Source organism: Parvibaculum sp., assembly GCF_039680535.1.
Lineage (GTDB): Bacteria > Pseudomonadota > Alphaproteobacteria > Parvibaculales > Parvibaculaceae > Parvibaculum.
On sequence record NZ_JBDKSS010000009.1, the window covers coordinates 1 to 50,548 of the forward strand.

The 50,548-nt window shown below is 62.9% G+C and carries 41 protein-coding genes and 1 tRNA gene; 22 read left to right on the forward strand and 20 right to left on the reverse strand.

Translation table 11 applies throughout. The annotated features are described in order from the left end of the window. Positions 1–207 precede the first annotated feature (207 nt). Both ABFC66_RS05285 and purU read left to right on the forward strand, forming a co-directional pair. Positions 208–1,719: an NAD(P)/FAD-dependent oxidoreductase gene (locus tag ABFC66_RS05285; RefSeq protein ID WP_346739928.1), complete on the forward strand. Its 1,512-nt coding sequence runs from the start codon at positions 208–210 to the stop codon at positions 1,717–1,719. A gap of 194 nt (positions 1,720–1,913) precedes the next feature. Continuing rightward, positions 1,914–2,783 (forward strand): formyltetrahydrofolate deformylase, encoded by an 870-nt coding sequence (purU, locus tag ABFC66_RS05290; RefSeq protein ID WP_346739929.1) that lies wholly within the window; start codon positions 1,914–1,916, stop codon positions 2,781–2,783. Between the two features lie 7 nt (positions 2,784–2,790). Here the strand turns inward: purU and ABFC66_RS05295 are convergent, their stop codons facing one another. Both ABFC66_RS05295 and ABFC66_RS05300 read right to left on the reverse strand, forming a co-directional pair. Further along, complete coding sequence (locus ABFC66_RS05295) at positions 2,791–3,156, reverse strand: hypothetical protein (protein WP_346739930.1); 366 nt, start codon at positions 3,154–3,156, stop codon at positions 2,791–2,793. Positions 3,157–3,258: 102 nt separating this feature from the next. Next, positions 3,259–3,510 carry a DUF6460 domain-containing protein gene (locus ABFC66_RS05300; RefSeq protein ID WP_346739931.1) on the reverse strand — a complete coding sequence of 84 codons (252 nt, stop codon included), beginning with the start codon at positions 3,508–3,510 and terminating at the stop codon, positions 3,259–3,261. Between the two features lie 82 nt (positions 3,511–3,592). Between ABFC66_RS05300 and ABFC66_RS05305 the strand changes: the two genes are divergently transcribed. Continuing rightward, on the forward strand, positions 3,593–4,099 hold the full coding sequence (locus ABFC66_RS05305) for a cupin domain-containing protein (RefSeq protein ID WP_346739932.1): 507 nt from the start codon (positions 3,593–3,595) through the stop codon (positions 4,097–4,099). Here ABFC66_RS05305 and ABFC66_RS05310 read toward each other — a convergent pair. The 3 genes from ABFC66_RS05310 to ABFC66_RS05320 all read right to left on the reverse strand — a co-directional run bounded on the left by ABFC66_RS05310 (position 4,096) and on the right by ABFC66_RS05320 (position 7,939). Beyond that, positions 4,096–6,192, reverse strand: coding sequence for an AsmA family protein (locus tag ABFC66_RS05310; RefSeq protein WP_346739933.1), 2,097 nt, complete (start codon positions 6,190–6,192; stop codon positions 4,096–4,098). The two genes, ABFC66_RS05305 and ABFC66_RS05310, sit on opposite strands and share 4 nt — an antisense overlap. A 299-nt stretch (positions 6,193–6,491) precedes the next feature. Next, on the reverse strand, positions 6,492–7,436 hold the full coding sequence (locus tag ABFC66_RS05315; RefSeq protein WP_346739934.1) for an alpha/beta fold hydrolase: 945 nt from the start codon (positions 7,434–7,436) through the stop codon (positions 6,492–6,494). Positions 7,437–7,513: 77 nt separating this feature from the next. Further along, positions 7,514–7,939, reverse strand: coding sequence for a hypothetical protein (locus ABFC66_RS05320; RefSeq protein ID WP_346739935.1), 426 nt, complete (start codon positions 7,937–7,939; stop codon positions 7,514–7,516). A gap of 155 nt (positions 7,940–8,094) precedes the next feature. Here ABFC66_RS05320 and ABFC66_RS05325 point away from each other — a divergent pair, with 155 nt between their 5' ends. The 5 genes from ABFC66_RS05325 (at position 8,095) to ABFC66_RS05345 (ending at position 12,265) form a co-directional block, all read left to right on the forward strand. Further along, positions 8,095–8,559: a MarR family winged helix-turn-helix transcriptional regulator gene (locus ABFC66_RS05325; protein WP_346739936.1), complete on the forward strand. Its 465-nt coding sequence runs from the start codon at positions 8,095–8,097 to the stop codon at positions 8,557–8,559. A 121-nt stretch (positions 8,560–8,680) separates the two neighbouring features. After that, positions 8,681–8,757 (forward strand) — tRNA-His (locus ABFC66_RS05330). Positions 8,758–8,879: 122 nt separating this feature from the next. Then, the gene (locus tag ABFC66_RS05335; protein WP_346739937.1) at positions 8,880–9,545 is read left to right on the forward strand and encodes a glutathione S-transferase family protein; all 666 of its coding nucleotides are present in this window, start codon (positions 8,880–8,882) and stop codon (positions 9,543–9,545) included. A 135-nt stretch (positions 9,546–9,680) separates the two neighbouring features. Further along, positions 9,681–11,426: a class I adenylate-forming enzyme family protein gene (locus tag ABFC66_RS05340; protein WP_346739938.1), complete on the forward strand. Its 1,746-nt coding sequence runs from the start codon at positions 9,681–9,683 to the stop codon at positions 11,424–11,426. A gap of 68 nt (positions 11,427–11,494) precedes the next feature. Then, positions 11,495–12,265 (forward strand): SDR family oxidoreductase, encoded by a 771-nt coding sequence (locus tag ABFC66_RS05345; RefSeq protein ID WP_346739939.1) that lies wholly within the window; start codon positions 11,495–11,497, stop codon positions 12,263–12,265. 69 nt (positions 12,266–12,334) lie between these two features. Here the strand turns inward: ABFC66_RS05345 and ABFC66_RS05350 are convergent, their stop codons facing one another. The 3 genes from ABFC66_RS05350 to ABFC66_RS05360 form a co-directional block, all read right to left on the reverse strand. Continuing rightward, positions 12,335–15,034: a glycosyltransferase gene (locus ABFC66_RS05350; protein WP_346739940.1), complete on the reverse strand. Its 2,700-nt coding sequence runs from the start codon at positions 15,032–15,034 to the stop codon at positions 12,335–12,337. Between the two features lie 286 nt (positions 15,035–15,320). Next, positions 15,321–17,063 (reverse strand): amidohydrolase family protein, encoded by a 1,743-nt coding sequence (locus tag ABFC66_RS05355; protein WP_346739941.1) that lies wholly within the window; start codon positions 17,061–17,063, stop codon positions 15,321–15,323. A gap of 86 nt (positions 17,064–17,149) precedes the next feature. Further along, positions 17,150–17,938, reverse strand: a complete 789-nt coding sequence (locus tag ABFC66_RS05360; RefSeq protein WP_346739942.1) for an enoyl-CoA hydratase — start codon at positions 17,936–17,938, stop codon at positions 17,150–17,152. Positions 17,939–18,156: 218 nt separating this feature from the next. On the opposite strand from ABFC66_RS05360, the gene ABFC66_RS05365 reads away from it, so the two are divergent. Beyond that, the gene (locus ABFC66_RS05365) at positions 18,157–19,983 is read left to right on the forward strand and encodes a potassium transporter Kup (RefSeq protein ID WP_346739967.1); all 1,827 of its coding nucleotides are present in this window, start codon (positions 18,157–18,159) and stop codon (positions 19,981–19,983) included. A gap of 10 nt (positions 19,984–19,993) precedes the next feature. Here the strand turns inward: ABFC66_RS05365 and ABFC66_RS05370 are convergent, their stop codons facing one another. After that, positions 19,994–21,454 (reverse strand): AMP-binding protein, encoded by a 1,461-nt coding sequence (locus ABFC66_RS05370; protein WP_346739943.1) that lies wholly within the window; start codon positions 21,452–21,454, stop codon positions 19,994–19,996. A gap of 93 nt (positions 21,455–21,547) precedes the next feature. Beyond that, on the reverse strand, positions 21,548–22,600 hold the full coding sequence (locus ABFC66_RS05375) for a lipid A deacylase LpxR family protein (protein ID WP_346739944.1): 1,053 nt from the start codon (positions 22,598–22,600) through the stop codon (positions 21,548–21,550). A 161-nt stretch (positions 22,601–22,761) separates the two neighbouring features. On the opposite strand from ABFC66_RS05375, the gene ABFC66_RS05380 reads away from it, so the two are divergent. Together ABFC66_RS05380 and ABFC66_RS05385 are read left to right on the forward strand one after the other, a co-directional pair. Then, entirely contained in the window at positions 22,762–24,342 is a 1,581-nt protein-coding gene (locus ABFC66_RS05380; protein WP_346739945.1) for an AMP-binding protein, read from the forward strand. A gap of 92 nt (positions 24,343–24,434) precedes the next feature. Continuing rightward, positions 24,435–25,622, forward strand: a complete 1,188-nt coding sequence (locus ABFC66_RS05385) for a multidrug effflux MFS transporter (RefSeq protein WP_346739946.1) — start codon at positions 24,435–24,437, stop codon at positions 25,620–25,622. On the opposite strand, the gene ABFC66_RS05390 is transcribed toward ABFC66_RS05385, so the two are convergent. After that, on the reverse strand, positions 25,623–26,822 hold the full coding sequence (locus ABFC66_RS05390; protein ID WP_346739947.1) for an acyl-CoA dehydrogenase family protein: 1,200 nt from the start codon (positions 26,820–26,822) through the stop codon (positions 25,623–25,625). 142 nt (positions 26,823–26,964) lie between these two features. On the opposite strand from ABFC66_RS05390, the gene ABFC66_RS05395 reads away from it, so the two are divergent. Beyond that, positions 26,965–27,372 carry an MAPEG family protein gene (locus ABFC66_RS05395; protein WP_346739948.1) on the forward strand — a complete coding sequence of 136 codons (408 nt, stop codon included), beginning with the start codon at positions 26,965–26,967 and terminating at the stop codon, positions 27,370–27,372. A gap of 79 nt (positions 27,373–27,451) precedes the next feature. Here ABFC66_RS05395 and ABFC66_RS05400 read toward each other — a convergent pair whose 3' ends face one another. Together ABFC66_RS05400 and ABFC66_RS05405 are read right to left on the reverse strand one after the other, a co-directional pair. After that, the gene (locus tag ABFC66_RS05400; protein WP_346739949.1) at positions 27,452–28,228 is read right to left on the reverse strand and encodes an alpha/beta hydrolase; all 777 of its coding nucleotides are present in this window, start codon (positions 28,226–28,228) and stop codon (positions 27,452–27,454) included. Continuing rightward, entirely contained in the window at positions 28,228–29,496 is a 1,269-nt protein-coding gene (locus ABFC66_RS05405) for an LLM class flavin-dependent oxidoreductase (protein WP_346739950.1), read from the reverse strand. Before ABFC66_RS05405 ends, ABFC66_RS05400 begins: the two co-directional genes overlap by 1 nt. 305 nt (positions 29,497–29,801) lie before the next feature. Between ABFC66_RS05405 and ABFC66_RS05410 the strand changes: the two genes are divergently transcribed. Further along, a complete protein-coding gene (locus ABFC66_RS05410; protein WP_346739951.1) occupies positions 29,802–30,533 on the forward strand; it encodes an NYN domain-containing protein in 732 nt (243 codons plus the stop codon). On the opposite strand, the gene ABFC66_RS05415 is transcribed toward ABFC66_RS05410, so the two are convergent. Next, positions 30,530–31,648: a pentapeptide repeat-containing protein gene (locus ABFC66_RS05415; protein ID WP_346739952.1), complete on the reverse strand. Its 1,119-nt coding sequence runs from the start codon at positions 31,646–31,648 to the stop codon at positions 30,530–30,532. The two genes, ABFC66_RS05410 and ABFC66_RS05415, sit on opposite strands and share 4 nt — an antisense overlap. Before the next feature lie 211 nt (positions 31,649–31,859). Here ABFC66_RS05415 and ABFC66_RS05420 point away from each other — a divergent pair, with 211 nt between their 5' ends. After that, the gene (locus tag ABFC66_RS05420) at positions 31,860–33,596 is read left to right on the forward strand and encodes an amidohydrolase family protein (RefSeq protein WP_346739953.1); all 1,737 of its coding nucleotides are present in this window, start codon (positions 31,860–31,862) and stop codon (positions 33,594–33,596) included. Here the strand turns inward: ABFC66_RS05420 and ABFC66_RS05425 are convergent, their stop codons facing one another. Then, positions 33,597–34,469, reverse strand: coding sequence for an alpha/beta hydrolase (locus tag ABFC66_RS05425; RefSeq protein WP_346739954.1), 873 nt, complete (start codon positions 34,467–34,469; stop codon positions 33,597–33,599). Between the two features lie 68 nt (positions 34,470–34,537). On the opposite strand from ABFC66_RS05425, the gene ABFC66_RS05430 reads away from it, so the two are divergent. From ABFC66_RS05430 to speE, 5 genes are all read left to right on the forward strand, one after another. Next, complete coding sequence (locus ABFC66_RS05430; RefSeq protein WP_346739955.1) at positions 34,538–35,551, forward strand: glutathione S-transferase N-terminal domain-containing protein; 1,014 nt, start codon at positions 34,538–34,540, stop codon at positions 35,549–35,551. Positions 35,552–35,661: 110 nt separating this feature from the next. Beyond that, entirely contained in the window at positions 35,662–36,150 is a 489-nt protein-coding gene (locus ABFC66_RS05435; RefSeq protein ID WP_346739956.1) for a hypothetical protein, read from the forward strand. Positions 36,151–36,296: 146 nt separating this feature from the next. Continuing rightward, a complete protein-coding gene (locus ABFC66_RS05440; RefSeq protein WP_346739957.1) occupies positions 36,297–37,232 on the forward strand; it encodes a nitronate monooxygenase in 936 nt (311 codons plus the stop codon). 593 nt (positions 37,233–37,825) lie between these two features. Then, a complete protein-coding gene (gene speD / locus ABFC66_RS05445) occupies positions 37,826–38,317 on the forward strand; it encodes an adenosylmethionine decarboxylase (RefSeq protein ID WP_346739958.1) in 492 nt (163 codons plus the stop codon). Beyond that, a complete protein-coding gene (gene speE / locus ABFC66_RS05450; RefSeq protein ID WP_346739959.1) occupies positions 38,317–39,201 on the forward strand; it encodes a polyamine aminopropyltransferase in 885 nt (294 codons plus the stop codon). Before speD ends, speE begins: the two co-directional genes overlap by 1 nt. 24 nt (positions 39,202–39,225) lie before the next feature. Here speE and rraA read toward each other — a convergent pair whose 3' ends face one another. The 3 genes from rraA to aceB all read right to left on the reverse strand — a co-directional run bounded on the left by rraA (position 39,226) and on the right by aceB (position 43,405). After that, the gene (rraA, locus tag ABFC66_RS05455) at positions 39,226–39,705 is read right to left on the reverse strand and encodes a ribonuclease E activity regulator RraA (RefSeq protein WP_346739960.1); all 480 of its coding nucleotides are present in this window, start codon (positions 39,703–39,705) and stop codon (positions 39,226–39,228) included. A 736-nt stretch (positions 39,706–40,441) separates the two neighbouring features. Beyond that, complete coding sequence (gene aceA / locus ABFC66_RS05460; protein ID WP_346739961.1) at positions 40,442–41,734, reverse strand: isocitrate lyase; 1,293 nt, start codon at positions 41,732–41,734, stop codon at positions 40,442–40,444. A 51-nt stretch (positions 41,735–41,785) separates the two neighbouring features. Then, a complete protein-coding gene (gene aceB / locus ABFC66_RS05465; RefSeq protein ID WP_346739962.1) occupies positions 41,786–43,405 on the reverse strand; it encodes a malate synthase A in 1,620 nt (539 codons plus the stop codon). Positions 43,406–43,609: 204 nt separating this feature from the next. On the opposite strand from aceB, the gene ABFC66_RS05470 reads away from it, so the two are divergent. Both ABFC66_RS05470 and ABFC66_RS05475 read left to right on the forward strand, forming a co-directional pair. Beyond that, positions 43,610–45,055, forward strand: a complete 1,446-nt coding sequence (locus ABFC66_RS05470; protein WP_346739963.1) for a short-chain fatty acyl-CoA regulator family protein — start codon at positions 43,610–43,612, stop codon at positions 45,053–45,055. Next, the gene (locus ABFC66_RS05475; protein ID WP_346739964.1) at positions 45,048–45,722 is read left to right on the forward strand and encodes a TonB family protein; all 675 of its coding nucleotides are present in this window, start codon (positions 45,048–45,050) and stop codon (positions 45,720–45,722) included. Before ABFC66_RS05470 ends, ABFC66_RS05475 begins: the two co-directional genes overlap by 8 nt. On the opposite strand, the gene ABFC66_RS05480 is transcribed toward ABFC66_RS05475, so the two are convergent. Further along, positions 45,719–46,816 (reverse strand): glycosyltransferase family 8 protein, encoded by a 1,098-nt coding sequence (locus ABFC66_RS05480; RefSeq protein WP_346739965.1) that lies wholly within the window; start codon positions 46,814–46,816, stop codon positions 45,719–45,721. The two genes, ABFC66_RS05475 and ABFC66_RS05480, sit on opposite strands and share 4 nt — an antisense overlap. 74 nt (positions 46,817–46,890) lie before the next feature. Then, entirely contained in the window at positions 46,891–48,414 is a 1,524-nt protein-coding gene (locus ABFC66_RS05485; RefSeq protein ID WP_346739966.1) for a histidine kinase dimerization/phospho-acceptor domain-containing protein, read from the reverse strand. A 495-nt stretch (positions 48,415–48,909) separates the two neighbouring features. Between ABFC66_RS05485 and hisS the strand changes: the two genes are divergently transcribed. Beyond that, on the forward strand, positions 48,910–50,433 hold the full coding sequence (gene hisS / locus ABFC66_RS05490) for a histidine--tRNA ligase (RefSeq protein WP_346739968.1): 1,524 nt from the start codon (positions 48,910–48,912) through the stop codon (positions 50,431–50,433). Positions 50,434–50,548 lie beyond the last annotated feature (115 nt).

Consider the following 50,548-nt stretch of genomic DNA (forward strand, 5'->3'; position numbering starts at 1 on the left):
CGCCGCCACCGTGTGAACGGGCGGGCATATCCCCGGGCGCGCGGCGACCTTGGCGTCGGCCCCCCCTGCGTCAATTTTGACATGCTATCTTTTCAGATAGAGATTGACCTTCGGTCCGCGGCTCCCAAAACTCAATAGCCATAAGGCCGGAAGGGCCAAGACCCCGGCCGCAACAGGCCGCGAACCAGAAAAGAAAGAATGCAGTCAATGACAGGGACAGAAACTCTCACGAAGCCCGCCCCCCAGACCGCCGGGGGCAAGGTCGAACATTTCGATACTTTGATCGTCGGCGCAGGCATTTCCGGCGTCGGTGCCGCCTATCACCTCCAGGAGCAGTGCCCCGGGACGAGCTTTGTCGTGCTTGAGACGCTCGAAAGCTTCGGCGGCACGTGGCTCATGCACAAATATCCGGGCATCCGCTCGGATAGCGACCTCTTCACCTTCGGCTATCGCTTCAAGCCCTGGACGGGGGCTCCGATCGCCTCAGCGCAGGAAATCCTGACTTATATGGGCGAGGTGATCGACGAGAACGATCTCGCCCGCCACATCCGCTACAAGCACAAGATTTCCTCGGCCCGCTGGTCCTCCAAGGACAATCTCTGGACCATCGAGGCGACGCGCACCGATACCGGCGAAGTCTTCCACTTCACGGCGAATTTCCTCTGGATGTGCCAGGGCTACTACCGGCACTCCGAAGGCTATACGCCGGAATGGCCGGGAATGGACAAGTTCAAGGGCAAGATCATCCATCCCCAGACCTGGCCCGAGGATCTGGACTACAAGGGCAAGAATGTCATCGTCATCGGCTCCGGCGCGACGGCAGCGACGCTCGTGCCGGCCATCGCGGGCGAAACCAAGCATGTCACGCTGCTGCAGCGTTCGCCGACCTACTTCATCCCCGGCCGCAACGAAAACGAGCTTACCGAGCAGCTGCGCGCGCTGAAGATCGACGAGGCGTGGATTCACGAGATTACCCGCCGCAAGGTTCTCGCCGATCAGGCCGAGTTCACGCGCCGCTCCTTCGAGGAGCCGGATGTCGTCAAGCAGGAACTGCTTGCCGGTGTTGCGATGTTCCTTCCGCAGGAAGTCGTGGACGAGCATTTCACGCCGAAATATCGCCCTTGGCGCCAGCGCATTGCCTTCGTGCCCGATGGCGACATCTTCCAGGCCGCAGCCGCCGGCCAGGCGTCGGTCGTCACCGATGAGATCGAGACCTTCACGGAAAAGGGCATTCTGCTCAAGTCCGGCAAGGAGCTTGAGGCCGACATCATCATCACGGCCACCGGTTTCAATCTCAGCGTGCTCGGCGACATCAAGTTCGAGCTGGACGGCAAGCCGCTCAACTTCGCCGATACCGTGACCTATCGCGGCATGATGTTCACCGGCATTCCGAACATGGTCTGGGTCTTCGGCTATTTCCGGGCGAGCTGGACGCTGCGCGTCGATCTGCTCGGCGATTTCGTCTGCCGCCTTCTCAACCACATGAAGGAGAAGGGCGCGAAGCGCGTCACCGTGAAGCTGCGTCCCGAAGACAAGGACATGAAGCTCATGCCCTGGATCGATCCGGAGAACTTCAATCCGGGCTATCTGATGCGCGGCATGCATCTCCTCCCCAAGCGCGGCGACAAGCCCGAGTGGCAGCACACGCAGGACTACTGGGTCGAGAAGGAAGAGCTTCCGGAGATCAATCTCGACGCCGCTGAGTTCGTCTACGAATAAGAGGGGTGGTCTTGCGTCAGGGTGTCCGGCTCAGCCGGCCCCTTGACGCAGGGCTCCCTTGGGTTCCGACTGTCATTTGAAGACTGCGCCGCGGTGAAAGCCGCGGCGCTTTTTTTGTCCTATTGGGTTGCCCGGTGTATGAAGTCACCCGCATGGGGCCTGGGGCCCCGCGAAAGTGAATACAAGGCGAACACATGCCCGGCGACGAGAACCAGTACATCCTGACCATTTCCTGCCCCGACGCGGTGGGCATTGTTGCGGCGGTCGCGGGTCTGCTCGCGGCGGAAAATCTCTTCATCACGGAGTCGTCCCACTTCGGCGACCCGGACACGAAGCGCTTTTTCATGCGCACGGCCTTTCACCCCGTCGAGACGGGTGCATTCGGGCAGGCGCGTTTTGCCGAGCAGTTCGGTCCCGTGGCGGAACGCTTCGGCATGGAATGGCGCCTGCATCATGTCGGCGTGCGGCCGTCGTTTCTGCTGATGGTCTCCAAGGCCGATCACTGCCTCAACGATCTTCTCTATCGCTATCGGACGGATGCGCTGCCCATCCACATTCCGGCGATCATCTCGAACCATCTCGATCTGGCACCGCTCGCGCAGCAGCATCGCATTCCCTTCTTCCACATTCCCGTGACCAAGGCGACCAAGCCCGATGCCGAGCGCCGCATGCTGGAACTGGTGGAAGAGACGAAAGCCGAGTTCGTGGTGCTCGCGCGATACATGCAGGTTCTTTCCGATGAGACGTGCCGCGCGCTCGCGGGCCGCGCCGTCAACATCCATCATTCCTTCCTGCCAAGCTTCAAGGGCGCGAAGCCCTATCACCAGGCACATGAGCGCGGCGTGAAGCTCATCGGCGCCACGGCGCATTTCGTGACCAGCGATCTCGACGAAGGTCCGATCATCGAGCAGCGCGTCGAGCGCGTGAGCCACACGACAAGTGTCGAGCAGATGATCGCGGCGGGCCGCGACGTGGAGGCGTTGGTTCTGGCGCGTGCGGTTGCGGCGCTTGCGGGACGGCGCGTCTTCCTCAATGGCAAGCGTACGGTGGTCTTCGCAGACTGATCCGGCGTCAGAAGCCCTTGCCCTTGTTCACCGACCATTTGACGCTGCCATCGCCGCCTGTGAACTCGCCTGAACTTCCGGCGACGGGCGGTTCTGTGATCGGGTCGGTGCAGCTTTCCTTGGCGGCCTTCGGCATCTTGGTACAGATGCTCTTGCCCTTCACGCGCCACCATCCCTTGGCCTGTTTGCCATCAGGCGTGCGAACGATGATGTGCTTGCGGTTGGGGTAGTAGATTCTGGTGGTGCCGGCGGGGCCTGTGAGTTCGACCGTATTGCCCACGAGCCCTGAGCCCACATCGGCCTGCGCCGCCGTGGGCACGAGGAGCAGTGCGGCCGCGAGCGCGGCAAGGCAAGTCGGGGAAGTGGTCGGCATCGGCGCGTCCGTTGATTCTGCTGCGGCAATCTAGCCCGCGCAGCGGAACATGACGAGCCTTCAGCGCCTGCCTGTTGCCCTGCGTTCCTTAAATCGCCGAAACTATTTGCCGATGCTTGGCGGCTTCAGCAGGAAGAGCACGATCCAGATCGGGATGACGACAAGCGCCCCGAGAATGAAATGCGGCAGCGCCCAGTCGAAGCCTTCCCTGAGCATCGCAATGATATGCTCCGGCGTGAAGCCGACATCGGCAAGGACCTGATTGGCGCTGATGTCGAACTCATTCAGGACGGCTCCGATCAGAACCGCCACGAGGATGAACTTTATGAGCGTCGACAAGGCGTTGTAGATCATGCTGTGTCGCCCCGATCGGCGAATCTCCATTTGGGACAGTTTAGACCGGTGCGGGCGCGGAACAAGCCTGGGGAGGGGTTTTATGGCCAAGGACCAGGGCGAGAAGGGGGACGAAGGCGCCCTTGAAGCGCATTTCTGGAGCGCGGAGCGCATCGCGGCATTGCCCGAGCGGCCGCATGTGCATCAGTTCAATGCCAACGCCGTCCGCCACACCCGCTCGCTGGGCGATCTTGCGGGACTTACCGAGATGGGGCTGCACCTCGTCCGGGTGGAGCCGGGGCGTGACTCCACCGAACATCACTTCCACGGGCAGGACGAGGAGTTTCTCTTTGTCTTGTCGGGCCGCGGCGAGGCGACGATCGGCGAAACGACCGTCACGGTGGGGCCGGGCGATTTCCTCGGCTTTCCCAAGGGATCGCCCGCCCATTCCATGCATGTACCCGCTGAGGCGGAGGAGCCCCTCGTCTATCTGATGGGCGGGACGCGCCCGCCCATCGACGTCTGCACCTATCCGCGAGCCGGTCTGCGGATGTATCGGATCGACGGCGCGAAGGAATATGTCTCCCTCTCCGATCTGAGGAAGGTCTAGCCGCCGAAGAGCTTCTTCAGCTGGTCGGCAGGTTTGGGCTGCTCCTGGGTGGGGCTGCCAGTACCGGTCGGACCGGTGCCGGTAGTATCCGTGCCGGTCGCTCCCGTTCCCGTCGTTGTGCCCGTTGTGCCGGTCGTGCCTGTGCCGCTGGGCGTTTCGGTCTTCGCGCCGCCGCCCAGGAGGCCCTTCAGCATTTCCTTGCCGCCGCCACCCTTGAGATTCTTTATCTGGTCGATGGTGGCATTGGGGTTCTTGAGCATGGCTTCGAGATCAGGCCGGAACTTCGGCGCGGACCAGGGGCCCTCGATGATGAGGGGGATTTCGAGGCCCTTTGCATCCGCCGAGCCGCCCTGGCCCTCCAGAGTCGCCGCGAGCTTCGGGTTGATGTGATAGCTGAGAGAGCGATTGGGTAGATCGGCGGTGCCGTTGCCGCTGAGGCGTACGAGCGGGCTCAGCATCTTCAGGTCGTTATTCGTCAGGATGCCCTTGTCGATGGTGAATGTGCCGCCGAGTTCGGAGAAGTCAGTGTCCTGCGAGCCGCCGCTGTTCCAGCCGGTCAAGGCGCCCTGACCGACATTGCGGATGAGCTGGGCTACATTCACGCCCTTGATCGCGCCGTTGGTGAACTTGACCTCGCCCTTGCCGCCGAGATTGCCGACCATCTGGCGCTGGCTCTGGCCGACGGTCTGGACCGCGAAGTTCAAGGCCGTCTTGCCATCGAGCCGCTTGAAGTCCGCCGCATCGGTCAGAAGCGGCGCAGCGGAAACGCCCGCGATCGAGAAGGACGCGGCTGCCTGCGGCACACGCTGCGAACCGTCGAGCGTCAGCTTGCCGCTGCCTGCGCCCTCGTAGAGCGCGAGCTTGGTCAGATCGACATTCATCACGCCATTGTTGAGCCGCAGCGCCAACGCGCTTTCGCCGATCTTGATCTGCTTGATGAGAAGTTCATGCGTGCTGAAGGTGAAGTCGGCATCCGCCGCGCGCAGACCCGACAGGTCGATCGGATCGTTGCTCCAGCCGGCATCGCCGCCGCCATTCCCGCCGCCGCCGGATGCTGCGCCGTCGGACGCGAGATAGGTGTTGGCGTCGATCCGGTCGACGGCGAGCCTTCCCTTGACGAAGGGCCGCTTGCCGCTTGCATTGACCGCGAGCGAGCCGGTGGCATTCATGCCGTCGAAGCCGATCTTCGCATCGCTGAAGTTGTAGATACCGTCGCCGCCCGAAGCCTTGCCCTCGATGGAGAGCGGCCCGAAGCCGTTGCCTGCGGGGAGCGCGTTACCGAGCCATGCGGCGAGGTTGCGAACGGAGGCCACGTCGAGCGTCACATTGCCCGCGAACTTCAGCCCTTCGAAGGGACGGATTGCGCCGTTGAAGGTCGAGTTGATCTTCGACGATTTGAGCGCAAGCTCCACCGGCGTTTCGCCGCCCTCGGTCAATGCGCGCGGGCGGTTCGCCTTGAGCTTGAGCGAGAGCGCTTCGTTATTCCAGACGAGGGAGCCATTGGCAGTGAAGGGGTCGTCGAGGCTCGGCAGGGCGAGATCGAGATTCACTTTTTCAAAGGCGAGCGAGGCCCCCGTCTTCTGGTTGCGATAGGTGGCGGTACCGTTCTCGATCGAGACGTCACCGAGGCTCAGCTGGCGCAGAGCAGGCGCGCCGGTGCCCTGTGGGGCGGTCGTCGGCGTGGTCCGGGCGGGCGTCGAGCCTGCACTCGCGAATTGCCAGTTCGGTGTGCCGTCCGCCTTCACCTCGAGATGGATCACGGGATCGACGAGCGCGAAGCTGTCGATCTGCACATCGCCCTTGAAGAGCGGAATGACCTTGAGAGCCGCGCGCATTTCGCGCATCGACGCCATGTCGCGGTCCTTGGCCCATGGCGCGTTCGAGATGCTGACATTCTCGACCTTCACCGCGAGACGGGGAAAGAAGGAGAAACCGACATTGCCGCCGATGGAGAGATCCCGGCCGGTCTGTGCCTTCACCAGCGACACGATGCGCTGCTTGTAGACATCGGCGGGAACCAGCATCGGCACCGCCACGATGACGGCAGCGAGCAGCACTACGATCCCGACGATGATGGCGATTAGGCGCGACATGACTTCCTCCCCGTCATTGGCTCTGATTCGTTTTCGATTATGGGGCCGCCCGCGGGCAGAAATGTGACCGCAGGCGGCAGGTCCGCCGTCTGGAGCCGCGAAAATTGGTGGATAAGTCACGCATATGGATTGCGGCTGTCGAAGGATTCGGCCTTTCGGAGGCGACGACGCTGCCTCTCGTCCGGCTCGGGCGGCTTGGCGGCGGTGTGCGCCAGATGGAACTTGCGGCTGCGCCGGGCATTGAAGGGCCGGCGCCGGTGACGCAACTCGAACGTCCCGGTTCTCCTGACGGCGCAGTCCTAGGAGGCGGCCTCTTCGGCAAGAAGAGTTTGCCCACGCAGACCGGCGTGAGGTACCGGGCGTCCCTCGATCCAGGCGCGGATCATCGCGTTTACGGCCTCCGGCGCTTCCTGCTGAACCCAGTGTGAAACCTGCGGCAGGTAGCGGATCGTGAAATCCTTCACGAGCTTTTCCGTGCCATAGGTCAGCTCCCTGCCCAAGGCGGCATCTTCCTCGCCCCAGATCATCAGGGTCGGCGTTTCGAGCTGCGGCGGGTTGGTGAGCGCGTCCGTGCCGCTCCGGTTGCGGAAGGCGGCGCGATAGTAATTGATCATCGCCGTCATCGCGCCGGGGATGAGCGCCGTCTTGCGATACTGCTCGAGAACGCTGTCGGGGAAGCGGCTCTTGTCCACAGCCATGCCGCGAAACGCCTGCGCCACAGCCTCGGCGCGGTTTGCGGTGAAGACCTTTTCCGGCAGCCATGGCAGCTGGAAGAAAAAGACGTACCAGGAGCGTTTGATCTGCGCCCAGGTCTTCAGGCCCTTCATGAAGAGGGCGGGGTGGGGCAGGTTCATGACGATGAAGCGTTCGAGCGGACGCGCACCCGAGAGGGCGAAGGCCCAGCCGATGGCACCGCCCCAGTCATGAGCTATGAGCGTCGTGGGGCCGGTAATTCCGCGCGCGCGGGCTGCATCGATCAGCGCCGCGACATCCGCCGTCAAGTGCTCCATGCGATATGCGTCGACGCCCCTGGGGCGTGTCGTGTTGCCATATCCGCGCAGATTGGGCGCCCAGGCGGTGTAGCCGAGTTCCGCAAGAAGCGGCAGCTGGTGACGCCAGGAAAACTTGTTTTCCGGGAAGCCGTGGAGGAACAGGGCAAGTTTCTGGCCGTTGCCGCATGTGTCGACCTCGAAGGCGAGACCATTCGCCTCGATGAAGGCGGTTTCGATCGGATAGGTGGCCATGTTCTCTCCCGGCATTCACGTCGTTGATTCCGGGCTCACTATACGCGATTTGAGGAAACACCAATCGCAACACAGCCTCAGAAATGACGATAGACGATCAGTGTAAAGAGGCTCATGCCGATCACCTGCGCGAGCATGGCGATGCCGATGATGGGGTGGACCCATTCCTGCCCGTAGAAATAGAGGGGCATGGCGATGGTCATGCCGACGATGCCGAAGGTCGTGATGGCGAGGTGCCAGATGGCCAGCCTGCTTTCGCTCATGGCGGGCACGGCGCGATAGGTCAGCGCGAAGAGCATCGTGGATGCCCAGCCAAGCAGATTGATGTGAGCATGGGCGGGCCTCAGCGTGAAATCATCGGCCACACCCATATAAATGCCCATTCCCATGCCGATCAGGGCATAAAGAACCGCAAAGCGCACGAAGGCGCGAGCGATGGAAATGCGGCGCGTGGCCGTCCGGGGCAGGAAGGTCTCCGAATAGTCCATGGTGGCAGTCGTCATGTCCGTTCTCCTTGTTCGGCCGGCCGGGGCGCAAGCCGTCATCCGCAGACCCAGAGGGTCCGCGTCGTTTCGTGCTTGTCCCGCGCCATTTCGGGCGGTATGGTCAGAATGACTGTCTAAATAGGCAGACAAACTGTCTATGTCAAGGGTATGTGATGAACAAAGTAGACGTGCCGGTTCGCAGGCTCACCTTCGGCACCCTCTTTCGGGAGCCATACTCCCATTATCTCGGCTGGCTCTATGCGAGGCTCCAGGAGCGCGGCTTTCCCGACATCCGCGTTGCACATAGCGCCGTTGTGCGCACGATCGACGCGGAGCGGGGCTCGCGCGTCACCACGCTGGCGGAGCGGGCCGGCATGACGAAGCAGAGCATGGCCTATCTGGTCGATTCCCTCGTCGAACTGGACTATCTCGAAATCGTGTCCGATCCCGAGGACAAGCGGGCCAAGCTCGCGCGGCTCACCCGGCGGGGGCGCAAATTGATGGCGACCGCCGGAACCTTGGGCGCGGAATATGAAGGCCTGCTCGCGGAGCGCATCGGGGAAGATGAAATGGCCGAATTGCGCCACTTGCTCACCCGCGTCGTCGAGGCGTTGCCAGGCTGGACGCCGGGCGAGTGATCTGAGGTCGAGCGCCACCAGGAACTTCAAACCCAAGGCTTGCCTTCGCAATCCTGCCGAATTAAGTTCCCGGCCACTGCGGGAGGGGTCGTCGAGGCGGCCCCATGCTCCCGCCGCCGGTGCAGGCGTAGCTCAGCTGGTTAGAGCGCTAGATTGTGGATCTAGAGGTCCCCCGTTCGATCCGGGGCGCCTGTACCATTTCCCCTCACATCGTCTTCGGTCCCGTTCGGCGCAGCCATGGCTTGCCGGGCTCATTGCGGCTTGCGCCGGCAAGCCGCGCACATCAGGATCGCGCGACAAGAAACCGTAAGGAGGAAAAAATGGGGTTGATCGTTTATGGCGCGCCGCTGTCGCCTTTCGTGCGCAAGGTGCGGGTTGTGCTCTCTGAAAAGGGGCTCGACTACAAGCTCGATCCGGTGACGCCTTTTCCCGCGCCGGACTGGTTCGTCGAGATTTCGCCGCTCGGCCGCATTCCGGTGCTCCGCGATGAGGATGTAGGCCCTGACGCAACGCTGCCTGACAGTTCGGTCATCTGCGCCTATCTTGAGCGCAAGAAGCCCGAGCCGGCTCTCTTTCCGAAGGACAACTACGCTTACGGGCGCGCGCTCTGGTTCGAGGAATATGCGGATTCCGAACTCGCCGCGAATATCGGTATGGGTGTCTTCCGTCCCGTCGTACTGGCGAAGTTGATGGGCCAGCCTTCCGATCGCGCGGCCGCCGAAAAGACCATTGCCGACAAACTACCCAAATATTTCAGCTATCTCGACAAGGAGATCGGCGCGAAGGAGTTTCTGGTCGGCGGCGCATTCTCGATTGCCGATATTTCGGTGGCGACGCATTTCGTCAACTTCGCCCATGCCGGCTACACGCCGGATGAGAAAAGGTGGCCCAATCTCGCGCGTTTCCTGAAGGCGATTCACGCGCGGCCGAGCTTCGCGGCCTGCATCGCCGAAGAAAGCGCCTTTGTCGCAAAGCTCGGACTTTGAGGCAATTCGACCGGGACGCGGTGGGACCAGCTTCCGCCGCGCCCCGCTATCTCTTTCCTTCAAAATCCGTTTCAAACCGGCTATTGGAATACCCAAGCGACACACCAAAATCACAAGCGCATTGGGAGGTTTACGATGGCCGACAAGCCTTGGCCCGCCATGAGCATTGCGGACGCGAATCGTCTGCTCACCGCTCCGGGCACGCCCTTCGAGATGGAAACCGTGACGATTCGCGGGATTCCGACACGGGTCTACAAGAACACGCCGCCGCATCTCCGTTTCATTTTCGAGGCTGGCCGAGCCTATGGCGCTCGCGACTTCATCGTCTATGAGGGTGAGCGCCTCTCCTTCGAGAACCATTATCGTGCGGCCACCGCCTTCGCCCGCGTGCTCGCGAACAAATATGGCGTGAAGAAGGGCGACCGCGTGACCATCGCGATGCGCAACTTCCCCGAATGGTCGATCTCCTTCTGGGCCATCGCGGCGCTGGGCGCCATCGTCGTTCCGGTCAATGCCTGGGGCACGGGCCCCGAGCTTGAATATTGCATCGCCGATTCCGGCTCGAAGGTCGTCGTTCTCGATCATGAGCGCGTCGACCGCCTGCGCCCGCATTTCAGGAATCTCGCGCTTGATGGCGTCGTCGCCGTGCGCACGCCGAAGGACGAACTCGGCATTGCCGAGGCGTTCGAGGATCTCGTTGGCAAGCCGTCAGACTATGCGAACCTTTCGGCCGATCCGCTGCCCGATCCCGGCATTGTGCCTGAAGATGATGCGACGATCTTCTATACGTCCGGCACGACGGGTAAGCCCAAGGGCGCGCTCGGCACCCAGCGCAACATCATGACGAACCTCGTCAGCATGGCCTATGCGCCCGCGCGCGCCTGTCTGCGCCGCGGCGAGATTCCGCAGCCGCCGGATCCGAACGGACCGCAGCGTTCCATGCTGCTGTCCGTGCCGCTCTTCCACGCCACGGGCTGCCACTCGATCCTGGTGCCCATGTATGCAGGCGGCGGCAAGCTCGTCATCATGCACAAGTGGCAGCCGGAACGGGCGCTGGAACTCATCGAGCAGGAAAAGCTCCAATCCTTCGGCGGCGTGCCCGCGATGGTGTGGCAGGTGCTCGAAAGCCCGGACTTCTACAAGTACGACACGTCGAGCGTCGAATCGATCGGCTATGGCGGGGCGCCCTCCGCTCCCGATCTCGTCGAGCGCATTCGCAAGCAGTTTCCGAAGGTCCAGCCAGGCAATGGCTACGGCCTCACCGAAACCTCTTCGGTCACGACCCAGAACACCGCCGAGGACTATGTGAACCGGCCTGAAAGCGCCGGCCCTGCGGTTCCTGTCGTCGATCTCAAGGTCGTCGACGAGAACGGCAAGGAGGTGCCTGCCGGCATGATCGGCGAGCTCTGGATCAAGGGGCCGAACGTCGTGAAGGGTTACTGGAACAAGCCCGAAGCGACGGCGGATTCCTTCACCGATGGCTGGCTCCATTCGGGCGATCTCGTTCGCATCGATGAGGAAGGCTTCGTCTTCATTCTCGACCGCGCCAAGGACATGCTCATTCGCGGCGGCGAAAACATCTATTGCGTCGAGGTGGAGGGCGCTCTCTACGCCCATCCCGCCGTGATGGATGCCGCCGTGGTCGGCATTCCGCACAAGGTGCTGGGCGAGGAAGTTGGCGCCATCGTGCAGGTTGCGCCCGGCAAGAGCGTCACCGAGGAAGAGCTCAAGGCCCATGTCGGCAAGTTGCTCGCCGCGTTCAAGGTGCCGATCCGCATCGAGATCCGTCATGAGCCGCTGCCGCGCAACGCCAACGGCAAGATCCTCAAGACGGAACTGCGCGAGGACATGAAGAAGTATATCGGCCAGGGCGCGGCCTGACGATCAGGGCCCGCGCGCCTTTCGGGGAAGGCGCGCGGGTTTTCGAAAATAAAAACAGGGAGGAATAAATGGAAATCTCGCTGAAGGGCCGCGTCGCCCTCGTCACTGGCGGTTCGCGCGGCATTGGCCGCGCCATCGCACTCGCACTCGCGGAAGCGGGCGCCGACATTGCGCTCAACTATCGCCGCGACGAAGAAGCGGCCGCTGAAACGGTTGCCGCAATTCAGAAACTTGGCTGCAAGGCGAAAGCCTATTCCGCCTCGGTCGAGAATTTCGAGGAAGACCAGAAGATGGTCGCCGATGTTCTGAAGGATTTCGGTTCCATCGGCATCCTCGTCAACAATGCGGGCATCGCCTCGCGTGGTCAGGCGGTCGTCGATACCGATCCGCTGGAACTGGAGCGCGTGTTGCGCGTCCACGCCATGGCGCCGCATTTCATGTCGAAGCTCGTCATCCCGCATATGCGCAAGGAGAAGCGCGGCGACATCATCATCATCTCGTCGGTGGCGACGCTGCATCACGCAGCGAATGGCGGGCCCTACAACATGGGCAAGGCGGCGGGAGAAGCGCTGGCGCTGACGCTGGCGAAAGAAGAACGCAAATACGGCATCCGCACCAACATCGTCGCGCCGGGCCTGACCGACACCGACATGGGCAGCCGCCTCGCCGCTGCCCGCGCCGGCAAGAAGGGCATGGATATTCACGAACTCGACGCGACCATGCCCTTCGGGCATGTCTGCTCGCCGGAGGAAGTCGCGGCGGCGGTCGTCTATTTCGTGTCGGACGCCAACCCTTACGCCAACGGACAGAAGCTCAACATCGACGGCGGTGGGAACTGACGCCCGGCAGGAATGCCAAATAAAAAAGGCCGGCATTTCTGCCGGCCTTTTTCTTTGTTTCCGTGCCGCTTATTCGGCGGGCGACAGGGCCGCGCCGGTGGGTTCGTTCTTCGAGCGCTTGAAGATCGCGGGCAGGACGTTGATGAACGAGAGCAGCACCGCCGCCGCATAGGGGACCGACTGCACAAGCAGCACGCAGATCCACAGGCGCGACAGGCTGTCTGAGAAGTCCTGATTGAAGAAGAAGGCGATGGTGAGGCCCCAGAGGAGTGTCAGCATCACGGCTTCTTCGCGGACCTGAATGATGGCTGCCGCGAGCGGCGGCTTGTCCTCGCATTTCGGCGTACGGAAGAAGGGCTTGCCTGAAGTCACCATGCCATTGAGCATGGCCTTCGCCACCGTATGCGTCAGGCCGAGAGCCGCGACGCCCGCGCCGAGGCTTTCGATGAAGGTGCAATCCTTCACGCGCACGGCATAGAGCCAGAGCGAGCGCACGAATTTGAAGATGAAGCTGCCAATGGTCGGGATGAGGAATGCCGCCACGGGAAGCTGCACCATCTTCGGGGCGTAGAGCGCGAAGAGCGAGAGGCCGATGCTGGTCATGGTGAAGAGCAGCGCGAGCCCATCCGCGAACCAGGGGAGCCAGCCTGCGAGGAAGTAATAGCGCTGGGCGGGCGTGAGGCCCCCCTTGCGCGACCAGGGCGCGAGCGCGTCCCAGTGGTGCTTCACGATCTGCACTGCGCCATAGGCCCAGCGGAACCGCTGGCCGATATAGCCGGCAAGCGTGTCCGGCGTCAGACCCTTGCCGAAGGAGTGGTTGATATAGACGCTGTCATAGCCCGCCCGGTAGAGCTTCATGCCGAGTTCTGCATCCTCGCAGATGCACCACTCGGCCCAGGCGCCGACCTTCTGGAGCGCGGATTTGCGCACGAGCGTCATGGTGCCGTGCTGGATGACGGCGTTGAAGTAATTGCGCTGGACCATGCCGATATGGAAGAAGCCGGCATATTCCCAGTTGCACATGTTCTTGAACACGCTCTCATGGCCGTCGCGATAATCCTGCGGCGACTGCACGAAGCCCACATCCTGCTTCTCGAAATAGGGGACCATGGTGCGGAGCCAGTCGGGCGAGACCTGATAGTCGCTGTCGATCACGGCGACGATGTCGGCGTCTTCCGCCGTCATCTTGAGGCCGAAATTCAGCGCGCCCGCCTTGAAGCCCGGCCAGTTTTCCAGATGGAAGAAGCGGAAGCGCGGCCCGAGTTGTGCGCAGTAGTCGCGCACCGGCTGCCACACTTCGGGATCGACGGTGTTGTTGTCGAGGATCAGCACTTCGAAGTTCGGATAGTCGAGCTTCGAAAGCGCCGTTAGCGTGTCGCGCACCATCTCCGGCGGTTCATTGTGGATAGGCACATGGATCGACACCTTGTTCGTCGGATAGGCGTGGGTGTGATCGAAGGGGGCGAAATGGCGTTCGCCATGCCGCGTCCAGATCACCTCGACGAACTCGATCGCTTCCGCGAGGAGAACGATGAGCAGCAATCCCTGGGCGAGGAAGAGGAAGCCCCAGATGATCGTGTCGACCGAGGTGAGATAGAGACCCGTCACGGACAGGCCCGCCCAGGCGAGAGCCGAGGCCGCCACCTGCGTCATGATCGTGAAGATGATGATGCCCGCCGTCTGCACGTTCCTCCGGCGCAGCATGAACATGACCGCCATCACGAAGGCCAGGCCCGCCGCGAGCGAGGCCCAGAGCCGCCATTGCGGCGCTTCGATGATGCCGCCGGCCATGGGGAATTTCGGCTGGCGTTCGGCATTGTAGATGCCCCAATAGCTGCCCGCCGCGCCTTCTTCGGCCGCTTTCCATGGCTGGTCGAAGGCTTCCATCACATAATATGTGAGGTCGGCTTCCCTGGCGCGGTTCAGGAACTCGCGCATGAAGGTCGCCTGATTGACGAGAGACGGCACGGCCTCGCTCGAAAGCTCGGCTTCCGAAATGCCGGGATAGGCCTTGCGCGGAATGATCTTGCCGCGGCTCGGCCAGCCGACTTCCGTGATGACGATGGGCTTGTCGGGATAGGCCTTGTGCAACTCGTCGAGACGGTCGAACACAGCATCGACGGCCTGATCGACGGGAATGCCTTCCCAGTAGGGGAGGATCTGCACGCCGATATAATCGACCGCTTTCACCAGTTCGGGATATTTGATCCAGATATGCGTCGGCTCGGCGGTCGAGATCGGCTTCCAGACTTTCGTCTTCACATAGCGGATCTTGTCGATGAGCTCGCTGACGGGGAGATCGTTGCGCAGCAGCGCTTCGTTGCCGACCAGTACGCGCACGACGTTGCGCTTCGGCGCGACGGCGATGAGGTTCGCGACTTCCTCGTCATTGCGCTTCGGGTCGGTTCCGATCCATGCGCCGACCGCCACGGAGAGCCCGTGCTTGGCGGCGAGGTCGGGAATGTTCTCCTGCCCGCGGATGACGCTGTAGGTACGGATCGCCTGCACAGTGCCTGAGAGGAGCGTCAGGTCGCTGTCGATCTGTTCCTGGGTGGGGTGGATGTTCTTGGTCGGGTCCTGGCCCAGCTGATAGGGGCTGTAGGAGAAGCCGACGATTTCGCCGGTCCAGGCCTCGGCCTCGTGCGGCTGGTTGAAGGCCGCCCATATCGCGAGGTTGGCGGCGATGACCACGGGAAGAACGAAGACGAAGAAGGCCGCGACGCGAGCGAGCGAATTCCTGCTCGAGGGACGGGGGGCGGGGTTGTCCATTTAAGGTCCCGTAAAAAGAGCCGTCTGGGGGATGATCGCTAAATTGTCCGGCGCGCCGACGGCCCAGCTCCGTCAGCCTCGTCCGGGGTATTGCCTGCAGCGCGAATACGCATACCGCATTTCAGGGTTTTGCCGAGAGTAGAATTAACGATGGCGCGATGAACTGGCGATGAACGCAGGACGGAAGGGAGATGCTCCCGATCCCGCGTTCTCACCGCTTCGGCGTGTTTCGCCATTTCGCCCATGCTCCGACCCCTTCAGGCCAGGCCGCCCGGCTTGCCGGGGGTCACTCGGCGGCGGGAACCCGCGCTGCCGCCGGACGCGCCTGCGCGCCGCGCACCAGGCGCCCCTTCAGAGCGCCTGTCGGCTGGCCGTTCCGGAAGGCGACCGTGCCCGAGACGATGCTGGCCGTATAGCCGTCCGCATGCTGGATCAGCCGCTTTCCGCCCGCCGGCAGGTCGTTGACGATATGGGGCGAATAGAGCTTGAGCCTGTCGAAATCGATCACATTCACGTCGGCCTTCATGCCCGGCGCCAGAATGCCGCGGTCCTTCAGGCCCACAAGCTCGGCATTGCGGCCCGTGAGGCCATGGACGATCCATTCGAGCGGAAGCTTGCGGCCCCGCGAGCGGTCGCGGCCCCAATGGGTCAGCAGCGTCGACGGGAAGCTCGCGTCGCAGATGATGCCGCAATGCGCGCCGCCATCCGACAGGCCGAAAGCCGTGTTCGGGTGGGTGAGCATGGTTTCGACGTCCGAGAGGCTGCCGCTGTAATAGTTCATCAGCGGGAAATAGATGAGCGCCTTGCCGCCCTGTTCCAGCATGAGGTCGAGGACGATCTCGCGCGGGTTCTTGCCCGAGCGTTCGGCGCGCGCCTTCACGCTTTCCTCAGGCGCCGGTTCGTAGTTCGGCACTTCGCCCAGCGCGAACATCTTGTGATAGGCGGTGCAGATCATCTCGATGATCTCGCCCGCCGGATATTCCGGCTCCTCGGCCAGCAGTTTCGCGCGGAACTCGGGATCGTTGAGCGCCTTCACCTGCGTTTCGAGTGGCGCGCCCCAGATCTGGCGGAAGGTCTGGTGCATCACAAAGGGATTGAGCGAGGCGGTGAGGCCGAGCAGGAGGCCCGTGGCGCGCGGCGGCACCTGACCCCTGATCGTAAGGCCCGCCTCATTGGCGGCGGCGATATTGTCCAGCACGCGCTTCCAGACGGTTGGCCAGCGGTCGTCCTGTTCGATGGTGATCGACATGGGGCGGCCGGAAATCTCGACCATGCCACGCAGCATGGCGAATTCGGCGTCCGTGTCCTTGAAGTCGGCGATGAGCTGGAGGACGCCTTTGCCCGCCTTGCCCATGGCCCGCGCGATGCCGTGCAGTTCTTCGGCTTCGGCCTTCAGCGTCGGCGTCGAGGCGCCGTGCTTGTCGCGATGCTTCAGCGTGCGCGACGTCGAGAAGCCGAGCGCGCCCGCGTCGAGCGCTTCCACGACGAGCCGCGCCATCTCTTCCGTCTCTTCCGCCGTTGCCGGCTCCAGCGCCGGGGCACGGTCGCCCATGACATAGGCGCGCACCGCTGCATGGGGCACCTGAAGCCCCACATCGAGCGCGAGAGGCGAAGCCTCCACCGCATTCATGTATTCGGGGAAGCTCTCCCAGTTCCACTTGATGCCTTCGGCAAGGGCGGTGCCGGGAATGTCCTCGACGCCTTCCATGAGGCCGAGGAGCCATTCGCGCTGTTCAGGCTTGCAGGGCGCAAAGCCTACGCCGCAATTGCCGAGAACGGCGGTGGTGACGCCGTGAAAGGTGGAGGGCTGGAGATAGGGGTCCCAGGTGACCTGCCCATCGTAATGCGTATGCACGTCGATGAAACCGGGGGTGACGATCTGGCCGCGCGCGTCGATCTCTTCGCGGCCCTGTCCTTCGACCTTGCCGACCGCGACGATGGTCTGGCCGTCGATGGCGATATCGGCTTCGAAGGGCTTTCCTCCGGTGCCGTCGAAAACGGTGCCTCCCCGGATCACGAGATCATGCATGGCTTCCTCCCAAATGCTCTTTAATAGGCTTTGGAAGGGAGCTTAGCGGATTTCGCGGGGCCGGGGAGACATCCCGGCTCAGGAGTTTAATTTTTTTGCTGCTGGCCCCGCTGCCGGATCGCTTCGCGCCGCGCTTCGATTTCGCCGGCATCGACGGCCTTGTTTCGCTCGCTGGTGAAGCGGCGCTCGGTCTTGAGGCTCTCGCCGAATGTCTGGGCAAAGCCCTCGTCGATGAGCTCCTTATAGGTGACGAGGCAATCCGGGATGAGGGAGAGCATGTCGTCGGCGAGCTTGCGGCAGGTGGGGATGAGCTCGTCCGGCTCGACGACGCGGTTCACCATGCCCCATTCATAGGCCTGCGCGGCGGAGAGGAAGTTGCCGGTGAGCGAGAGTTCCTTGGCGCGGTAGATGCCGAGGACCCGAGAAAGCTTCTGGCTGAGGCCCCAGCCCGGCAGGATGCCGACGCGGCCATGGGTATCGGCGAAGCGGGCATTGGTTGAGCAGATGAGCACGTCGCAGGCCAGCGCCAGCTCGAAGCCGCCGGTGATGGCGACGCCGTTGATGGCGCCGATCACGGGGCCGGAGAACTGGCCGATCGAGGTCACGGGGTCCTTGTCGTTCACGGCGCTGCCAACGGTGCTTGCGCCCGAGCCCAGTTCCTTGAGGTCGAGACCCGCCGTGAAGGCCTTGCCGGCACCGGTCAGGATCACCGCGCGGACCTCGGGGTCGGCTTCCAGCGCCTCGAAGGTTTCGGCGATGGCGGCGCGGAGTTCGCGAGAAAGCGCGTTCATCGCGTTCGGGCGGTTCAGGGTGACGAGGGCAACCCCGCCGGACTTTTCAACGAGGATGACGGGTTCGGTGCTGGCGCCGGACATATTATTCTCCCATAATTCTGGCTTCGGGGTTTCAAGAGCGATGGCGACTCCTCTAACAGAGGGGACAGAAGGTCGCAATTCGAGGAAATTCGACCGGTTGACCTCACAGCCCAGTTCGGACAGCATGCGCCCCCTCGCAACCTGAAGGGCCCGATCCTTTGAGCATCGCTCCATCCGAGGGAGAACGACCTTTCCAGCTCGCTCTCCACGTCGCCGCAATGGGCGTCGTTTTCGGCGATATCGGGACAAGCCCGCTTTACACCATTCGCCAGTGTTTCGACCCTGCCGTCGGGTTGAAGGTCACGCCGGAGACTGTTCTCGGCGTGCTCTCGCTCGTCTTCTGGGCGATCACGCTGGTGGTGATGGTGAAGTACGTCATCTTCATTCTGCGCGCCGACAACAAGGGCGAAGGCGGCGTGCTGGCGCTGACGGCGCTGGCGCTCAAGCAGGCGGCGCCCGGTTCCTGGCTCGCCTCAGCGCTCATCGGCGGCGGCATGCTCGGCGCTGCATTCTTTTACGGCGATGGCATTTTGACGCCTGCGATCTCGGTTCTCGGCGCTGTCGAGGGTCTCGAGGTTATCTCTCCCGTCTTCAACGGCATGACGGTGCCCATAGCGGCCGTCCTGCTTGTCGGGCTCTTCCTCGCGCAGAGCAACGGCACGGCGAAGGTCGGCGCGCTGTTCGGTCCGGTCATGGGGGTCTGGTTTGCCGTTCTGGCGGCGCTGGGCGTCTATGGCATTCTCCAGCATCCCGGCGTCGTCGCGGCGCTCGATCCGCGGCATGGCTTCAACCTGCTGATGGCGGGCCACACGCATCCGCTGCTGCTGCTCGGCGCGGTCGTCCTGGCCATCACCGGGGCCGAAGCGCTCTATGCGGATATGGGCCATTTCGGCCGCGCCACGATCCGCCGCATCTGGATCGCCTTCGTCTGGCCGGCGCTGATTCTCAATTATTTCGGTCAGGGCGCCTTGCTGCTCTCCGATCCGACCGCCGTCGAAAATCCGTTCTATCTCCTCGCGCCGGAGATTCTGCGCGTTCCGCTGCTGCTGCTTGCCACCATGGCGGCCATCATCGCTTCGCAGGCCGTCATCTCGGGCGCCTTCTCCGTGACGAGCCAGGCCGTGGAGCTTGGCTGGTTGCCGCGCGTCCGTATCCGCCACACCTCCGCGCGTGAGGCCGGCCAGATTTACGTGCCGCAGATCAATGCGGCTTTGATGGTCGGCGTGCTTGCCACGGTGGTCGGATTTGAGTCCTCATCGCGGCTTGCCTATGCCTATGGCATCGCCGTGACGGGCACCATGGTCATCACCTCGCTGATCGGCGGTTACTATTACCGTCGCATTGCCAAATGGCCGCTCATTCCGGTGGCGTTCTGCGCATTGCTTTTCCTCACCATCGACCTGAGCTTCCTCACCTCGAACCTGACCAAGGTTCTCGAAGGCGGTTGGTTGCCCATCGCGGTCGGCTTCGCGCTCGTCGTGTTGATGGAAACCTGGCGGCGTGGGCGCAAGCTCCTTGCCGAGCAGTTCCTCGATGGCGCCATACCGCTCGAAACGCTGCTCAAACAGGCAGCCGATCAGAAGATACAGCGCGTGAAAGGCGCGGCGGTCTTCCTGACTGCCAATCTCGACGTCGTGCCGACGGCGCTTCTGCACAACCTCAAGCACAACCAGGTGCTGCACAAGCGCGTGGCATTGCTGCGCGTCAGCACCGAGGACACGCCGCGCGTGCCGCTCGCCGATCAGCTCAAGGTCGAGACGCTCGCGAACGGCTTCGCGCGCATCGAAATCCGCCACGGCTTCATGCAGCAGGTGGACGTGCCCGAGCAGCTTGAGCGCTGCCGCACCTTCGGCCTCGATTTTCCGCCGATGGAAACCTCCTATTTCGTCAGCCGGCAGACGCTGGTGCATGAGCACTCGTCGAAGATGCCTGCATGGCAGTCGCGCCTCTTCATCCTGCTGATGGACTACGCGCTGGGCCCGACGGAATATTTCCAGCTTCCGCCGAACCGCGTCGTCGAACTCGGCACCAAGACGGAAGTCTGAGCGTTTCCGTTCAGTTTGCCGCCGCCGCGATCCTCTCTGCGCGCAATGCAGAGCGGCGGAGCTTGCCCGCGTCGTCGCGCAGGGGTTCATGTGCGACTTCGAAGCTGCGCGGGATCTTGTAACGAACGAGTCGCTCGGCGAGGTAGTCCTTCAATGCCGCCTCGTCGAAGCCGCCCGGCGCATCGATGATCGCATGCACCACATTGCCGAGATCGTCATGCGGCAGGCCAATGACGGCGCTCGATCGGACGCCGGGGAATGAGTCGATCGCGGCTTCCACTTCGGCGGGATAGATGTTCGCGCCGCCGCAGAGGATCATGTCCGTATGGCGGTCGGCGAGATAGAGATAGCCTTCTTCGTCCATATAGCCGACATCGCCGATCGACTCCCAGCCGCCTTCGATCTGTTTCGGATCGGCGCCGAGGTAATGATAGGTCGTGCCGGGGCCCGAAAGCGGGCGCATGAACACCTCGCCGACTTCGCCCGGCGGCAGGGTTTCGCCGTTCTTGCCGACGATCTTCATCTCGCAGCCGGCATTGGGCTTGCCGACCGAGCCGCGATGTTCGAGCCATTCATCGCCCGTGATCCAGGTTCCGCCTTGTGCTTCCGTGCCGGCATAGAGTTCGTGGATGCGAGAGGCGCCGAGCCATCCGATCCATTTCTCCTTCAGCCAGGCGGGGCAGGGCGCCGCGAGATGCAATGCGACGCGCAGATGCGAGAGGTCGTACTTGTTGCGCACGTCTTCCGGCAGGTTCCAGATGCGATGCATCATGGTGGGCACCAGCATCACCCAGTCGATCTTGTGTTCGGCAAGGTGGCGCAGCGTTTCCTCCGCGTCGAAGCGCGACATGATGACGATGTGGTTGCCCGTCATCAAACCCAGCATCGAGAAGCTGAAGGGTCCGTTGTGATAGAGCGGACCGGGGACGAGCTGCGCGCCGCCGAGTTGCTGCTGATAAAGCGCTTCTTCGGGGTCGAAGGCGCCGGGCATGCCCGACACGATGATCTTGGGTCTGCCGGTCGAGCCGCCCGATGTGGGGGCCTTCCAGTAGCGCGCGGTGATTTCGGGGAGCGGGGCGTCCGAGAGGGACTCGTCGGGCTCGAAGCCGATCGGGAGGCAGGGTGTCGAGCCATGTGTGCCCGGCTCCGCGCCGACGACCAGCGACGGGTTCGCGACCTCGACGATCATCTCGCGTTCGACTTTTGGCAGGCGCGAGGAAACCGGCTGCGGCGTCGCGCCGAGCTTCCATGCGGCGTAGCAGGCTTCGAAGAACTCGATACCGTTGGGCAGGCCGATGGTGACGAGGTCGCCTTCCACGACGCCAATTTCCTGATAGGCGCGGGCGAGCCTGTTGGTGCGCGCGTCGAATTCGGCGCGGCTGACGGTGCGGCCCTCATGCGTCAGCGCCGGTGCGTTCGGATCGCGCGCCGCCCAATAGGCGGGTATTTGTCCGACGGACATGATGGCCATGATTTCGCTCCCCGGCATTATATTTTGCAGTCGGCCCGGTCGTTGCCGGGCCGCCCATCCTAATCCGCTTCCGGCGGCACGCGAAAGCGCCGATCAGAGGCCGAAGGTCAGGGTGAGCGACCCGAACTGGTCGGGCTTCGGCTGATCGTAGAATTCCTTGCTCCGGAACACATGCGTGAAGCTCAATCGCGTGCTGCCGAGGATGGCCGTTGCGCCGAGCTTCATGTCGGCAACAAGAGGCTTCTTGTCGACGCTCTGGCTGTCGCGAAATGTATTGCCGTCGAGGAAGATATCGCGCGCGACGCCGCGAAGCTCGCCGCCGCCAAAGACATACCAGTCGAAGCCCGTTGCCGCGCGGAACCAGTCCGATCCGCCGATGCCGGGATAGATGCGGCTGGGGCCGAAATCGTCGGCCAGATCAGGGCCGAGGCGAATGATCGCGCCGAGCGCCGCATAGGTCTGCGCATTGCCGAGCGCGACGACCCCATAAGGAATCGTGTCGGTATCGAGGTCGAAGAGGATCGACTCCGTCCGCTCCGAGCGCCATGCGCGTTCGAAACTCACATTGACGGTCGGCTCGTTGCGGAGCTGGTTCTCCCAGCCGTTTGCCTGCTCGACATTGATGAGCTTGTGCCAGCCATTCTGCACCTGCCGTCCGAGCGCCCACGGGCCGACCACGCCGAGATCGAGTTTCCACTGGTCCTGCCAGGCGCCGCCTGCCGCGTTCTCACGCACGCTCTGCAGCGTGAAGGTGGAGTGGAGCCATGCCGCATAGGGCCTGTCATGGAGGAGAGGGGCGGTCGCGTCGGTATCGTCCGGCGTGAAGATTTCCTGCCCGATATTGACGCCGACGCGCCGCGTTACCGTCACGACATTGGCATCATCGGTGAAAAGGCCGAAGAGCGGCGGCGCGGAAAGACTTTTCAGCCAGTCCGGCAGATCATCGCGTGGCGCGGAGAGCCACGCGGCCTGAACGCCGTTCGTATAGTGCCGGTCGGTATTGGCGAACCTGGCGAAAAGATCGTTCTCGGCCTGGAGCGAGATGAAGCCGTTGTCCGTCTCTTCCGCGATGGCGGGCATAGCCGGAATCGCCGAAGCGGCGCAAAGGAGCGAGGCTGCGAGGACGGCGCGGCGAAGAGAATGCATGCAGTGAGAACTCCAGAACCCCCGGCGGCATGTAACCACAAATGAACAGACAAGTCTCGGCGCTGGTCCCCTGAGCAAGCTTGACGATGGCAAGGGGCGCGCTGTCCAATAATGCCGGCCGAGGGTTTCAAACAAGAATTGGCCGCCCTGGGGAGGGAAACATGAATATTGCACACAGCGCGGCGACAAGCCGCGAGGCTGCTGCTGCCATGGGAATGGTACTCGCCTGGCATGCCGCGCAGGACGCCGATCGTCCGGCGATCATTTCGCAGGCGGGCAATCGCAGTTATGGGGAACTCAATGCCAGAGCCAACCAGCTCGTTCGCGCGCTGCGCCGCGCCGGCCTGCGCGCTGGTGATGCGGTTGCGCTGCTCTGCTCCAACCGGCCGGAATTTGTCGAGGTGGTCAGCGCCTGTCAGCGCGGCGGATTTCGTCTGACGCCGGTGAACTGGCATCTCAAGGGATCGGAGGTCGGCTATATCGTCGACAATTGCGAGGCGAAGGCTTTCATCGCCGATGCTTGGTTTGCAGGCAATGCCGTTGAAGCCGCCTTGATGGCGCCGGCGGCGCTGGCGCGGCTTGCGGTCGGCGGTGAAATCCCGGGCTTTGTTTCCTATGACGATGTTGTGAGTACCGAGCCGCATCATGATGTTGAGGACCCGGTGCTCGGCACACAGATGATGTATACCTCAGGCACGACTGGCCATCCGAAAGGCGTCTATCGCCGCGAGGCACCGCCGGTCGCGCCGCTTCAGCTAAAGCTCGCCGAGACGGCGCAGTTCCGTCCGGGCGAGGACATGGCGCTCGTCACCGGACCGCTCTATCACGCGGCACCGCTCGCGCTCAATCTCGTATTCCCGCTCAATGCCGGCGTGGGCTGCGTGCTGATGGATAAATGGGATGCCGAAGAGACGCTGCGCCTCGTCGAAGAACACGGCGTGACGCATACGCATGTCGTGCCGACGATGCTTCACCGCATGCTGGGTCTGCCGCCCGAGGTGCGGGATAAATACGATTCTTCGACGCTGCGGTGGATACTGCACGGCGCCGCACCTTGCCCCGCGCATGTAAAGCAGAACAGCATCGAATGGTTCGGTCCCGTTGTCTTCGAATATTACGCGGCGACCGAGGGCGGCGGCGTCTTCGTCGAAAGCGAGGAATGGCTGACAAAGCCCGGCACGGTTGGCCGCGCGCTACCGGGCGTCGAATTGGTCGTTGTCAACGATGCGGGCGAGCCTGCATCCGCGAACGAAGTCGGCACGATCTATTTCAAGGCGCCGGCACAGGGCCGCTTCGAATATTTCAAGGCGCCGGAGAAGACCGAAGGGGCCTATCGCGGCGACCACTTCACGATGGGCGACATGGGCTATCTCGATGAGGACGGGTTCCTGTTCCTCACGGGACGAAGCGCGGAGGTCATCATCTCCGGTGGCGTGAATATCTATCCCGTGGAGATCGACGAGGAGATATTGAAGCATCCCGCCGTTTTCGATGTCGCTGCCGTCGGCGTGCCGAACGAGGAATGGGGCGAGGAGATCAAGGCCGTGGTGCAGCTCAAGGAGGGCGTCGCGCCGAGCGAGGAGCTGAAACGGGAGCTTCTGGCCTTCGCCGCCGAGCGGCTTCCCGGCTACAAGCGCCCGCGCTCTGTCGACTTCACGGACGATCTTCCGCGCATGCCGTCGGGCAAGATCGTCCGGCGCTCCGTGCGTGACCGCTACTGGCAGGGCGACAAGAAGATCTGACCTGACAGAACCGACGATCCCGGCGCGCCGCTTTGGCAAGGCGGCGCGTTTGCGTGTAAACATCGCGTGGCGGATCATCGGAGATTGAATTTATGGCCACGCAGGACTTCGGCAAAAGTCACCTGAAGCTTGTGGTCATTCTCGGCGCGCTCACCGCCTTCGCGCCGCTGTCGATCGACATGTATCTGCCTGCCTTTCCCGCCATCGCCGCGCATTTTCATGCGAGCGCCGGTGAGGTGCAAGCGACGCTCGCCGTTTATTTCGTCGGCCTCGCGCTGGGTCAGGGTGTGCTCGGGCCGCTCTCCGATCGCACGGGGCGCTTGCCGCCCATGCTTCTCGGCATCGGCGCCTTCGTGCTTGGCGCGGTCTGGGCCGCGCTGTCGCCCAACATCGAGAGCCTCGTCGCCGCGCGCTTCGTTCAGGCGTTGGGCGGTTGCGCGGGCATCGTCGTTTCGCGTGCGATGGTGCGCGATCTGTTCGATGAAAGGACTTCGGCTCAGGTCTTCTCCATGTTGATGCTCGTGATGGGCCTTGCGCCCATCCTCGCGCCAATGATCGGCGGCTTTCTGATTGCCCATTATCATTGGCCGGTCATCTTCTGGTGTCTGGCAGGCTTCGGCCTTGCCTGCTTCATTGCAGTCTGGCTCGGGCTCGGCGAAACGCTGCCGCGCGAGAAGCGCGCGCATGGCGGCCTCGGCCACGTGCTGCGCGCCTATCTCGGGCTTTTTGCCGATGGGCCGTTCATGGCCTTCTCGCTGGCCAATGCGTGCATCTCCGCGGCGATGTTCGCCTATATCACCGGCTCGCCCTTTGTCTTCATCACCTTGCTCGGGTTCAGCCCCGAACATTTTGCGATAGTCTTCGGCGTCAATGCATTCGGTCTCATTGCCGCATCGCAGATGAATGCCTTCCTGCTGAGGCGCGTGTCATCGGGAAGGACCATCCTCGGCGTGTCGATGACGGTGCATCTGGCAGCGGCGCTGGCGCTGGTCGGCGCCAGCTTCTACCTGCCCGGATCGCTCGCGCTTCTGATGGCCTGTCTCTTCGTGCTGATCGGCAGCATCGGCTTCATCGGCGCCAATGCGACGGCTGCGGCGATGGCGCGGGCGGGAGAACGTATCGGCGCGGCGGCGGCACTCACCGGCATCATCCAGTTTGCGTTGGCGGCAGGGGCGGGCGCATTGGTCGGCGCGCTCAATGACGGAACGGCCATGCCGATGGCGCTCGCCATCGCAGGCCTGAGCCTCGCGGGGACGGCCGCGAGGCTCTTTGCACGCTGATCAAAGGCCGAGAACGGCCTTCGAAAGAACATTGCGCTGAATCTCGTTCGAGCCGCCATAGATCGTGGAGGCGCGGCCGAAACCGTAACTCGCATAGACCGTCTCGCCGTAGTCGGGGCCGATGATCGCTTCATTGCTGCGACCTTCGAGCCGATCGCGATGCGATGCGAGCGCGTAGTAGCCCAAGGCTTCCATGGCGAGCGTTTGAAGGGCCTGCTGCACTTCGGTGCCGAGGATCTTGAGGATCGATGCCTCGACGCCGACGCTGCCGCCCTTCTCGGTGGTGGCAAGAATACGCAGATTGGTGACCTCGAGCGCTGCGAGCTTCACCTCGACGTCCGCGAGCGCGGCCTGCCAGGCGGGATCGTCGGCAAGGCGCTGTCCGTCGCCTGCGCGCTCGACGCCGGCGATGCGGTGAAGCTCCTCGGCGGCCTTCTTCGACGAGGCGACGCCTGCGATGCCCGTGCGCTCATGGGCGAGCAGGAACTTCGCATAGGTCCAGCCCTTGTTCTCCTCGCCGATGCGGTTCGCTACCGGCACGCGCACATCCTCGAAGAAGACTTCGTTGAGGTGATGCAACTCGTCGATGGAGACGATGGGGCGCACCGTGATGCCCGGCGTCTTCATGTCGATGAGCAGGAAGGAAATGCCTTCCTGCGGCTTCGACTGGTCGTCGGTGCGGACGAGGCAGAAGATCCAGTCCGCCTCATGGGCATAGGAGGTCCATATCTTCTGGCCATTGACGACATAGTGGTCGCCGTCCCGCACGGCTTTGGTCTTCAGCGATGCGAGGTCGGAGCCCGAACCCGGTTCCGAATAGCCCTGGCACCACCAGACATCGCCCGACAGGATGCCCGGAATGTGCTGTGCCTTCTGCGCGTCACTGCCAAAGGTGTAGATGACCGGGCCGACCATGGAGAGGCCGAAGGGCATGAGCGACGGGGCGCCGGCCTGCGCGCATTCTTCCTGGAAGATGTGCTGCTGGGTGAGCGTCCAGCCGGTGCCGCCTGCGGCCTTGGGCCAGGCGGGCGCGACCCATCCCTGTTCGTAAAGGGTGCGGTGCCACTTCTTGAGGGCGGCCTTCGGAACGCTGATGCCGACGGAGTGCGCCTCCGCGACGTCGCGAGGCAGTTTTTCCTTCAGGAAAGCCCGGACTTCCTGCCGGAATGCCTCATCCTCGGGGTTCAGTGAAAGCTGCATCTCAAATCCTCCAATGATTGGCCGGGAGAATAATTCGAAGGACGGGGCCTGCGCCAGTCCCAAGGGGCGCCGGCCGAACGGGGCATTGGCGCGGAAGGTCGCACCCCTCTAATATGCCTGCGGCTTCAAGGGGAGGAATCACATGCCATTCGCCTATCCGCACACGGGCCTCGTGACCGTGCTTTCGCTGCTCGTCTATTTCTGGATGGCGCTCAATGTAGGGCGCGCCCGCACAAAACACGGCGTTCCTGCGCCTGCGATGAACGGACCGGAAGAACTCCTGCGCTATATCCGCGTTCATGAGAACACGCTGGAAGGCCTTGTTCTCTTCCTGCCGGCGCTCTGGCTCTTCGCGCTCACGACGCATGACCTCTGGGCAGCGGCCATCGGCATCTTCTATCCGGTCGGGCGTATCATCTATGCGCGCGGCTATTATAACGCGGCCGAGAAGCGCGAGCTGGGCTTCACCATCGGCATTCTGGCGACCGCCGTTCTTGTGGTCGGCTCGCTCATCACGCTCATCATGGCCGCCTTCTCGGCGCATGTCTGAGGCATAAGCAGAAGGGCCGGTGGAAACACCGGCCCTTCGCTCCTATCCAACGCCTGCTTGTTTTTATTGACGCCGAATTTCAGCCGAGCTTTCCGAGCGCGGCGACGACCTGATCGGTCTTTTCTATCGTCACCATGTGGCTTGCTTCCGCGATGGAGACGAGCTCCGCGCCCTTGATCGCCTTCTTCCACGCATGGGCATAGGCAGGCGGAATGAGCCTGTCGCTGTCGCCCCAGACGAGAACCGTCTTCGCCTTCACGCGATAAAGCCGCTGCGCGAGCCCGCGATCCGGGATCGGGAAGAGAATTTTCCCCGCCATGCCCATCTGCCGGGCATTCATGACAAGGAAGGCCTTCAGCCATTCCGGATCGTCGAGCGCCACGCCCGCCGTCATAAGCTTCGTGCCCGCCTCCACATCGTGGAAAAGATATTGCGGCATCTCATAGGGCAGCATGGCGAAGATGTCGGGGATCGGATGATCGTCGAGCCATAGCCCCGCGGGGCAGATGAGGCCGAGGCGCGAAAAATCATTCGGCGCCACGGCGGCCATTTCGGCGGCGATCATGCCGCCCATCGAATGGCCGACAAGGATCGGGTCTTTCAGGCCGAGCCCCGCGACCACATCGGCGGTATGCAGCGTGACGTCGAGCATGTCGCGCAGCTCGCCGCATTCCTGCGAGTCGCCGTAGCCCGGCAGAAGCGGCGCATAGACGTGGTATTTCTGCGCGAGCTTCGCCAGCAGCGGATCTTCCGCGAGCACGCCGCCTGCGCCGTGGAGATAGACCAAGGGCTGGCCCTTTCCGCCTTCGAAATAGCGGACGGGGACGTGGTGTGTATCGAGCGTTTTCGTTTCCATCAGTCCTTCCCTCCGACGGCGGCGGCCATATTCATTTCATTCGCGCTGACGCCAGGCGTCGCCTGCTTTGCCAGCGGTTTGCACCAGAAGCGGTTGTCGTCCGCATATTCGGGGAACATGTTGCGGAGTTTCGGCATGACCTTTTCGGCGAAGAGCTTCGTCGAATACATGCACTTCTCCTTCGGCATGTTGCCGACATGGAGAAGGCAGAAGATGTTGCCGACATTGAGCCCCTTGATGAGCTCTTCCATGCGCTGGCGCACCGTCTCGGGGCTGCCCGCAATGACATGGCCCTGCTCGGTGAGATCCTTCCAGGTGAGATTGCTGTAGCCGCCTTCGCCGGGCGGTGCGTATTGCGACAGCGCGCCCGTCTGGATCGTCTTGATCGTGCGGTAGCCCGGCGCGTCCGCGAAGCCGCCATAGACATGGAGGCAGCGGTTGTAGAAGTAGCTCACATGCTCCGAGTAGAGACGTTCGGCCTCCTCATCCGTCTCGGCGACGCAGATCGTCTGGGCGAAGCCTGCGCGATAGGGCGAAGCGTCGGGCGCATTGCGTTCGGCGACGCGGTCCCAATAGCCCTGCATCAGGGCCTTGGCGCGGATATAGCCGGAGAATGAGAGGTAGGAATAGGAGTAGGTGTTGTCGATGCAGAAGTCGTAGGTCTCGACCGAGCCGCCGCCGGGAATGTGGATCGGCATGGGGTTCTGGATCGGCCGCGGCCAGATGTTGACGTGGCGCAGCTTGTTGTAGCGGCCGTTGAAGGCGAAGGGCTCCGGCTCCGACCAGGCGCGTTTGATGAGGTCATGCGCTTCGCTGTATTTCTCGCGCGTGAGCGCGGGGATCTGGCCGTAGCAATAATTGGTGTCCATCGACGTGCCGACCGGAAAGCCCGCGACGAGGCGGCCGCCGGAGATACAGTCGAGCATCGCGAATTCTTCCGCGACGCGCACTGGCGGATTGTAGAGTGCGATGGAGTTGCCGAGCACGACGAGGCCTACATCCTTCGTGCGCCGCGCGAGGCCCGCCGCGATGATGTTCGGAGACGGCATGAGGCCATAGGCGTTCTGGTGATGCTCGTTGACGCCGATGCCGTCGAAGCCGAGCGTCGAGGCGTATTCGAGCAGGTCCATATGCGAGTTGTAGACCTCGTGGCTCTTCGCGGGATCGAAGAGTTTCGAGTCGATATCGACCCACACCGAACGATGCTTCTCGCGGAAGTCGTCCGGCAGATAGGGCCATGGCATCAGATTGAACCAGGTGAATTTCATGGGCGTCTCCTCCTCCTGAGACAGGCGTGCTCGCCGGGCCCTTGGGGGCTCTCTTACGGCCGCCTCTTGTTTTAGGGTAATTGCCCTAATTCGGGAGTCTAGAGATTTTGCTCCGGAGGTGCAATCGCGGCGCAAGAGCAGTTGCTGACAGAACTGTCATCCATTGTGCGCTGCAAAATGCGGCTCAATTCATTCGCGTACGAACGATATGGGAATTCATCGGCGGCGATCCAACCGGACGTAAGCTTGTCTTAAGCAATTGCTCGCAGCATTGAGGCCCCGAAGCGGCACGGCTGAAGATGCGCATGGTTGACCAATCCGCAGTAAACCGGCAGCTCGCCGTACTGATAGACGCCGAAAACATTCCGGTTTCGACACTGCGCGAGGTTCTGGACGAAATCGCGCGGCTCGGGGCCGTGAGCGTCAGACGAGCCTATGGCGATTTTACAATGGCGTCGCTCAAGGGATGGCGAGCCGAAATGCTCGCGCTTGCAATTCAGCCGATGCAGCAATTCCGCAACATCAGCGGCAAGAGCGTGACCGACAGCACGCTCATCATTGATGCAATGGATATGTTGCATAGCAGGAAGTTTTCCGGCTTTTGCATCCTTTCCAGCGACAGCGACTTTACGCGGCTTGCAATGCGTATCCGAGAGGACGGACTGCCCGTTTATGGTTTTGGCGAGCAGAAGACGCCGCAAGCATTTGTCAGAGCCTGTACCAAATTCGTCGACATCCAGCTGTTACGAGCAGATTCTGCCGCCTTGAATGGCGCCGCGAAGAAGAAGCCTGCCATTGGCAAACCCGCATTGAAAATTTTGCGTGCGGCCGTCGAAACGGTGGAAGACGAAACGGGATGGGCGAGCTTGGGCAGGGTTGGTGCGGTGCTTGGCAGTCGTCATCCGGAATTTGACTCCAGAGCCTATGGCTTTCGGAAGTTGAGCGATCTCTTCATCGCAAGCGAGCTTGTCGAGTATCGCCTTAATGGCGAGAAGGGCGGCCCGCAACATGCATTCGTAAAGTTGCGCCGGGCTTAGGCCCGACGCGTCGCGAGTGAAGTGCCGTCGAGATTGCCGGTGAGAACGCGATCCTGCTTTGCGTCGGTGAGGTCCGCGCCGCGCAGGTCTGCGCCGCGGAGGTCGGCGCGGGAGAGATTGGCGCGGGTCAGCACGGCACCGCGAAAGTTGGCCGCAGCGAGAATCGCGCCTTCGAGATTGGCATCGGAGAGGATCGCGCGTTCGAATTTCGCGCCGGCGAGGATTTTGCCCGCCAGGTTGCAGCCGCCGAGAAAGGTCTCGGTGAAGTCGGCGCGAATGCCTTCGCGGCGGTCGGAGTGAATCCAGAGAATATGCGCGGCGAGAATTTGCTCCAACCGTTCCGGCGACGGCGGGCGGCGGGTCCGTCGCGCACCCGACAGCTCGGTGCGCTTGAACGTGTCCTCGTCCATGATCGCTTCGCGCAGGTCGGCGTCATCGAGATTGGCGGCTGCGAGCAGCACGTCGACGAGCTTCGCGCCGACAAATTTCGTGTCGCGCAGGTCCGCGCCCTTCATGTTCACATTGTTGAGCGCCGCGCCTTCGAAACTCGCGCCTGAAAGCTTCGCGCCCGAAAGGCTCGTGCCCCGCAGATTGGCGCTTTTGAAGCTCGACACGCTCTGGCGAATGCTGCTGTCCGCGCCGTGCTTGAAGACCACGCCGAGGCCGAGATTGGCGCCGTCTAGCGTCGCGGCGTTGAGTTCCGCACCTTCGAATTGCGCGCCGCGCAGATCGGCGCCGTCGAAATTCGTGCGGGTCAGGTTGGCGTGGTCGAAATTGGCGCTGAAGAGATCGGCGCGGGAGAATTTTGCGTCCTCAAGGTCGGCATCGGCAAAATTGCACGAGACGAATTGCGCTTCCGAAAAGTTGAGCCCGCGCAAATCGAGTCCGCTGAGATCGCAGTTGCGAAGATGGGCTCGCCAGCCATTGGGCTTGCGCAGGAGGTAGCGCCGGTGAAGTTCCTCGATCCGCGCGATCAATTCCTGCGGGATGCGCTTGCCGTCGAGGATCTTGCGCCCCTGTTGCGCCCCGTCAGCCCGCCTGGTGTCGTTCGGCCTGGGGGTGTTTGTGCTGCCAGGGCCGGGCTGGGGCTGAACGCCATTGGATTTGGTGGACATCTGGGACCGCGCACTGACTGAAGGGGCTTCCGTCAATTAAGGCGCGGCCCGTTAAGGGCGGGTGAAATTCAGGTTTTAGTTTTAGTATAAGTTTAATGAAGCACCGTTTACGGCTTCCTCTCGGTGGAGCTTTCTTGCCGCGCGGGCCTTGGGCGTTAAACTGCAGATAACAAGACATCAGAACAGACATCAGGAAGTCGGGAGGAAAAACATGGGCCAGGTCGATCTGGTTATTCGTGGCGGAACGGTTGTCGACGGCTCGGGGGGAGCGCCCCGCATCGCCGATGTCGCCATCGACAAGGGCCTCATCGTCGAAGTGGGACATGTCTCCGCCCAGGGCCGCGAGGAGATCGACGCGACGGGACTCCTCGTCACGCCGGGCTGGGTCGATATCCATACGCATTACGACGGGCAGGTCACCTGGGACCGGCGGATGACGCCATCCTCCATACACGGTTCCACGACGGTCATCATGGGCAATTGCGGCGTTGGTTTCGCGCCCGTGCGCAAGACTGACCACGACACGCTGATCCGCCTCATGGAAGGCGTCGAGGATATTCCGGGCGCGGCGCTCCATGAGGGACTTTCCTGGGAATGGGAGAGCTTCGCCGACTATCTCGATGCGATCGAGAAGGTGCCGCATGACATCGACGTGGTGACGCAGGTGCCGCACGGCGCGCTGCGCGTCTATGTGATGGGCGAGCGCGGTGCGAAGCGCGAACCGGCGACCGAGGCCGAAATTGCCGAAATGAAGCGTCTGACGCGGGATGCGATCAAGGCCGGCGCCATCGGATTTTCCACGACGCGCACCATGGTGCATCGCACGGCGGACGGCGATCTGACACCGACAGTCGGCGCGGCGGACGCCGAGATGATCGCGATTGCCGAGGGGCTGCGCGAGGCCGGCGCAGGCGTGTTGCAATGGGTGTCGGACTTCCGCGAATTCGAACATGAATTCGATCTCGTCGAAAAGCTCGTTGAGGTCTCGGGGAGGCCGTTGAGCTTCTCGATGGTGCAGGCGGATGTCGTCCCGAACCAATGGCGCGATCTGATGGCCCGGCTCGACAAGGCCGCCGACGCGGGCCTCCCGATCAAGGCGCAGGTGCAGGGCAGGCCGGTGGGCCTGATGCTAGGGCTCCAAGGCTCCGTCCATCCCTTCGTGACGCGCCCCTCCTACCAGAAGATCGCGCATCTGCCGCTCGCAGAGCGCGTGGCGATCATGCTGGAGCCCGTTTTCCGGGAGAAGCTTCTCGCCGAGGCGCCGGAGGCGGGGCATCCTTTCGTCAATTCGCTGGCGGGCGCCTATCACAAGATGTTCGATCTTGGCGATCCGCCGAACTACGAGCCCGCACCCGAGGAGAGCATCGCCGCGCGGGCAAAGGCGACCGGCGAGAATCCGGACGCCATCGTCTATGACATCCTGACGGCAAATGGCGGCACGGGCTTCCTCTTCTTCCCGCTGCACAACTACACCGAGTTCAATCTCGACAACACGCTGACCATGATGCGCAACCCGAACACGCTGTTTGGCTTGAGCGATGGAGGCGCACATGTCGGCGCGATCTGCGATGTGAGCGTGCCGACCTACATGCTGACGCATTGGTGCCGCGACCGGACGCGGGGCGAGCGGCTCGACCTGCCCTTCGTGGTGAAGAGCCAGACGCGCGATACGGCTGAGGCGGTCGGTCTGCTCGATCGCGGGCTTATCGCGCCGGGCATGAAGGCGGATGTCAACGTGATCGACTTCGAACGTCTGCAGCTTCGTCCGCCGCATATGGTCTACGACCTGCCTTCGGGCGCGCGGCGGCTGATGCAGGAAGCGGACGGCTATGTGGCGACGATCTGCTCGGGCGAAGTGATCTATCGCAATGGCGAGCACACCGGCGCGCTGCCCGGTAAGCTCGTGCGGGGTCACAAGGCTGCCCCCGTTTCGCGCGCGGCGGAATAATCAGGCCGGCAAGGCCCATCGGCGGGCGGGCGTTCTTTCGAGAGCGCCCGCTTTCGCTTTGACCTCGGCCATAGCGCGCGCCGCTTCATGCTCGAAAAAGTAGGCGGCGCGTTCCGCGATCCTCTCCCAGCCATTTTCGCTCGGCAGCCAGTGGGCGTGGCGCGGCAGAAGTTCGAACCGGGCCATTGGGCCGAAATGTTCGGCATTGCGTTGAGCGAGCACCGGCGAAGTTATGCGGTCATGCCGCCCGGTCAGGAAGAGGAGCGGGCAATCGATCTCTTCGCGCCGGATCAGCGAAGTGCGATGAGGGTCGAGATAGTTGAAGGCGATTTCGGCCAGCGCGCGGCCTGACTCCGGTATGAGGCGCGCGTAAAGCTCTCTCGCCTCGTCCTCCGAACAGCCATTGAGAACACCCCAGCGCATCGTCCGGTATGACGGGAGCTGCGGCTTTTCCCAGAAGCGCGGCCGAAGCATCGTGCCTGCGAAGATGCGCGCAACATGTGAATCGAGTGCGACGATGGGCCCGCAATGGGCAGACGCGAGCAGGACGCCTGCGCGCAGCAGGCCGCGGGCGGCTAGCATCTGCGCGAGCAGTCCGCCCATTGAATGGCCGATGATAAATGGCGGCTCGTCGAGCGCGCGGATTTCGGCCTCGAGGTCGGCGGCGTAATCGCGAAGGCTCGTTCGCCCCAGCTCCGGGTGAGGGGCGGCGTCCTGGCCGCCGCTGCGGTGTCGCAGGGCCGGCGTCAGGACGCGATAGCCGCGATCCTCAAAATAGTGCCGGAAATTGGTCCAGACATCCGGGCGGCTCCACATGCCGTGGATCAGGACGATCGTCCGCTCATAGCCGCTCGCCACGTGTCCTGACGCCATGTTAATGTGCCCCATTAAGAGCGGCATGGGCGCGGCGGCGTCCGGAAGAACTGGGGAGGAGACGCGTCATGACCAGTGGTACCTATCGGATTCTCGGAGGGCTCGGTTCGCCCTATTCCATGAAAATGCGGGCTGTCTTGCGTTACAGGCGACTCCCGCATGTCTGGGTGCAATTGAACGACAGAAACGCTTACGAAATTGCCAACGTGAAGCCCGCTGTCATTCCCGTCATTCAGTTTCCAGACGGTTCTCACCGGAACGACTCGACCCCCATGATCTTCGAGCTTGAACGGCTTCATCCGGGCGAGCGTTCGATCGTGCCGGATGACGAGTGTCAGGCATTCCTCGCATTTCTGCTTGAGGACATGGCCGACGAATGGGGCACCAAGATGATGTTCCATTATCGCTGGTTCCGCGAGCGCGACCAGAAGCAGATGTCGGAGTGGCTTGCCTTCGACCGCCTTGCCGGACGTGGCCGTGAGGCGATCGACAAACATGCGGCACAGTTCGCGGCGCGGCAGATCGGGCGCATGGCGCTTGTCGGCTGCACAAAGAAAAACCAGCCGTTGATCGAGGAAACGGCGCGGCGCGTGCTCGCCCTGCTCGAGGCGCATGTGACGGAGGAGCCATATCTCTTCGGTTCCCGCCCCTCGCTCGCGGATTTCGGCTGGATGGGGCAGCTCTCGCAACTCGCCGTCGATCCGACGCCAGCCGAACTCATGCGCGAAATCGCGCCTTACACCTTCCGTTGGCTGGCGCAGCTTGACGATGCCTCAGGTGTCGAAGGCGAATGGCGCGATCCGGCTGCGCCGCTTTCGCCCGCGGTGAAAGGGCTCCTTGGCATGGCAGGCGAAGTCTATTTCCCATTCCTTATCGCCAACGAGGCGGCTTTGAAGAAGGGCGCGGAGACCTTTTCCTTCGTTGCGCTCGGCATGACTTATGAACAGGGCGCGTTCAAATATCAGGCAAAATGTCTTGCGGAGTTGCGCACGCGCTTCCGCGCTCTGAGCGAGCCCGCGCGCGAGCGGATCGCTCCGGCGCTGCGCGAAGCGGGTTGCCTGGACTATTTCGCCGCCGGTTGATGCGAGGGCGCGACAAGCCTTCGCTTGATTGATCCAAACATTGTCGGCACTCTTTCCGTCTTGCCGATCGGCACGGGACGTTCGGCGCCAAATCTTCATCGGGGATGATCATGGCGGAGAGACGAAAGACGACTGCACGCAAGGCGCCACGCAGCGCGGCCGCACGCGCCGCCGCGGGCGCGGGGCCAACGGAGGCCCGGCCATTGAAGAAGGTGGCGAAGCGCGCGCCTGCAAAGGCGAAGGCCGCGACCGGGGCCAAGGCGGCGGCACCGGCAAAGCCGCGCAAGACGGCGGCAAAGACCGTGAAGCTTTCGCCCGAACAGGCCAAGGCCAAGAAGGCGCTCGAAAAGCAGGTCAAGACGATCTCGCGCGACATCGACAAGGCCGAGCGCGAAGCGAAGAAGGCGTTGAAGGCGGCGGAAAAGCGCTATCGCGGTCTGGTTGCACAGCTCAAGACCGATCGGGGCAAGCTCCAGCAGCGGCTCAAGGTGCTCGCGGGGCAGGGCGAAAGCGCCTTCGACGAGATCAAGATCGGCGTCGAAGGCGCCTATAAGGAGCTGGCCGAGGCGGTGGTCAAAGCCTACGGGCACTTCAAGTAAGGCGCCTCGAATGGCGAGATAGGAGCGCGGGATCGCAATGGTCCCGCGCTTTTTCTTTATGTGCCGCCCTGCCTCCCATTGCGCGACGCCGCGCGAGCGGGCTTACTCGCGTGCAAAGCCATCAAGAATGAAACGGGAGGACTGTCATGAACCGCGTGCTTGCCCATACGGGCGCCAAATATCCAATCGTCCAGGCGCCGATGGGCTGGATCGCCCGCTATCCGCTCGCCTCCGCCGTCTCGAAGGCGGGTGGCATCGGGATCATAGAAACCTCGTCAGGCGAAACGGAAAACTGCAAGGCCGAGATCATGAAGATGATCGAGCTTGGCCTTCCCTTCGGCGTCAACCTGCCGATCATGTTCCTGCGCGACGACGCGATGCTGAAATTCGTCTGCAATTCGGGCGTGAAATTCGTCACGACTTCGGCGGGAAGCCCGGCGAAGTTCATCGCGCCGCTGAAGGATGCGGGCATCACCGTCTATCACGCCGTGCCGACGCTTGATGCGGCGGTGAAATGCGCCGAAGCGGGCATTGACGGGCTCGTCGTCGAAGGCGCCGAAGGCGGCGGCTTCAAGAATCCGGAAGAGGTCTCCACGCTGGTGCTGCTTCAGGCGATCCGTGCTGCTGTCGACGTGCCGCTCATTGCGGCAGGCGGAATCGCGGATGGACGCGGCATGGCGGCCGCCTTCGCGCTGGGCGCGGAAGCGGTGCAGATGGGCACGCGCTTCGTCAGCGCCGCCGAAAGCCCCGTCCACCAGAACTACAAGCAGAAGATCGTCGACTCGAAGGAAACGGGAACCTACGTCCTCAACAAGAAGGCGACGCCCTGCATCCGCGCGCTGAAGGCGAAGGCGCTCGACCCGATCCATGAAGAAGGCCGCATGCCGCCCGACATCCTGAAGAACATCATGGATGTCTATTTCGGTGGTGACATGGAGGCCGCGCCCGCCCTTGCCGGCCAGTCGGTCGGCCTCATCCATGAGGTGAAGCCGGTGAAGGAGATCATCGACGGCATGGTCGAGGAATTCTTCGCCATCTCGCAGCGGATGGGCGGCTACGCGAGCGCGCGCAACTTCGGCTGATCTTTCAAGGACCTGCGGGGCGGGGCGGACATGTGCCTCGCCCCGCCGCTGCAATCTTGAGAGTCTCTCGCAAGATTGCAGCGGAAGCGCCCGCCGCCCCGGAATGCGCAGGACCGGAATGCGCAAGAATTGTGAAATCTGCACGTCGAAGCGGCAGTTTTCCTAGGTTTTCATTGACACGCTGCACTGCGTCAATTACACGAGCGCTCGAAACGCAATCGCACGTGCCCCTGGCCAGACTGGTTACGTAACGGCGTACGCGTCTCTTTTGGAAAGTTTGGCGGCCTGCCACATCAGGCAAAACCCGCTGGGTTTCGAGGGAGAATGCATATGCCGGATTATAGTCTGAGGGGCTAACGCCCCGGATTAAAGCCGAGCCGTCCTGCGATGCAGGGCAGGCCGGGCGAGACCGCCCCGCACTCGGCAAAAACCTAGCGAAGCGTTTCTTCAAGAAAGCTTTTGTTTCATGGGCCCCGGCGCATCCCGGAAGGGATAATTCCGTCGTTGCGGAAAGCGTTCGGCAAGCCCGGTCATCTACTGGTTGGAGAGAGGCCATGTCCGAGCCCCGCGCCCTCTTCCAATTGGGGATCGACTTGAATCGCGATTCAAGGAAGACCCAGGCGGAAGTTCTCGAGTTCCCTCATCACGCTGCCGATCTCGGCGATGTCGAGACGCTGTCCGAAGGACCGCGCGCGCATGCCGAAGAGCGGAAGGATTTCTTCATTGAGCGCAACGGCGTGCGTTATGCCGGGACGCATCTGATCATCGACCTGATCGGCGCGAGCCGTCTGGACGATCTCGAGCATATCGAGAAGACGATGATCCGCTGCGTCGAGGTCTCCAAGGCGACGCTGCTCCATATTCACCTCCATCACTTCACGCCGAATGGCGGCGTGTCGGGTGTGGCGGTGCTGTCGGAAAGCCACATCTCGATCCACACCTGGCCCGAGGCGGATTATGCCGCGCTCGACGTCTTCATGTGCGGCGAGGCCGAGCCGCAGAACTCGATTGCCGTGTTGCAGGAAGCCTTCGGGCCGTCCAACATCCGCGTCGAGGAACTGCGCCGCGGCCAGGGCATGGTGTGATGACTGAAGGAACGAGCGGTTCGCGCTGGGTCACGGAAACCCTCCATGAAGAGGGAGGGCTTCGCACCTCCTATCGCGCGGACCGCGTTCTTTTCGAAGAGGCGACCGACCACCAGCATCTCGTCATTTTCGACAATCCGACCTTCGGCCGGATGATGGCGCTGGACGGCGCGACGCAGGTGACGGAGCGCGACGAGTTCGTCTATCACGAGATGATGACCCATGTGCCTGTGCTGGCGCATGGCAATGTGAAGAAGCTGCTCATCATCGGCGGCGGCGATGGCGGCATCCTGCGCGAGGCCGCGCGGCACAAGGGTATCGAGAAGATCACCATGGTCGAGATCGACCCGGCGGTGACGGATTTCTCGAAGGCCCATCTGGCGATGATCTCGGCAGGTGCATTCGACGATCCGCGCCTCGATCTCGTTTTCGCCGATGGTTCGAAATTCGTCGAAGGGCAGGGCGAAAACTACGACGTCATCATCGTCGACTCGACCGATCCCGTCGGTCCCGGCGCGGTGCTCTTCGAGGAAAGCTTCTATCGCAACGCCAAGGCCCGCCTCACCGAAGGCGGCATCATGGTGACGCAGAACGGCGTGCCGTTCCTGCAGCCGGTGGAGCTTACGAGCACCATCTCGAAGTTCCACCGCATCTTCCAGTTCAGCAGCTGCTATCTCGCCACCATCCCGACCTATGTCGGCGGACCCATGGCAATGGGCATCGGCACGGATGACGAGTTCGTCAAGGCCGTGACGCTGGAAGCGCTGGAGCATCGTTTCGAGGAAGCGAATTTCAAGACGCGCTACTACACGCCGGAAGTTCACAAGGCGGCCTTCGCGCTCCCTGCCTATGTGCAGGAGATCGTGGAAGCGGCGCGGAAATGATCCGCGCGGCCTCCGCCGCAAGTCTCAGTCTATTTTGGTCGCGCTGACCACGATGCCGTCGCCATCCGCATAGAGATATTCGCCGGGGCGAAAGGTCACGCCCGCGAAATTCACCACGACATCATATTCGCCGGCGCCTTTGCGCTCGCTGCGCTTCGGATGGGCGGCAAGCGCCTTCACGCCGACGGGCTGGGCCGCGATTTCGGCCGTATCGCGCACGCAGCCATTGATGACGAGACCCGCCCAACCATTCTTCGCCGCGAGTACCGCGAGATTGCCGCCGAACAGCGCGCAACGCAGAGAGCCGCCGCCATCGACCACCAGCACGCGACCATTGCCTGGGCCCTCCAGCGCCTGACGCAGCTTCGGATTGTCCTCGAAAGTCTTGAACGTCGTGATCGGCCCGGAGAAAGCGAGCTTGCCGCCGAAGTCACGGAAGATCGGTTCGGCATGCTGGATATCGGGATGGGCGTCGGAAAGATCGGTCGTTGCGGGTGAGGTCATTTTTCATTCCATGGATGCGATGGAAGGCGGGCGTCTTTTCTCATGTGTGTGGGGCGGGTGACAAGCGCGACAAAAAAGGGCCGTGGAGATCGCTCTCTACCGCTTGATCGCAGGATGCGTGCACGTGCCTACTGGAACTGCGCGACTTCCAGCGAGCTGCGGCCGGCATCAATGAAGATTCTCAGTCAGTCTCGCGAATTTCAAGAACATGGCAGTCAGGCTTTGAGAGTGCGATTTTCGGTCCTCCGCCTAGAGTTGTGCTACCGGATGGAACATATGTGATTACCCAATATTGCCAGGTCTTAACGTCTTCAAGTTCAACTATCGGCCTCCAAGTTTGGCGCTCCGGTTGAAACTCGAGGTAGACGTAAGACAAAATGTCCTTAGCGACTGCTATCGCCTGTTCTTTGCTCTCACAAATTCGCGGTGGAGCAGCATTTGCGTTTACAGCGAAGAAGCAGATAGCGGCAGCGAGCCATGGCATCTGACGAATAGCGGCAAGCCGGATCATATCGAGCGTTCCCCCGAAAATGCAAAAATAACGACCGCGCACGTGTAGGCAGAATATTGGTACTTGATGCTGCACCGCTGCGCCAAGTTGTTAGTTCACGGTGCGTTGTGGCGAGGGGTGCTGGCTTCATTGCGCTCATCAGCGACAATTACGATTGCACAACCCCATACAAAAAGGCCGCGGAGATTGCTCTCCGCGGCCTGATCGTTTTAGGCGTGCCGTTTATTAGTGGCCCGACTTGAACTGCGCGGCTTCGGTCGAGTCGCCGAGAGCGGTCGTCGAGCTTTCGCCGCCGGCGGCCGCCAGCGAGACGAGGTCGAAGTAGCCGGTGCCGACTTCGCGCTGATGGCGCGTCGCCGTGTAGCCCTTGGCTTCCGAGGCGAACTCGGCCTGCTGCAGCTCCGAGTAAGCCGCCATGCCGCGATCGCGGTAGCCCGAGGCCAGCTCGAACATGCCGTGGTTGAGCTGGTGGAAACCGGCCAGCGTCACGAACTGGTACTTGTAGCCCATCGCCGCGATTTCGCGCTGGAACTTCGCGATGGTTTCCTTGTCGAGCTTCGCTTCCCAGTTGAAGGAGGGCGAGCAGTTGTAGGCCAGCAGCTGGTCCGGGTATTCCTTGCGGACGGCTTCGGCGAAACGCTTCGCGTCGGCGAGGTTCGGGACCGAGGTCTCCCACCACAGCAGGTCGGCATAGGGCGCGAAGGCGAGGCCGCGCTTGATGCAATGATCGACGCCCGTGCCCGGCTTCAGGCGGTAGAAGCCTTCGACGGTGCGGCCCTTGTCGAAGTCGATGAACTCGTGATCGCGCTCGTCGATGTCCGACGTGATCAGGTTCGCGGACTCGGCGTCGGTGCGCGCCATGATGAGGGTCGGCGTGCCCATGACGTCGGCGCCGAGGCGCGCGGCGTTGAGGTTGCGCTCATGCGCGCGGGTCGGGATCAGAACCTTGCCGCCGAGATGGCCGCACTTCTTTTCCGAGGCGAGCTGGTCTTCGTAGTGAACGCCCGAAGCGCCGGCTTCGATATAGGCCTTCATGATTTCGAAGCAGTTCAGCGGGCCGCCGAAACCGGCTTCCGCGTCGGCGACGATGGGGAGGAACCAGTCGCGCTTCGCGCCGCCTTCCGAGTGCTCGATCTCGTCGGCGCGCTTCAGGGCGCGGTTGATCCTCTTGGCGAGTTCCGGACCGGCATTCGCGGGATAGAGCGACTGGTCGGGATACATCGCGCCGGCGGTGTTCGCGTCGGCGGCAACCTGCCAGCCCGAGAGATAGATCGCCTTGAGGCCCGCGCGCGCCATCTGCATGGCCTGGTTGCCCGAGAGGGCGCCCAGCGAATGCACGTAGTCGCCGGAGTTCAGCATTTCCCAGAGCTTGTTCGCGCCGCGCGTGGCGAGCGTGTACTCGATCGGGAAGGAGCCGCGCAGCTTCTCAACGTCTTCGACGGTGTAGTTGCGCTTCACATTGTCGAAACGGCCCTTGGGCGCGCTCGGGATGAGGTCGTAGAAGGTCTTCTTGCTCATGGGTCTGTCCTCGGGGGTCAACAATCGCAGATTGGGGATCGGGGATAGGTCTCAGTTCTCGTAGCTGACGAGCAGCTTGTAGGCCGGCAGCGTCAGGAACTCTTCGCATTCCTTGGCGGTGGCCATGTCCGAGAAGATGCGGATCGCGTCTTCGAAATGGCCGGAGGTCCAGCGCGTCTCGCCAAGGGTGGCGCGCAGTTTCTTCATTTCGTCGTCAAGCACGTCCTGGAAGAGTTCCGGCGTGACCGTGCGGCCGTCCGAAAGCTTCGCGGCGTGATAGAGCCACTGCCAGATCTGCGTGCGGCTGATTTCAGCCGTCGCCGCGTCTTCCATCAGATTGTAGAGCGGCACCGCGCCACGGCCGCCGAGCCAGGCTTCGATGTACTGCACGCCGACGCGGCAGCATTCGCGCATGCCTTCCTCGGTGCGCTCGCCCTGATGCGGCTCGAGCAGATCCTTCTGGCCGACATGCACGTCCTGACGCTGGCGGGCGAGCTGGTTCGGGCCGGTGAGCTTGCCGAAGATTTCCATGGCGACCGGCACGAGGTCGGGATGGGCGACCCAGGTGCCGTCATGGCCGTTCGTCGACTCGCGCTCCTTGTCGGCGCGCACCTTGTTGAAGGCCGCCTCGTTCGCGGCCTCGTCGCCCTTCACCGGGATCTGCGCGGCCATGCCGCCCATCGCGAAGGCGCCGCGCTCGTGGCAGGTCTTCACCAGGAGGAGCGAATAGGCGTTGAGGAAGTTCTTGCCCATGACGACCTGCGCACGGTCCGGCAGCAGGTAGTTCGGGTTCTTTCCGAGGCGCTTGATGTAGCTGAAGATGTAGTCCCAGCGGCCGCAGTTGAGGCCGGCGATGTGGTCCTTCAGCTCGTAAAGGATTTCGTGCATCTCGAAGGCGGCGGGCAGCGTCTCGATGAGGACGGTGACCTTGATCGAGCCGTTCGGGAGCCCAAGCGCCTTCTGCGAGTGGACGAAGACGTCGTTCCACAGGCGGGCTTCCTTGTGGCTCTCCATCTTCGGCAGATAGAAATAGGGGCCTGTGTTGTGCGCCTTCAGCTTCTTCGCGTTGTGGAAGAAGTAGAGGCCGAAGTCGAAGAGCGAGCCCGACATGGGCAGGCCGTCGATCTCGATATGGGCTTCATCGAGGTGCCAGCCGCGGGGGCGGACGTTCAGCACGGCATGCTTGTCGCTGACCTTGTAGGTCTTGCCCGTCGACTCTTCGGTGAAGCCGATCTTGCCGTCCCAGTAATCGATGAGGTTCAGCTGGCCGCCGATCATGTTGTCCCAGCTCGGCGCGGCCGCGTCCTCGAAGTCGGTCATGTAGGACTGGGCGCCGGAGTTCAGCGCGTTGATGACCATCTTGCGGTTGTCGACCGGGCCCGTGATCTCGACGCGGCGGTCGAGCAGGTCGGCGGGAATCGGCGCGACCTTCCAGTCGCCTTCGCGGATGGATTTCGTCTCGGCCAGGAAGTCGGGAAGCGCGCCGGCATCGAAGCGCTTCTGGCGCTCGGCGCGGGCAGCGAGGAGCTCGCGGCGGCGGGCGCCGAATTTGCGCTCAAGCTCGGCAATGAAAGCGACAGCCTCAGCGGTGAGCACGCGCTCGTAACCCGGCTTCACTTTTCCGCGAATCTTGACGCCGTCCTGGTTGGCGCCGACTGCCGACTGGCTCATGGGCTCTCTCTCCGCTGCTGGCTATGCTTTTCGCCTATGGGGCGCGGTCATACATCCTCAACAACGAAATGTCCAAACCATTCCTAAGTCGTTGAAATTGTTAAAGTAAAGAACTTCACAAGATGAGTGTAGGAAATCGTTGAGAATGTAAAGTTAGTAAATTATAGTGCCGCGAAACCACCCATTCGGAGGGCGTCCGGCGCCATGGCATCCGAGAAAAAAGTCTTTGCAGGTCCGCGCGTTAGGCGGCTTCGCCGGGAGCGCAACCTGACCCAGGCCCGCATGGCCGCCGATCTCGGGATTTCGGCGAGCTATCTCAATCTGATCGAGCGCAATCAGCGGCCCATGTCGGCCCAGATCCTGCTCAAGCTCGCCGAAGTCTATGATGTCGAGCTGAAGAGCCTTGCCGGGGACGACGAGGCCCGCGCGCTCACCGCGCTGCGCGAGGTCTTTGGCGACCCGCTATTCCGCGACAGCGGCCTTACCACGCAGGACATGCAGGAAGTCGCTTCGGCGAGCCCCGCAGCGGCGGAGGCTTTCTCCACGCTCTACCGCGCCTATCAGCAGGCGATCGCCAACACGTCGCTTCTCGCCGAGCGTCTGGCCGACCGCGATCTCATCGATGGAGGCCAGGCGGTCAATGCGCCGCTCGAAGAGGTGCGCGACTTCATCAACAGCCGCAACAACCACTTCCCGGCGCTGGACGAAACGGCGGAGGAGCTTTACCGCAAGGCCTCGCTCGGCGCGGACGAGCCCTATGTGAGCTTGCGGAATTATCTGCGCGTCGCGCATGGCGTGACGACCCGCGTCGTGCCCGCCGATCTCATGTCGGGCGAGCTTCGCCGCTATGATCGCCACCGCCAGACGATCTTCCTCTCCGAACTTGTCGACCAGCCGGGCCGCTCGTTCCAGCTTGCCTATCAGCTCGCCTATTTCGAGCAGTCGCGCGCGATCGAGGACATCGTGGAAACCGCGGGCCTCGAAGACGATGAGGCGCGCACGCTGTGCCGGGTCTCGCTTGCCAATTATTTCGCGGCGGCGCTGCTCATGCCCTATGCGGCCTTTCTGAAAACGGCAGAGGAGTCGCGCTACGATCTGCGCCTCGTCGGGCGCCGCTTCGGCACGAGCTTCGAGCAGGTCTGCCATCGCCTCACGACATTGCAGCGGCCCGGTGCGCGGGGCATTCCCTTCTTCCTCATCCGCGTCGACAATGCGGGCAATGTGTCGAAGCGCTTTTCGGCGGCGGGTTTCCATTTTGCGCGCTTCGGCGGCACATGCCCGCGCTGGAATGTGCATGACGCCTTCCGCGTACCGGGGCAGATCTACACGCAGGTCATCCAGATGGAGGATGGCACGCGCTATTTCTCCATCGCGCGCACGGTGAGCCGCGCGGGCTCCGGCATTGGCGTCCCCGGCGACCAGTATGTGGTGGGCCTCGGCTGCGAGATCACCCATGCGCGCAAGCTCGTCTACAGCCAGGGCTACGACCTCAATGACGAGCGCGGCGCCATGCCCATCGGCGTTAACTGCCGTCTGTGCGAGCGGCTCGATTGTTCGCAACGCGCCTTCCCGCCGCTGAAGCAGAGGCTGCGCGTCGAGGATCATGTGCGCGGCATCTCGCCCTTCGGCGTGCCGGTGAACAATGGTTGAGGCGGCCGAGCGTCAGCGGATGCGGCAGCATGTGGTCGCCGCTGCAGGCGTTTTGGCGCTGCATGCCTTGCTGCTGATTGCGCTTCTCCACCGCGCGGCTCCTGACTTGCATCAATCGGCGCCTGCGCTTGTAACGGTCGATCTTTCGTTGCGGGAAAAGCCTGCGGAACTGCAGTCGAAGCCGAAGGCGGAACCGAAGCCCGTCAGAACTTCGCAGCCCGTGCGAAGACAGCAGCCGATCATCCCAAAGCCGATTGCTCCGCATCCCGCCGTGGCGGCGCCGGCTGCCACGACGCCGTCAGCGCCGGCGGCCGCCGCGCCGCCATCGGCCGCGACGGCAACCAGCGATGCGCTCACCGCGTCAAATGCCGCCCGGGAGGACTACTCGGCGAAGCTGCAGGCGTGGCTCGCGGCGCATAAGCGCTATCCGGTGCAGGCGCGGCGCATGCGGCTGGAAGGGTCGGCATTACTTCAGTTGAGGGTCGGGCCGGAGGGGCAGGTCGTTGCACATCGCATCGAACAGAGTACGGGCTCCGTCATTCTCGACCGCGAGGTGGAGGCGATGCTTGCGCGTTCCGAGCCCTTGCCCGCGCCGCCTGCGAATCTGGCGGGCGGGAATCCGGAGTTTCACTTCCTGATCCATTTCGATCTTGGCGAGTTCGACTAGCTCCCTTGGCGCGGCCCGTCACGGTTCGGGCGAAGCCGGCTCCCCTCTCGCAGCACGAGGCCTTGGGCAACGTCCGCAAACTCCGCTTCGGCGCAATATCGAGCGAAGCGCTCGATGAAGTCCTTCATCTCCGCGTTGCTGGGACCGCTGTATTTCCCCTTGAGCCGCCGTCTCGTCGTGCGAATGGCTGACGAAATGGCGTTCTTCAGATCGGACATCGTCCACTGCGCCCCAAGCCAGCGCGGCCATGGCGAAGTGGCCAGAAAGGCTTGATAAAGCCTGTAGGCCTGAGGATCGGGAAAGAGCGGCTTTTCCTTGCCGAAACGCTTCCAGGGTTTGTCGGAGCCGGCGTAATGCACGATCGCGGGTTCGATCAGGTCATGCAGCGGCAGATACGGTCTGCGTCGAGGCAGCATGTTCCAGACCGGCGACAGCGCCGCGAATTGCCCATCGAGCACGGCATTCAGGCTGTCCTCATCGGGCAGCAGGCAGAGCTTCGGATTGCGGCGCACATAGTCGAGAGTGCGTGCGGTCAGCCCCGCGCTGTTCCAGGCGGCGACGTCGATGCAGATCACGCCGGTATTGCAGTAGCAGTATGGTCGGCTCATTCCCAGCTCTGCGAAATGGGTCTCTCCAATGGCCTGCTCCTTTGCCGTCGTGAAGACGACGCCGCGGCGCTGCGCCGCGATTGCGTGGCCGCCGAGATCGAGACCGAAGAGGGGCGTTACATCTGCATGAATGGTGAGGTCGGTGTCGAGATAGAGAATGCGTTCGTAGCGCTGGGAGAAGATTTCGGGGAGGAGGAGTTTGACCAGCGTTGCAGTCGTCAATCGCCCTGGGTTGATGGTGATGTCTCGTAACGGTTCGAAGTCGATAATTTCGTGTCTGATGCCCTTTGCCGCCATCCATTGCCGGTCGGCTTCCGTGGCGGCGGCGTCATCGGTCACGATCACGATATCGAATGGCGTGACGGCCTTCGCATGAGCGCGAACGGCATCGGCGACAAAGAGCGCCGGTATGAACATGTTGCGGTCGGTGCAAAGCACCACGGCATGTCGCGCGGCGACCGCTTCCTTTTCGACGTTATTTTGCAATGTCCCCCGCCCCCGCTGAATGCTCCGGGCGCAATGCTAGACCGGCAACAATCCGATTGCGAGAGAAGGGCGCGTCAGCGGATCAGACGCTCCGCCGGGAACCTCAGCGTGATATCCATCGGCAGGTGGCCGCCGCCATGCGCCTCGAGTGTGCCCCCATGGAGCTCCATCACCTTGCGTGTGAGCGAGAGCGCGAGGCCCTGCGCGCGCGCCGCGCCGCTGTCCTCGGTGCTGAGGAAGGGATCCTCGGAATAGGGCAGGCGGGCCTGAAGCCGGTCTTCACTCTCCCCGACGACCTCGTTCAGCGTCAGCAGCAATCCATGCTCGTTTTCCGAAACTGTGAGGCGCAGCGTTGCGCCGCGCCGTGCGCTGAAGATCGCCTCGGCGATGAGGCGGAAAAGCCCCTGGCGAAGGCGCTTCGCGTCGCCGCGCAGGCCGGGCAGTCTGGCCGGACAGTCGATCTCGATCTTGAGCCCTTCCTCGCCCGCACGGATTTTCTGGCTCGCGACGGCGATGTCGAGCAACTGGCCGAGATTGCAGATCTCGTCCGTAAGGCTCGCATTCTCCGTTTCGGCGTCGGCGATGCCGAGCAGGTCCTCGATCATGTCGAGCAGCATGGTGCCGCTCGAATGAATGTCGCGCGCATATTCGCGGTAGCGTTCTCCGCCGATGGGGCCGAGCTGTTCGTTCTTCATCATCTCGGAAAAGCCGATGATATGCGTCAGCGGCGTCCGGAGATCGTGATTGACGTTTGAGAAGAAGCTGCGGCTGCGCTGTCTCGCTTCGCGGCTCTGGGCTTCTGCGGCCTCCATCGTGCGTTCGAGCTTCCGCCGCACGGTGATGTCGTTGAGCGCGGCGACGCGGGCGGGCACGCCGCCCCAGCGCGAGTCGACGATGCGCATCTCCGCAAAGCGGTTGTCGCCATCCGGACGCAGTACCGCCACCTCATGTTCGCCGGGTTCCGTGGGCAGACCGAAAGGCTTGCCGACCAGTTCATCGGCGCTGCGCCCCATCAGTTCCTCCGCGGCGGCATTCACGAAGCGGACATTGCCGTGGCTGTCGAGAATGACCATCGCTTCCGATGCTTCCTGCACCACCGTCATCTGCGGTTCGGCGGCCGGTCGAACTTCGGCGATCTCGCGCCTGTCGCGCGCCTGCCGCCGCGCCACGGCGCGGCGAAGTGCCAGCATGACCGTTTGCGCCGCGCCGATGTCGGCACTGAGGCAATCTTCCGCGCCGGCCGCCATGGCGCGCATCTGCAAGGCGGCGTCTTCGCAGCCGACGGCGAGCACGGGCGCGTCGGGCCCGAGCGCGATGACGCGTTTCAGAAGTTCGATCTCGCCATTTGCTCCATCGGCGATGTCGACGATCACGGCGTCGATGCCGGGGCTGAGCAATGGCGCGAAGCCCTGCGTCGGGGATGACACGCTGAAACTGATGGCGGCAGTTCCACAGCCTGATGCCCGCAAGAAGGCGTCACGCACCGCACCGCTGCCGCTCACCACATGGGCCGCGAGCGGCGGCAGGGGAGTCTGTCCCTCAAAGCCGGTTCTGATAGTGGGGCCCGCCGACCACGATTGCGTCGCACGGCTCATCATAAGCCTTCCTTCCGGCCCCCGCCCTTGGTCGACTTGAAGACTCTCGTCGCGCTTCAAACGACCGGTCCACCCATCCAACGCGCCCTGCAACTTAACTCCCGCACTGGTGAAGCATTGCCCTTGGATACCGCCCGCAAATCAGTGCGGCTTCCGCTTCACGTTGCGTTAAGAATCGGCTGCAGAAGTAAATACTTGGTAAACGCGGCGGATATCTTGTGGGGGCGTGTGAGCGACCTACAAGAATAAGCGGTCGCTTTGTTTCTGAAAAAACTCTTTCGGACCAATGGCTTCAGCCCCGAAGGGCGGCCGCCGGCGTTTGGTAAACAAAATTCCTCCGCTTCACTTTTCGTTAAGGCGCGCCAGTGGCGGCCCGCCGCCAGCGCCATGTGGCTCATGTCCGAGACAGGAAGCTGAGGCCAAACTTGTTCCAGTCCCCGCAATGGGTTAGGTATGCGCCCGCGCCGTTTCGGCGCCTTCAGACGGTTTCCGACGGTCATGGCCAAGCAGGAAAAGACCTTTCGCCCCAAGGCACGCGTGCCGAAGGGGCTTCGCGACGTCGCCGCCCCCAATGTGCGGGCCGAGGCGCGCATGCTTGCGCGCATCCGTGAGGTCTATGAGCGCTATGGCTTCGACCCGCTGGAAACCTCGGCGCTCGAATATGCCGATGCGCTGGGCAAGTTCCTGCCCGACGAGGATCGCCCGAACGAAGGCGTCTTTTCCTTTCAGGACGATGACGAGCAGTGGCTGGCGCTGCGCTACGACCTGACGGCGCCGCTTGCCCGTTACGTGGCCGAGAATTACGACGGCTTGCCCAAGCCCTTCCGCCGCTACCAGACGGGTCCCGTCTGGCGCAACGAGAAGCCGGGTCCGGGCCGTTTCCGCCAGTTCACTCAGTTCGATGCCGACACGGTCGGCGCCCCGACCATCGCGGCCGATGCCGAGATGTGCATGATGGGCGCGGACTGCCTTGAAGCGCTGGGCCTCCAGCGCGGGCAGTACCGGCTGCGCGTCAACAATCGCAAGGTGCTCGACGGTCTCCTCGAGGAGATCGGCCTCGGCACCGATGCGGAGGATCGCACGCACATGACCGTGCTGCGCTCCATCGACAAGTTCGACAAGCTCGGCCGCCGCGGCGTGGAGCTTCTGCTCGGCGCGGGCCGTAAGGATGAATCCGGCGACTTCACGAAGGGCGCAGGATTGGCGCCCGAGCAGATTTCGCGCGTGCTCGACTATGTGGAATCGGGTCTCAACGAGGGTTCCGCCGATCGCGGGCTCGTGCTCGAAGGCTGGCGCAAGGTTGTCGGCAACAGCGCCATCGGCCGCGAAGGCATCGACGAGCTTGCCGAGATGGACGCGCTCTTCGCGGCGGCGGGCTATGGGCCCGATCGTATCGAGTTCAATTCCTGGATCGTGCGCGGTCTTGGCTATTACACCGGCCCCGTCTTCGAAGCCGAGCTTCTCTTCGACGTGAAGGACGAAGACGGCAATCTCGTGCGCTTCGGCTCCGTCGGTTCGGGCGGACGCTATGACGGGCTCATCGAGCGCTTCAAGGGCGTGAAGGTTCCCGCCACCGGTTTCTCGGTCGGTGTCAGCCGCTTGCAGGCCGCGCTCGAGGCGCTGGGCCGTGTCGAGAAGGACATTGTCGCGCCGCCGGTCGTCGTGCTGACGCTCGATGCCGCCAATATGGCCGGCTATCAGGGCATGGTCGGCGAGCTTCGCAATGCGGGCATCCGCGCCGAAATGTATCTCGGCGGTTCGGGCATGCGCGCCCAGATGAAATATGCCGACAAGCGCGGCGCCCCCGTCGCCGTCATCGAGGGCGAAGACGAGCGCGCCAAGGGCATCGTCACGCTGAAGGACCTGATCCTCGGCTCGGAGGTCTCGCGCGAGATCACCGACAATGCCGAATGGCGCCAGAGCGCCGCCGCCCAGATCGAGGTCGAGCGGTCGAAGCTCGTTGAGGGCGTCGTCGAGATTCTGGCCCGCCACGGTCTCCATTCGGGGCATCACGGCCGTTAAGGCCCATATCTCCGCTTTCCCGACATTTACCATTCCATGTTAAAAGGGCGCGGCCGGAGGGTCCGGCGCGCGAAGGATCAAGACCATGTCATCGACGCCTGAGAGAAATCCGGCG

Bases quoted from the DNA above. Each gene is read 5' to 3' on its own strand.
- ABFC66_RS05375 (WP_346739944.1), bottom strand. From the start codon at position 22,600: ATGCATTCTCTTCGCCGCGCCGTCCTCGCAGCCTCGCTCCTTTGCGCC.
- ABFC66_RS05440 (WP_346739957.1), top strand. From the start codon at position 36,297: ATGAACCGCGTGCTTGCCCATACGGGCGCCAAATATCCAATCGTCCAG.
- ABFC66_RS05325 (WP_346739936.1), top strand. From the start codon at position 8,095: ATGAACAAAGTAGACGTGCCGGTTCGCAGGCTCACCTTCGGCACCCTC.
- rraA (WP_346739960.1), bottom strand. From the start codon at position 39,705: ATGACCTCACCCGCAACGACCGATCTTTCCGACGCCCATCCCGATATC.
- ABFC66_RS05365 (WP_346739967.1), top strand. From the start codon at position 18,157: ATGGGCGTCGTTTTCGGCGATATCGGGACAAGCCCGCTTTACACCATT.
- ABFC66_RS05320 (WP_346739935.1), bottom strand. From the start codon at position 7,939: ATGACGACTGCCACCATGGACTATTCGGAGACCTTCCTGCCCCGGACG.
- aceA (WP_346739961.1), bottom strand. From the start codon at position 41,734: ATGAGCAAGAAGACCTTCTACGACCTCATCCCGAGCGCGCCCAAGGGC.
- ABFC66_RS05285 (WP_346739928.1), top strand. From the start codon at position 208: ATGACAGGGACAGAAACTCTCACGAAGCCCGCCCCCCAGACCGCCGGG.
- ABFC66_RS05300 (WP_346739931.1), bottom strand. From the start codon at position 3,510: ATGATCTACAACGCCTTGTCGACGCTCATAAAGTTCATCCTCGTGGCG.
- ABFC66_RS05370 (WP_346739943.1), bottom strand. From the start codon at position 21,454: ATGGCCATCATGTCCGTCGGACAAATACCCGCCTATTGGGCGGCGCGC.
- ABFC66_RS05335 (WP_346739937.1), top strand. From the start codon at position 8,880: ATGGGGTTGATCGTTTATGGCGCGCCGCTGTCGCCTTTCGTGCGCAAG.
- ABFC66_RS05340 (WP_346739938.1), top strand. From the start codon at position 9,681: ATGGCCGACAAGCCTTGGCCCGCCATGAGCATTGCGGACGCGAATCGT.
- ABFC66_RS05475 (WP_346739964.1), top strand. From the start codon at position 45,048: ATGGTTGAGGCGGCCGAGCGTCAGCGGATGCGGCAGCATGTGGTCGCC.
- hisS (WP_346739968.1), top strand. From the start codon at position 48,910: ATGGCCAAGCAGGAAAAGACCTTTCGCCCCAAGGCACGCGTGCCGAAG.
- ABFC66_RS05420 (WP_346739953.1), top strand. From the start codon at position 31,860: ATGGGCCAGGTCGATCTGGTTATTCGTGGCGGAACGGTTGTCGACGGC.
- ABFC66_RS05410 (WP_346739951.1), top strand. From the start codon at position 29,802: ATGGTTGACCAATCCGCAGTAAACCGGCAGCTCGCCGTACTGATAGAC.
- ABFC66_RS05350 (WP_346739940.1), bottom strand. From the start codon at position 15,034: ATGGACAACCCCGCCCCCCGTCCCTCGAGCAGGAATTCGCTCGCTCGC.
- ABFC66_RS05405 (WP_346739950.1), bottom strand. From the start codon at position 29,496: ATGAAATTCACCTGGTTCAATCTGATGCCATGGCCCTATCTGCCGGAC.
- aceB (WP_346739962.1), bottom strand. From the start codon at position 43,405: ATGAGCCAGTCGGCAGTCGGCGCCAACCAGGACGGCGTCAAGATTCGC.
- ABFC66_RS05430 (WP_346739955.1), top strand. From the start codon at position 34,538: ATGACCAGTGGTACCTATCGGATTCTCGGAGGGCTCGGTTCGCCCTAT.
- ABFC66_RS05485 (WP_346739966.1), bottom strand. From the start codon at position 48,414: ATGATGAGCCGTGCGACGCAATCGTGGTCGGCGGGCCCCACTATCAGA.
- ABFC66_RS05435 (WP_346739956.1), top strand. From the start codon at position 35,662: ATGGCGGAGAGACGAAAGACGACTGCACGCAAGGCGCCACGCAGCGCG.
- ABFC66_RS05400 (WP_346739949.1), bottom strand. From the start codon at position 28,228: ATGGAAACGAAAACGCTCGATACACACCACGTCCCCGTCCGCTATTTC.
- ABFC66_RS05415 (WP_346739952.1), bottom strand. From the start codon at position 31,648: ATGTCCACCAAATCCAATGGCGTTCAGCCCCAGCCCGGCCCTGGCAGC.
- ABFC66_RS05295 (WP_346739930.1), bottom strand. From the start codon at position 3,156: ATGCCGACCACTTCCCCGACTTGCCTTGCCGCGCTCGCGGCCGCACTG.
- ABFC66_RS05425 (WP_346739954.1), bottom strand. From the start codon at position 34,469: ATGGCGTCAGGACACGTGGCGAGCGGCTATGAGCGGACGATCGTCCTG.
- ABFC66_RS05470 (WP_346739963.1), top strand. From the start codon at position 43,610: ATGGCATCCGAGAAAAAAGTCTTTGCAGGTCCGCGCGTTAGGCGGCTT.
- ABFC66_RS05315 (WP_346739934.1), bottom strand. From the start codon at position 7,436: ATGGCCACCTATCCGATCGAAACCGCCTTCATCGAGGCGAATGGTCTC.
- ABFC66_RS05310 (WP_346739933.1), bottom strand. From the start codon at position 6,192: ATGTCGCGCCTAATCGCCATCATCGTCGGGATCGTAGTGCTGCTCGCT.
- speE (WP_346739959.1), top strand. From the start codon at position 38,317: ATGACTGAAGGAACGAGCGGTTCGCGCTGGGTCACGGAAACCCTCCAT.
- ABFC66_RS05390 (WP_346739947.1), bottom strand. From the start codon at position 26,822: ATGCAGCTTTCACTGAACCCCGAGGATGAGGCATTCCGGCAGGAAGTC.
- ABFC66_RS05355 (WP_346739941.1), bottom strand. From the start codon at position 17,063: ATGCATGATCTCGTGATCCGGGGAGGCACCGTTTTCGACGGCACCGGA.
- ABFC66_RS05360 (WP_346739942.1), bottom strand. From the start codon at position 17,938: ATGTCCGGCGCCAGCACCGAACCCGTCATCCTCGTTGAAAAGTCCGGC.
- ABFC66_RS05380 (WP_346739945.1), top strand. From the start codon at position 22,762: ATGAATATTGCACACAGCGCGGCGACAAGCCGCGAGGCTGCTGCTGCC.
- ABFC66_RS05385 (WP_346739946.1), top strand. From the start codon at position 24,435: ATGGCCACGCAGGACTTCGGCAAAAGTCACCTGAAGCTTGTGGTCATT.
- ABFC66_RS05395 (WP_346739948.1), top strand. From the start codon at position 26,965: ATGCCATTCGCCTATCCGCACACGGGCCTCGTGACCGTGCTTTCGCTG.
- purU (WP_346739929.1), top strand. From the start codon at position 1,914: ATGCCCGGCGACGAGAACCAGTACATCCTGACCATTTCCTGCCCCGAC.
- ABFC66_RS05305 (WP_346739932.1), top strand. From the start codon at position 3,593: ATGGCCAAGGACCAGGGCGAGAAGGGGGACGAAGGCGCCCTTGAAGCG.
- ABFC66_RS05345 (WP_346739939.1), top strand. From the start codon at position 11,495: ATGGAAATCTCGCTGAAGGGCCGCGTCGCCCTCGTCACTGGCGGTTCG.